This window comes from Flavobacterium tagetis (assembly GCF_016735615.1).
Taxonomy (GTDB): domain Bacteria; phylum Bacteroidota; class Bacteroidia; order Flavobacteriales; family Flavobacteriaceae; genus Flavobacterium; species Flavobacterium tagetis.
On the sequence record NZ_JAERSF010000003.1, the window covers coordinates 865,072 to 906,241 of the forward strand.

At 33.9% G+C, this 41,170-nt stretch carries 24 protein-coding genes and 1 pseudogene (1 of these 25 cut by a window edge); 18 read left to right on the forward strand and 7 right to left on the reverse strand.

All coding sequences use genetic code 11. The features are described from left to right. A protein-coding gene (locus tag JI750_RS17530) for a ribonucleoside-diphosphate reductase subunit alpha (protein WP_202005084.1) crosses the window boundary here: on the forward strand, nt 1–1,273 show its 3' portion. Its footprint begins 425 nt before the window's first position; only the last 1,273 of its 1,698 coding nucleotides appear in the window; its start codon lies off the left edge, out of view; the stop codon is at nt 1,271–1,273. A 222-nt stretch (nt 1,274–1,495) separates the two neighbouring features. On the opposite strand, the gene JI750_RS17535 is transcribed toward JI750_RS17530, so the two are convergent. Then, nucleotides 1,496–2,068, reverse strand: a complete 573-nt coding sequence (locus tag JI750_RS17535; RefSeq protein WP_202005087.1) for a Crp/Fnr family transcriptional regulator — start codon at nt 2,066–2,068, stop codon at nt 1,496–1,498. Further along, nucleotides 2,069–2,731, reverse strand: a complete 663-nt coding sequence (ribB, locus tag JI750_RS17540; RefSeq protein WP_202005089.1) for a 3,4-dihydroxy-2-butanone-4-phosphate synthase — start codon at nt 2,729–2,731, stop codon at nt 2,069–2,071. A gap of 371 nt (nt 2,732–3,102) precedes the next feature. Between ribB and JI750_RS17545 the strand changes: the two genes are divergently transcribed. Both JI750_RS17545 and JI750_RS17550 read left to right on the forward strand, forming a co-directional pair. Continuing rightward, nucleotides 3,103–4,860, forward strand: a complete 1,758-nt coding sequence (locus JI750_RS17545; RefSeq protein WP_202005092.1) for a hypothetical protein — start codon at nt 3,103–3,105, stop codon at nt 4,858–4,860. Nucleotides 4,861–4,999: 139 nt separating this feature from the next. Beyond that, complete coding sequence (locus JI750_RS17550; RefSeq protein ID WP_202005096.1) at nt 5,000–6,604, forward strand: Na+/H+ antiporter; 1,605 nt, start codon at nt 5,000–5,002, stop codon at nt 6,602–6,604. 121 nt (nt 6,605–6,725) lie between these two features. On the opposite strand, the gene JI750_RS17555 is transcribed toward JI750_RS17550, so the two are convergent. Both JI750_RS17555 and JI750_RS17560 read right to left on the reverse strand, forming a co-directional pair. After that, on the reverse strand, nt 6,726–8,498 hold the full coding sequence (locus tag JI750_RS17555) for a MutS-related protein (RefSeq protein WP_202005099.1): 1,773 nt from the start codon (nt 8,496–8,498) through the stop codon (nt 6,726–6,728). A 62-nt stretch (nt 8,499–8,560) separates the two neighbouring features. Beyond that, on the reverse strand, nt 8,561–9,394 hold the full coding sequence (locus tag JI750_RS17560; RefSeq protein WP_202005102.1) for a universal stress protein: 834 nt from the start codon (nt 9,392–9,394) through the stop codon (nt 8,561–8,563). 181 nt (nt 9,395–9,575) lie between these two features. On the opposite strand from JI750_RS17560, the gene mnmE reads away from it, so the two are divergent. From mnmE to JI750_RS17615, 11 genes and pseudogenes are all read left to right on the forward strand, one after another. After that, nucleotides 9,576–10,976, forward strand: coding sequence for a tRNA uridine-5-carboxymethylaminomethyl(34) synthesis GTPase MnmE (mnmE, locus tag JI750_RS17565; RefSeq protein ID WP_202005104.1), 1,401 nt, complete (start codon nt 9,576–9,578; stop codon nt 10,974–10,976). Between the two features lie 370 nt (nt 10,977–11,346). Continuing rightward, a pseudogene (locus tag JI750_RS17570) lies at nt 11,347–13,065 on the forward strand (alkaline phosphatase D family protein). 170 nt (nt 13,066–13,235) lie between these two features. Then, the gene (locus JI750_RS17575; RefSeq protein ID WP_202005107.1) at nt 13,236–13,823 is read left to right on the forward strand and encodes an RNA polymerase sigma-70 factor; all 588 of its coding nucleotides are present in this window, start codon (nt 13,236–13,238) and stop codon (nt 13,821–13,823) included. Between the two features lie 89 nt (nt 13,824–13,912). Beyond that, complete coding sequence (locus JI750_RS17580) at nt 13,913–14,836, forward strand: FecR family protein (protein ID WP_202005108.1); 924 nt, start codon at nt 13,913–13,915, stop codon at nt 14,834–14,836. A gap of 145 nt (nt 14,837–14,981) precedes the next feature. Further along, complete coding sequence (locus JI750_RS17585) at nt 14,982–18,356, forward strand: SusC/RagA family TonB-linked outer membrane protein (protein ID WP_236673079.1); 3,375 nt, start codon at nt 14,982–14,984, stop codon at nt 18,354–18,356. Between the two features lie 7 nt (nt 18,357–18,363). Beyond that, a complete protein-coding gene (locus JI750_RS17590) occupies nt 18,364–19,797 on the forward strand; it encodes a SusD/RagB family nutrient-binding outer membrane lipoprotein (RefSeq protein WP_202005124.1) in 1,434 nt (477 codons plus the stop codon). A gap of 10 nt (nt 19,798–19,807) precedes the next feature. After that, complete coding sequence (locus JI750_RS17595) at nt 19,808–21,382, forward strand: calcineurin-like phosphoesterase C-terminal domain-containing protein (RefSeq protein ID WP_202005128.1); 1,575 nt, start codon at nt 19,808–19,810, stop codon at nt 21,380–21,382. 1 nt (nt 21,383) lies between these two features. Then, nucleotides 21,384–22,292, forward strand: a complete 909-nt coding sequence (locus tag JI750_RS17600) for a glycerophosphodiester phosphodiesterase family protein (protein WP_202005132.1) — start codon at nt 21,384–21,386, stop codon at nt 22,290–22,292. Nucleotides 22,293–22,338: 46 nt separating this feature from the next. Continuing rightward, a complete protein-coding gene (locus JI750_RS17605) occupies nt 22,339–22,632 on the forward strand; it encodes a hypothetical protein (RefSeq protein ID WP_202005135.1) in 294 nt (97 codons plus the stop codon). Between the two features lie 251 nt (nt 22,633–22,883). Then, nucleotides 22,884–24,905 (forward strand): polyphosphate kinase 1, encoded by a 2,022-nt coding sequence (gene ppk1 / locus JI750_RS17610; RefSeq protein WP_202005152.1) that lies wholly within the window; start codon nt 22,884–22,886, stop codon nt 24,903–24,905. Nucleotides 24,906–25,172: 267 nt separating this feature from the next. Further along, a complete protein-coding gene (locus tag JI750_RS17615; RefSeq protein ID WP_202005166.1) occupies nt 25,173–25,358 on the forward strand; it encodes a hypothetical protein in 186 nt (61 codons plus the stop codon). 64 nt (nt 25,359–25,422) lie between these two features. On the opposite strand, the gene JI750_RS17620 is transcribed toward JI750_RS17615, so the two are convergent. Both JI750_RS17620 and JI750_RS17625 read right to left on the reverse strand, forming a co-directional pair. Further along, nucleotides 25,423–26,238: a tyrosine-protein phosphatase gene (locus JI750_RS17620; RefSeq protein ID WP_202005169.1), complete on the reverse strand. Its 816-nt coding sequence runs from the start codon at nt 26,236–26,238 to the stop codon at nt 25,423–25,425. A gap of 27 nt (nt 26,239–26,265) precedes the next feature. Next, the gene (locus JI750_RS17625; protein WP_202005172.1) at nt 26,266–29,169 is read right to left on the reverse strand and encodes a TonB-dependent receptor; all 2,904 of its coding nucleotides are present in this window, start codon (nt 29,167–29,169) and stop codon (nt 26,266–26,268) included. 220 nt (nt 29,170–29,389) lie between these two features. Here JI750_RS17625 and JI750_RS17630 point away from each other — a divergent pair, with 220 nt between their 5' ends. Continuing rightward, a complete protein-coding gene (locus tag JI750_RS17630) occupies nt 29,390–30,607 on the forward strand; it encodes a helix-turn-helix domain-containing protein (RefSeq protein WP_202005175.1) in 1,218 nt (405 codons plus the stop codon). Here the strand turns inward: JI750_RS17630 and JI750_RS17635 are convergent. Continuing rightward, on the reverse strand, nt 30,596–31,186 hold the full coding sequence (locus tag JI750_RS17635; RefSeq protein WP_202005178.1) for a tetratricopeptide repeat protein: 591 nt from the start codon (nt 31,184–31,186) through the stop codon (nt 30,596–30,598). The two genes, JI750_RS17630 and JI750_RS17635, sit on opposite strands and share 12 nt — an antisense overlap. 703 nt (nt 31,187–31,889) lie before the next feature. On the opposite strand from JI750_RS17635, the gene JI750_RS17640 reads away from it, so the two are divergent. The 3 genes from JI750_RS17640 to JI750_RS17650 all read left to right on the forward strand — a co-directional run bounded on the left by JI750_RS17640 (nt 31,890) and on the right by JI750_RS17650 (nt 40,532). Next, the gene (locus tag JI750_RS17640; RefSeq protein ID WP_202005181.1) at nt 31,890–36,728 is read left to right on the forward strand and encodes a beta strand repeat-containing protein; all 4,839 of its coding nucleotides are present in this window, start codon (nt 31,890–31,892) and stop codon (nt 36,726–36,728) included. A gap of 78 nt (nt 36,729–36,806) precedes the next feature. Beyond that, a complete protein-coding gene (locus JI750_RS17645) occupies nt 36,807–39,212 on the forward strand; it encodes a phage tail-like protein (protein ID WP_202005184.1) in 2,406 nt (801 codons plus the stop codon). 72 nt (nt 39,213–39,284) lie between these two features. After that, nucleotides 39,285–40,532: a T9SS type B sorting domain-containing protein gene (locus tag JI750_RS17650; protein WP_202005187.1), complete on the forward strand. Its 1,248-nt coding sequence runs from the start codon at nt 39,285–39,287 to the stop codon at nt 40,530–40,532. Nucleotides 40,533–41,170 lie beyond the last annotated feature (638 nt).

Sequence of the window (41,170 nt, forward strand, 5' to 3'; positions counted from 1 at the left end):
TGGAAAGAGTAGTGGAGCAGTAAGTTTTATGAAGCTTTTTGATACGGCAATGGATACCATTTCTCAAGGTGGAGTTCGTCGTGGTGCATTTGCTGCTTATTTGGATATTGATCATCCGGATATTGAAGAGTTTTTGAAAATTAAAAGTATCGGAAATCCAATTCAAAACTTATTTACAGGAATTTGTGTGCCAGATTATTGGATGCAGGAAATGATTGATGGTGATGCCGAAAAAAGACAAATTTGGGCGAAAGTTTTAGAAAGCCGTCAACAAAAAGGATTGCCTTATATTTTCTTTAGCGATAACGTAAATAAAAATAAACCACAAGTTTATAAAGATCAGAATCTAAGAATCAATGCAAGTAATTTGTGTAGTGAGATTATGCTTCCGTCTACGCATGATGAATCATTTATCTGCTGTCTTTCTTCAATGAATTTAGAATTGTATGAAGAATGGAAAGATACTGAAGCAGTAAAATTGGCGATTTTTTTCTTAGATGCCGTTTTACAGGAATTCATCGAAAAAACAGAAGGCAACTATTACCTTTCTGCAGCCAATAAATTTGCTAAAAGACACCGCGCGCTTGGTTTAGGAGTTTTAGGATGGCATTCTTATTTGCAGAAAAATATGATTCCGTTTGAAGGAATGGAAGCTAAAATGAAAACAACAGAGATTTTCAAACATATTAGTGATAAAGCAGATAAAGCTAGTCAGGAATTGGCTAGAATTTATGGTGAACCAGAATTGTTAAAAGGTTACGGAAGACGTAATACTACCACAATGGCAATTGCTCCAACAACATCTTCTTCTGCAATTTTAGGACAAACTTCGCCAGGAATTGAACCTTTTAGCAGTAATTATTACAAAGCAGGATTGAGTAAAGGTAATTTTATGCGTAAAAATAAATACCTTAAAAAACTGCTTGAAGAAAAAGGGCTAGACAACGAAGAAGTTTGGAGAGGAATTATGCTAAACGGAGGAAGTGTTCAGCATATGGAACAGCTAACGAAGGAAGAAAAAGATGTTTTTAAAACATTTAAAGAAATCAGCCAATTAGAAATTGTGCAGCAAGCAGGAATTCGCCAGAAATTTGTAGATCAAGGACAAAGTTTGAATCTAAATATTCCAGCAGAATTGGCCATTAAAGATGTAAACCGTTTAATGATTGAAGCTTGGCAACAAGGAGTTAAAAGTTTATACTACCAAAGAAGCCAAAGTGTTTCTAAAGAATTAGTAACAAGCCTTGTTTCATGCAGCAGCTGTGAATCATAAAAATAAAAAAGCCGAATCTGAATTTAGATTTGGCTTTTTATTGTGAATTTTTACCGTTAAGATTTACTCGTAAGAAACGCAAAGGGTTTCACGCAGATTTTAAAAGATTTAAGCTAATTAAGACAGATATGAATTGCCTCCAGCTAAAGCTGGAGGCAATTCATAAAAAAAAATAAAAAAAAACTTAGAGTCTTAGTGCCTTAGTGGCTAAAAAAAACAACTCTAAACCTTAGACTTCAACCTACTCAAAGTTTCCTGAGAAATATTAATATAAGAAGCCACAATTTTATTGGGCAATCTTTTCACAATCGCAGGATTAATTTTTAAAAGCTGATTATATCTCTCCAAAGCATCCATTGTAGTAAAAGACATTAAACGATTGGCATTATTTACATATGCTTTCTCCAGATAATTGCTGTAAAACTCACGCCATTGCGGAATAATTTCCATTAAATGATTAAAATCTTCGTGTGAAATGCTCAGCAATTCTGATTTCTCTACAACCTGAATATTTTCAAGCGCTGGCATTTTAGTAATAAAACTGACTAAAGCTGTAGCAAACTGATTTTCAAAAGCAATATATCGCGTGGCATCTTTTCCTTCTTCATTAATAAAAAATATGCGAAGACAGCCTTTTGCAACAAAAAAAGTTTCTTGACTAATTTGACCTTGAGCCAGTAAAATCTCGTTTTTTCCTTTTTTGATAAGTTTAAAATAGGAGAGGATGATTTCTAATTCTTCATTAGAAACGTTAATACTTTTTCGAATGGAATTGCCAAGCTGTTCGTATATCATTTAGTTATAATTTCTAACGAATTTGCGGTAATAGATAATATCTTCAATAGATAGAATCACCAAATCGTGCTGTTGTGCAAAGCTAATGATTTTGTCCAGTTTTGCCATGCTACCATCTTCGTTCATCAATTCACAAAGAACAGCTTCAGGTTGTAAACCCGCCAATTTCATTAAATCGACACTTCCTTCTGTGTGGCCATTTCTTCCTAAAACGCCCTTGTCATTCGCTCTAAGCGGGAAAATATGTCCAGGTTTTGCCAGATCTTCTGGTTTTGCATTTGTTGCAATTGCAGTTTTTATAGTTGTAATTCTGTCTTTTGCAGAAACTCCAGTTGTTACTCCATTTTTTGCTTCAATAGTAACGGTAAAAGGAGTTTGAAAACTGCTTGTGTTTTCTTTTACCATGTACGGAAGTTCCAATTGATCCGCTTTTTCATTCGTAAGACAAAGACAGACAATGCCACTGCATTCGCGAATCATTAACGCCATATCTTGAACATTTATATGCTGTGCAGAAAATATAAGGTCGCCTTCATTTTCTCGGTTTTCATCGTCGGTTACCAAAACGCCTTTTCCGTTTTTAAGCTGTTCCAAAGCATTTTCAACACGCTCTTTACTTGAAATTCCAAATTGCACTAACGGACTTAATTCTGTAGTTGTCATATTTTTTTGTTGAAATAATAGAAAGCAAATCTAGAATTGTTTTGAATGAAAAAGTTTGATGTAAGTCAATAAAAAAGAGGATAAAATTTTATTAGAACTATTTAGCGAAAAAATAAATTTATTTTTTTAACAAAACATAGACAAAAATGGTTTTTTTATAATGTTTTTATAGGTGTTTATACCTGTTTTTGAATATTTGTAGGAAATTATTAGTTTAAATTTTAGAATTCAACTTTTTTTTAGGTTTATTTGTTAACAATTGTTTATGTTTTTGTTTCTCTGTATTATAACTGAAAAGCGGTTCAGAATAATGAGGAGAAAGTAAAAAGAAACAGATTCCTAAAAATAAATTAACTAAAAACCCCAAGCTTATGAAAAGAATTTTACTCTTAACAATTTTATTATTTGCAATTAAAAGTTTTGGACAACAAGAGGAGAACTCCTATCTGAAAAGTGCAAAAACTGATTTTGAGAAATTATCTGCTGATTATGAAACAAAGGAAAAAGAAGTTAAAACAGGTCAGACCGAGTTAAATGAATTATTGGAAAAGGTAAAAAACGATCCAAAATCAAAGTATTCAGAAGAGCTAACAAAGAAAGTGAAGGAAGTTGAAGAACAAAAAAAAGATTTAAATTCTTTTTGTAGCAAATATGAAAGTTACAAAGCTTTTTATTTAGATAAAGGTGTTACAATTGGTCAAATAAATGAGTTTTTTAAGTGCGAATGCATAGTAAACAATGAACAAGAAGTTTCTCCAAAAAAAGAATATAAGACATATCTTTATTATGGCGATGATATGGTTGTAAAGGAATTTCCAAAGACAAATGATGAAAATTTTGATCAAATAATTCAAAAGATACTATCTGCAAAAAGTGAGTCATATTTGGGAGATATAATAATTCCTAAAGAAAATCAGGAGTTTAAGTTTTATATTCATAAAGAAAAATGGGGAGAATACAATTCCAGTTTTCCTACATTAAAGACTAATCCAAAAGAAAACGGCTCATTTATTCAGCTTGAAAAAGAATTTAAGTTTAAAAGTGTTGCTTTTGAGATTTGTGATGGATTTATAGCTGATGTGAAAATTTTGATATTAGATGAAAATGGTAATGAACATTTGTTTGAAAATAGATCTTCAATTAGCTTTTTAAATTTTTCAAATTCGGCTCCAAGTAATTTTATTTCATATAAACATCCTGTTAACCAAAGTCAAATTGTAAACTTTGATGAATTTCATAATTTACGTATTAGATTGTCTGATGTTTTGGTCTACATACCAAAACCAGGATATAATTATATACCAAATGATGTAACTTTTACTTTTCCTACTAAAGATAAAAATGGAGACGCCTTAAATAAGACAAACCCTGTTAAGTACGAAATAAAAGAAACTACTACTTTACAAAATGTTATAGAACTAAGAGCATATACTGATTTCTTAGCGCTTTTTAATGATTCTGCAAATGGTTTAGTTCAATTGCAAGGAAAGGGTGATTTTTATATTTTTCCTTTTAGAACATGTCCTCTAGGTACAGATTTGCGTTTAATGGATAAAATTTCACCATATGTTAATTTTTCTCGTTTAGATGCAGATGTGCGAGGAGTTGAGACAACATTTGATAGTAGTTTAAATAAATATACGATTAATAATAGTACGGATTTATTACAGAAAGCGTATTTGGAAATGGGCTCTAAACTTAATTTGTTTAACTGGAGATTTGCTAAATCTGTACCTTTTAGATTTATTGGATATTTTCCATTTCGCTATCAAATTGCAGATGTAAAAATTTCAGATCAACTTAAGAATGTTCAAGGTTTAGGTCTGGGAATAGGTTTTACTTTTGAGTTTAAACGTTTCAATAATTTCGGATTTAACTATTCGCTAGAGTTTTCAAAGTATAGTTTTATAGATTACAATACTATTCCTGAATTAGAGCTTCCTAGTGCTTATTCAGTGTTTCGTAATGAAGCTGAAGTTTATTATCATCCAGATTCTGATAAAAAACAAGCCATTTTCTTAAGATTAAAAACATTTAATAATTATACTAATCATGAAGCTTTTTACCAGCTTCAATTCGGTTATCGATTCTCAATCGGAATTTCAGAAGTAAAAGCTAAAGCACAGTAAAAAATAAAAACTCCAAGATTATTTTTTTGGAGTTTTTTTCTTTTAGGAATGTATTATAAAGGTGATTTTTCTAATTAACAGAAAATAGTAATTTAGTGGTTTGTTTAAGTTAGATTTCCAAAACTCAAAATCACTTCAAATGGAGAATATTACCGTAATCATTATGCTGCTTTTCGGTGTAGCTTTTCTTAGTCTTGTTAGCAAAAGATATAATTTCCCGATACCGATTGTTTTGGTTTTATGCGGTGTGGTAATTAGTGCTGTACCTGGGCTTCCGGTAATCGCTTTGAGTCCAGAAATAGTGTTTGTTATATTTCTTCCGCCTCTTTTGTATCATGCAGCATGGCATACCAGCTGGTCTGATTTTAAGCAATCCATTCGTCCGATAACTTTTGCTGCTGTAGGTTTGGTCTTTTTTACGACAGGATTAGTTGCTGTTTTTGCGCATTGGCTAATAGATGATATGTCTTGGCCGTTAGCTTTTTTGCTTGGTGCCATTGTTTCTCCGCCAGATGCGGTTTCGGCAACAGCGATTACAAAAGGTTTAGGACTTAATCCGAGATTAATTGCTATTCTAGAAGGAGAAAGTTTAGTAAACGATGCTAGTGGTCTTGTGGCGTATAAATATGCGCTTACGGCAATCACAGCAGGTAATTTTGTTCTGTGGCAAGCTGGATTAAATTTTGTGTTGATGTCGGTTTTAGGTATCGCAATAGGTTTGGCTGTTGGTTATGTCATGTTCTACATTCATAAAAGATTTGTTTGTGATGATATTATCGAGGTCACTCTTACATTATTAACACCATTTGCTTCCTATTTGCTTGCCGAGCATTTTGAGGGCTCAGGTGTTTTAGCTGTAGTAACAACAGGCCTTTTTCTGGCAGCGAGATCAGGAACGATATTTTCTCATGAAAGCCGAATTATGACGAATACAATTTGGGATGTTCTTAATAATATTCTGAACGGTTTGATATTTATTTTAATCGGACTTCAATTAAGACAGATTATTGCAGGAATCAGCAATTACTCTGGGAATTCTTTATTTATCTGGGGCGCAGTTATTAGTATCGTAGTGATTTTGGTTCGTTTCTTATGGGTTGTTCCTGCAACAATGATTCCAAGAATGCTTAGTAAAAGAATTCGTGAAAAAGAAGCTTTTGATTATAGAAATATGATCATTTTTGGATGGTCTGGAATGCGCGGTGTGGTTTCTATGGCTGCTGCTTTAGCGCTTCCGCTAATGTTGAATAAGACAGAAGAATTTCCGCTTCGAAATTTAATTATATATTTAGTTTTCTGTGTTATACTTTCAACTTTGGTTATACAAGGTCTTACGCTTCCTTGGCTGATTAAGAAGCTGAAAATTGAACGTTATTCGATACTTGCAGAAGAATACAACATTCGAAATGTAATTGTTTCAGAAACTATTGCACATATAGAAGATAATTTCTCGCTATTGAATGACGAATTGCTTCATAACATTAAAAGCAAATATGAAGTCAAATTCAACCGTCTTCAAAAGACTGAACTTCCTGCTAATTTCTTCGGAAATGGAAAACTTCTTGGAGGTGAAATTTTTAATGATTTTACTAAAATTCAAATTGATTTGCTAAATGTAGAAAGAGGAAAATTAGAATCAATGCATAAATTGGGCTCTGTAAACGAAGAAATCTTCCGCAAAATAGAAAAAGAACTAGACTTGGAAGAAACCCGTCTATGGATGGAAATGTACGAGGAAAATTAATTTTCTAAAATTCCAATTTTTTAAATCCCAAATTCCAAGAAGTAGAACTATTGATTTAGCTTTGACAAAGTTTAAAACTTTGTCAAAGCTTTTTTTACATTTTACATCTCACAATCAACAATTAAATAACCCCCATTTTCTGCATTAAAAAGGTTGCACTTTTGTTTTTGCAGATTCCGTTTCGGAGTTTATAATCAAAATGTAAATCGTTGTTCTGAATTTCAACTTCGAAACATTGATTGGTTAAAATTTCAGGATATTCATTCGTAGTCAGGCAAACTTCAATATCGTGAGTTGCGATGGCACCGATTGCTTTTTTAGAAATTATCTTTTTCATCACTTCAATTGTTCCATTTCTTTTATCATCAGAATTTGTACCTCTTAAAATCTCATCTAATAAAACAAAAGCAGGCTGATTTTCAAGCGCATCCATGATCTGTTTTAAACGTTTAATTTCAGCAAAGAAGTAAGACTCGCTATCAGATAAAGAATCAGATAATCGCATTGAAACTAATACAGGAAGTGGGTGTAGTTTAGCTTCTGATGCACAAACTACAGAACCGATTCCGCCAAGAACCATATTGATTCCTAAACTTCTCAAAAATGTACTTTTTCCGGACATATTTGATCCGGTCAAAATCACAAAAGATTGCGGATGAAATTGAGTGTCATTTCCAACTCTTGTATCAGGATTAAGTAGCGGATGGCTTAGATTTTTAAATTCGATTTTATAATCAGAATTGATTTCAGGGAAGACGAAATCTTCATTGTTATACGCCAAATTTGCCAGACTGTTTAGCGCTTCAATTTCGCCAATAATAGAAACCCAGTGATTCATTTCTGACGCGTAATCTTCTTTCCATTTTAAAAGTGCTTTTAAAACATGCAGATTAAACAAGAATGTTCCGTTGAATAAAGTAGCTGTTACAAAGTTATTTATCGTATCCATTCTTGAAAACAACTCAGAAAGCTGTTTTAAATGTTGGCTTGCTTTCGCATTCTTGAAGTTCAATTGTTCTTGTAAATGAAGTAACTTTTTAGACTGGAAAGATTCACGTTCAATTTTTTCAATCAATAAACTGTATTGCTTTATGATATTAGCGACATTATCAGCTTTTGCTATTTCCGATTGAATTCTCTTTACATCTCTTCCTAAAACAATTAAATTGGCAATAAAGACGTACGTTAAATAAGAAAGAATAATAGTTTTAGATGTAATAAAATACGTAGCAAGAAATCCAAAAAATGTTATTGGGAGAATAAAAGATAATGCAACTAAGACTTTAGGTAATGAATTATTTGTAAATGAAGTCCAATGTTTTATTGCTTCGTAAGATTGTTTAGAATCTTGACTGATAATTGCCAAGGCTTGAAATTCCTGTCTCCAATCTATTTTTGATTTTAATTCGTTTATAGCTTCCTGATTTTCTAAAATTTCTGTTTCAGGCCGCGTATGAAGTAATAACTCAGCAAGTGTTTTTTTTCCAATAAAAGAAGCGGTTCTGTTTAGATTTTGAAATAAAGAATGATCTCCAAAAATATCCAAATCGTAGGCATACGGATGATGAAAATCGATAAACTCAGCTCCGTTTTCAAAAGGTGTTTTTTCTCTTTTTAGAAAAGCAATTTCATTTTTATTAATTTTTAAAAGCGTTTCTGCTAGCAATCTTTGAAATGATACTTTTGAATGTATTCTCATAAAAAAAATAAAACCAGCAAAAGACAAAACAGCTAGGGTAACATAAAGTATTTGATCTGTCTTGATGTAATAAAACATAAAAAACAAGAAAAGAAAAATACTTAATAGCCTCAAAAGGCTTATGCTGTTGTATTTTTTGTTGGTTTTATTATAGAGTTCTGAGTATTTTGCAACGTTGTCTGGATATGCTTTCATTCTATTATTTTGCTTGAAATACAAATATAGTTTTTAAGTTACAAAATCGTCAATATTGTTGTTTAATCTTCATGCATAACCAAAATCGGAATGGTAACTTCTTTGGCTATTTTTTTTGAAAAACTAGAATCGAAAAGACTTTCAAAGAAAGAACGTTTGTGAGTTATGGTCGTCAGAATATCAATGTCTTTATATAACACAAAATCAAGAATGGTTTCTTTTACATCATCACTTGGGAGAACCAAAAACTCAACGTTTTCTCCTGCAAATTCTTTTTCAAATTCTTTTCTAGTTTCTTCTGTAACATCGGAATTAGATGTTTTCACATATAAACTTTTAACCTTCGCATCAGTCTTTTTGGCAATTTTCAAGACTTTTTTCAGTTCTTTTTTGTCTTTCTCTCTGTAGCGTGTGGTAAAACCAATCGTTTTTACCTTTTTGTATTTAGCATCTATAGGAATACATAAAACGGGAACTTCAACTCCAGAAATTACTGATTCTGTATTAGAACCCGTGAAAAATTTAGTCCAGTCAGAAACGCTGTTAGTTCCCATAATCACAAAATCAACGTTGTCTTCTTCAACTGCATTTTTAAGATTATAAATAAGATCACCATCCATTAAGCGGTGTTTGATTACAATATCTTCTAGATTACGTTCAGCAGCAATAGTTCGGAGTTTTGGAATTTCATCCTTAAACATTTCAAATTTTGCTAGCTCGATTGAACTGTATATAGAAGCATAATTCTCTGGAAAGAATTGGCTATCGTAAACGGGAATCTCGAATGTATGAAGTAAGATTAATTCGGCTTTTACAACTTTAGCAAATTCTAAAGCATGGACAAATGCATTTGTTGCAGCATCAGAGAAATCGGTTGGGAATAATATCTTTTTCATAGTACTTAAGATTAAGGTTTGTCTCTCAAATTTACTCATTCTGCGAAGAAAACAACCTGATATTTATCAGTATTTTAACACTTAATGATTTATTAATTTCAAGTAGTTTGAAGATTTCTTGTCTGAATGGGGTTGAATTCGTGCAGAAATGAAATTGAACGTTTTTTTATACCTTTGCAGCATGATAAATCAAGATTCTATAGTTGCTTTAGCTACGCCTTCGGGAGCTGGAGCTATCGCCATAATTCGTATTTCTGGAGCCGAAGCCATTACAATTGGTAATTCGGTATTTAAATCTATTAAAAACAAAGATTTAACTAAGCAGAAAACGCATACTCTTCACTTAGGACATATCGTAGACGGAAGCAAAACATTAGACGAAGTTTTGGTTTCGGTATTTAAAGGTCCAAATTCTTATACGGGAGAAGATACAATTGAAATTTCTTGCCACGGATCGACTTATATTCAGCAGCAGATTATTCAGTTATTGCTTCGAAATGGCTGTAGAATGGCCGATGCGGGTGAATTCACATTAAGAGCTTTCTTGAATGGAAAATTAGACTTATCGCAAGCAGAAGCAGTTGCAGATTTGATTTCATCAGATAATGAAGCTTCTCATCAAATTGCGATGCAGCAAATGCGTGGCGGATTTAGTAATGAAATTGCGAAACTTAGAGAAGAGCTTTTAAATTTTGCTTCTTTAATTGAATTGGAATTGGATTTTGCAGAAGAAGATGTGGAGTTTGCAGACAGAACACAATTTCATGAATTATTAAATAGAATTGAATTTGTTTTAAAACGTTTAATTGATTCGTTTGCTGTTGGAAATGTAATCAAAAACGGAATTCCAGTTGCAATTGTTGGTGAACCAAATGTTGGAAAATCAACTTTATTAAATGCCTTATTAAACGAAGAACGTGCCATTGTTTCTGACATTGCAGGAACTACGCGTGATACTATTGAAGACGAATTAGTAATTGGCGGAATCGGATTTAGGTTTATTGATACGGCTGGAATTCGTGATACAAAAGATGTTGTCGAAAGCATCGGAATCAAGAAAACTTTTGAAAAAATTGATCAAGCGCAAGTAGTGATTTATTTATTTGACGGATTAAAATTCCAAACTTCGAGTTCTGAATTCGTAAATGAAATTGAACAGATCAAGAATAAATATCCACTAAAACCACTACTTATTGTGGTGAACAAAAAAGATATTTTATCTGCTGATGAAGTAGCGAATATTACTAGTCAGTTGGAAAATTTAAATGCAAAACTGTTATTGATTTCTGCGAAAGAAAAAATAGGAGTAGAGGATTTAAAAAATGAACTATTGTCTTTTGTAAATACGGGAGCGCTTCGTAATAATGAAACGATTGTTACTAATACAAGACATTACGATTCTTTATTAAAAGCGTTAGACGAAATTCAGAAAGTAAAATTTGGTTTAGAATCTGGTCTCTCAAGTGATTTAATGGCGCTTGATATTCGTGAAGCTTTATATCAATTTGGATTGATTACAGGTCAAGTTTCTAATGATGAGTTGTTGGGGAATATATTCGCAAACTTTTGCATCGGCAAGTAGAAGGAACAAAGAAACGCAAAACAAAAACAAATAAAGTAGCTAAAATGTTGGTAGTTAATATTTTTAGCTATTTTTTTTCATTCAATTCTTTTTGAGAAAATATAATCAAGATGTACTTTTTAAGAGCTTTGCAAATCAATATTTATATAGTAAATATATTGTTAATATAATTTTAAAAGTGACGTAACTTCAATTCTGATAATAGATTGTTTTTTTGATATAAAAATTTTTTATGGAAAATAACAATGATTTTAGCAGAAGAAGGTTTCTTAAGAATTCTTTATTAGTTGCTGGAGGAGTTTTCATAGCTCCTCTAATTGAAAGCTGCAGTGATGATGATAAAACCGATAACAGCGGTGCGCCAGTCGGAATGAAAAATGAAGGGTTCGAAACAGGAGTAGCCAGTTTTGATCCAACAGAGACAGGTGTGATTATCTGGACAAGATATTCAGCAGGTTCAGATGCTGAAATTACTTGGGAAATTAGCAGGGATTCTTCGTTTACTGAAGTAACTAGAAAAGGTCAGGCAAATGCTTCGTCTGCAAATGATTTTACAATAGCTGTAGATGTTCAGAATATTACCTCTAATACAAAATACTATTACAGATTTTACAATGCTAAAACCAAACAAGTAACCGTTACAGGAGAAACGCGCACTCTGCCATCAAAAACAGATTTAGTTAATGATGTGAAAATGGCTGTTGTTTCTTGTTCTAATTTTCCGGCAGGACTTTTTAATGTTTATGCAGCAATTGCTTCTTCTGATGCAGATGTCGTTGTTCACTTGGGAGATTATATTTATGAATATGCTCCGGGACAGTATGGGACAAATCCGTTTACAAATCCGCTTGGCAGAGAACACAAACCGGCGAAGGAAATTACAAGTCTAAGTGATTATAGAGAACGTTATAGACAATACAGAGGAGATAAGAACTTGCAGCTTCTTCATCAGAAAAAGCCTTTTATCTGTGTTTGGGATGATCATGAGTTTGCCAATGATACCTATAAATCAGGTGCCGAAAACCATCAGCCTTCTGAGGGAGATTTTCAAATGAGAAAAATGGCTGCATTTCAAGCCTACAGCGAATATATTCCTCTTAAAACAGGAAAAGATCTTAGAATCTATAGAAGCTTTAATTTTGGAAATATTCTTTCGCTTTATATGATGGATACTAGAGTTATTGCAAGAGATAAACAAATGAGCTATGCTGATTATATTGATAATGGGGGCAATTTTGACCAGACAAAATTCCGAACAGACCTTTTAAGCGCAAGCAGAAAATTAATTGGAAATGAGCAGATGACTTGGCTGGGATCATAGATTAATGCAGATACTGCGAAATGGAAAGTATTAGGTCAGCAGATTTTAATGACGAAAATGATGATTCCAGCAGAATTATTAATGCTCCTTAATCAGATTTTGATAGAAGTAGATAAGTTAGGAAGTGCACAGCCAGCCACCATGCAGGCACTAATTAATGCAATATCTGCACTCGTTGTTCTTAAAATGAGATATCAGCAGAAAGATCCTTCTTTAACGGCTCAGGAAATTGCCAGAATTACAACCACTTTACCTTATAATCTAGATGCTTGGGATGGTTACTTTGCAGAAAGGGAACAGCTTTATGCCATGCTTTCAGGAAAAAATGTTGTCGTGTTAGCGGGAGATACTCATAATGCTTGGATGGGAAAATTGACCGATATGCAGGGGAAATTTATAGGAACTGAAATAGCTTGCAGTTCTGTTTCTTCTCCAGGATTAGAAGCTTATCTTGGAATTACTTCCGATCCTTCAAAAGCAATTGAATTGGCGCAAGCTTTTACTATTCTAATAGATGATTTGGAATATGCCAATTTATACAAACGAGGATATACTTATTTAAAATTTACAGCGTCTGGTTCTGAAGCTGAATGGAGATTTGTAGACAGTGTCACAACTGAAACTACTACTACTACTACTACTACTACTACTACTACTACTACTACTACTACTACTACTACTACTACTACTACTACTACTACTACTACTACTACTACTACTACTACTACTACTACTACAATTACAGAAAAAAAATATACTATAGCCTAGTAAATTTCTTCGGTACTGTCGAAATTTTTTTAAAGTGCGAATGAATTAAATGAAAAAAAAGGAACAGAAGTAATCTTGTTCCTTTTTTTATGAATTTAATTTAACACAAAGTTAAATTAGTTTCTTAGGTATTTTTTATCAGTTCCTTTTCATTTGTTTTTTTAATCTATATGGAAAAAGATCTATTGAAAATGCCGGACGATGAACTTCAGAAATTAATTTTTGAAGGAAGCGATGCTGCGTTTTCAATTATTTTTAACCGATATTGGAAAAAGCTTTATGCTTATGCATTTAAAATCTATAAAGATGAAGCAATCTGCGAAGATATTGTACAGGAAATCTTTATAAGCCTTTGGAAAAATGCCTCAAACACTATAATTCTAAATCTTGAAGCTTACCTTTTTAGAGCCGTAAAATATAAGATTGCCAATCAAATTAGAAATCTGAAATTTGACCAGCAGCATATCGAAATATTAGAAAGTATTCCTGACCCAAATCTGACTATAAATGATTTGGAATATATTGATTTAGAGAGAAATATCAATGATCAAATTGATAAGTTAACCCCAAAATGCAGAGAGGTTTTTCTCCTCAGCCGAATGGATCATTTTACAAATGCTGAAATTGCTGCAAAACTAGATCTTTCAATTCATACTGTAGAGAAACACATCAGCAATGCTCTAAAGCAGCTTCGTTTAAACAACACTTCTTATAATTATCTTCTTTTTTACTGGGCGGCGTTCTTTTATGTTAACTAAAAAACACTGGTTTTAAGAAAACGTTAAGCCTGCATTTTCGACTACTTGTTCGATTCAAAAAATGTGACTTGTCTATAAAAGCACATATTTTGAAAAAAGAAATCTTTTTGCAGTTAGCAAAAAAATACGAAGAAGGCACCTGCACGCCTGAAGAAAAAATAGTAGTTGAATCATTTTTTGAGAAGATGCAGAATCAATCATCAGACATAGAATTATCTGATGAAAAAGGTGATGTAATTTTAAATAAGATCTTTTTAGAATTGCAGGTAAAACCAAAAAAATATACAATTCGAAAGGTGTTGAAAATCGCAGCAGTTTTTGTTATCGGACTTTCGATTGCATTTTCTGCAGCTCAATTTATTTTCAAGCCTTCAGCAATTACGCAAGTTACTGCCAAAGGAGAAAAGAAAGAAATTTTCCTTGAAGACGGAACTGTCATTGTACTAAACTCAAACAGTAGCATTACTTATCCGGAAGAATTTGAAACTATAAGAAATATTAAATTGGTTGGGCAGGCTTATTTTAAAGTTTTCAGAGATGTAAAACGCCCTTTTATTGTACAAACACACGATGTAAAAGTGAGAGTGCTCGGAACTTCATTCGATATCAATTCCTATAACCATCACGACACTAAAGTAAGTGTTATCAGCGGGAAAGTAGAAGTGAGTTCACCAACTGGAAAAAAAGTGCAGATTACCAAAAATCAGCAGGCCGATTTGATTAAGAATTCACATTTACAGATTTCTACAGAAAATAGCGAAGATAAAATCGCTTGGATTAGTAATACCATCATGCTTAAAAACACCAAGCTTTCTGAAACCGTTAAAATTATTGAGAATTGGTACAATGTTGATATTACAATTGAAGATCCAGAATTAAACAATCTTACCATTTCTGGAAAGTTTAAGGATGAAAAATTGGAGAATGTATTAGAAAGTATTGCCTATTTGAAAAACCTAAAAATAAATTACACAACTAAAAACCAAATAACTATAAGAAAAAAGACACCTTAAAAAACAAAAAAAACAAACCCGCTTCCGGTGCAACGGAAACGGGCGATTTTAAAAGACTAAAAATAAAATTTATAGCCTAATAGTAATGAATACGAAACTACAATTTTTTTTCAATAAGTATATAAAGATGAAAAATCTTTACTTAATGATTTTATTAATTTTTTCCTTTAAAGGATTTGCCTTAGGACAGGGCAAAGATGTGCAGATAAGCCTTAACCTAAAAGATGCCGCAATTACTGAGTTCTTCAACGCAGTCGAACAAAAAACCTCTTTTACTTTTGTTTTCGACGAAAAAATAACCGGAACATCACAGCGCATTTCAATCTATGCAGAAAAAGAAAGTCTTGACGGAGTGCTTGCAAAGGTGGCTTCTAAAACTGGACTTTCATTTAAAAAACTGAATAACACTATCACAGTTACCAAAAATCTTCGTGCGCAAATGAATGTAAGAGGAAAAGTTCTGGACGAAAGCGGTATGCCAATGCCGGGAGTTACCATTCTAGAAAAAGGAACAAAAACGAATACAATGACAGATATGGAAGGAAATTTCAGCTTTGCTGTAAATGCTTCGGCTGTTTTGGTTATTTCCTATATGGGATACGTAACTCAGGAAGTTGCCGCAAATGCTAATCCATTTACCATAATAATGAAACCAAGTACAAGTGAATTGAATGAAGTCGTGGTAACAGCTTTGGGAATTAAAAGAGAAGAAAAAAAATTAGGATTCTCGCAACAGACTATAAAATCTGATAATTTATCTCAGGGACGACCAAACAACTGGTCATCAGGATTAAAAGGAAAAGTAGCAGGTTTAAGCATTACTTCTACAGGTTCTGGTCCGTTAAACTCACAGCAGATTACACTGAGAGGAAACAGATCCTTAAGTCCGAAGGGAAATTATGCACTGATTGTTGTTGATGGAGTTCCCGTAAATGCTGAAATGACAACTTCAGGTTCAAGCAGTGCCTATATGGGAGAAGATTCTCCAATTGATTACGGAAACGGAATTTCTGATCTTAATCTAGATGATATCGATGAAGTTACAGTTTTAAAAGGTGCAGGTGCAACTGCACTTTATGGAAGCCGTGCGGCAAACGGAGCCTTAATTATTACGACAAAATCTGGAAAGAAAAACAAAGGTTTAGGAATCTCTTTTAACACAGGAGCAACATTTGATGTGATCCAAAGATGGCCGGATTATCAATATAGTTACGGACAGGGAACAGGAAATTCGCCAGATGCTTCGGGCAACCAATATTATTCTTATGGAAATTCGGCAGACGGAACTTCAACCAGCGGAACCAGCAGTGCTTGGGGACCCGCTTTTACAGGACAAAATTTTTACCAATATGATCCTGCTTTGCAAGGACAGTCAGCACAGAGATTGCCTTGGCAGTCTTACAGAGACAACCGAAAAGATTTCTGGAGAACGGGTGTCACTTTAAACAATAATATTTCTATTCAGGGTGGAGATAACAAAGGATCGATGCGTCTTTCTGTTGGAAACCAAAAGAATGAATGGATTATGCCAAATACAGGTTTTGACAGAGTTACTGCAGCGGTTAATGCCAATTATCAAGTATCTGACAGAATCAAATTGGGAACTGCGATAAATTATAATACAAGAAATAGTGACAATTTACCTTCTACAGGTTACAATAATGGTTCTATTGCGTATTTTATGATTTTTCAGCAGCCAAACATCGATTTGGATTGGTATCGTCCAATTTGGGTAAAAGGCAAAGAGCAGATCGAGCAGTTGCATCCTTTTAGTTCTTTTATAGATAATCCGTACTTGATTGCTTATGAAGCTACCAATACATTAAACAGTGACCAGATTGTGGGTAATATTTTTGCTAACATTACTTTGTCATCCAATCTGGAATTAATGTTGCGTTCTTCTATGAATACTTACAATCAGACAAGAGAACAAAAAAGACCTTACAGTATCAACAGATATGCGAAAGGATTTTATGAAAGGCAAGATGTTTTCAAACAAGAAATAAACTCTGATTTTTTACTTTCTTATAAAAAAGACTTCGGTAGCAAATTCTCTCTTGCCGCTTCTGCCGGAGGAAATGCCATGAGTTATAAATACAGAAGAACAGAAGCCGAAGTAACAGGTTTGGTTGTACCAGGAGTTTACAAACTTTCAAATGGTTCTAGCGCGCCAATTTTAACTTTAGGTGATGCTTACAAAAAAATGAGCAGTTTGTATGGTTTGGTATCTATGTCTTATGCCGATATGCTTTTTGTTGATATTACAGGAAGAAACGACTGGACTAGTACGCTTCCGGTTGAGAACAATTCATTCTTCTATCCGTCGATTAATACAAGTGCCGTTATTTCTGAAATGGTTACACTTCCTAAATCAATTGATTTCCTGAAATACAGACTTTCTTTTGCTCAGGTAGGAAATGATACAGAACCGTACAAAACTCAGAAATACTATGGACAAAGTGCTTTTCCAAGTTCTGCGCAGACTTTGACAGTTTTATACAACGATCATTTCAAACCTGAAATTACAACAAGTTTCGAAACAGGTTTTGAAATCAGAATGTTTAAAAACCGACTTACAGCAGATGCTACGGTTTATGAAAGTGTAACTAAAAACCAGATTATTGATATTCCGATGGATTTTTCGACAGGTTACAGCGGAGCAGTTTTGAATGGAGGAAAAGTAAGAAACCGAGGCGTTGAAATTACCCTTGGTGGAAAAATTATTGATGGTGAAAAATTCAAATGGAATTCAACTGTAAATTGGTCTCGCAACTGGAATAAAGTAATGGAATTACCAGAAGGAATCGATGGTCAGCAGATTATTGGTACAGGAGGAACAGCTTCTATTATTGCAAAAGTAGGCGGAACAACAAGCGCAATTTACGGTTTCGGATTTGTACGCTCTCCTGATGGCCAGATTGTTTATGATAATGCAGGTCTTCCAGCATATCCTGAGGAAATTCAATATATCGGAGATGCAAGCCCAAAATGGAAAGCAGGTTGGGTTAATAGTTTTTCAATCGGAAACTTTACTATGAATGTGACTATTGACGGTCAGTATGGAGGAATTATTTATTCGCAGACACATCACAAGCTTTCTGAACAGGGAAAACTAAATTCAAATAGTATGGGCAGGGAAACTGGCTTTATCATTGGTGAAGGTGTGGTTCAGAATGCAGACGGTTCTTATTCTCCAAATACTATACAAGTAAAAACAGCAGATTGGTATACTCGTTATTACAGAAGAGCCAATATCGAATCCAACTCTTTTGATGCTTCTTTTGGAAAACTTCGCGAGATCAGCCTTCAATATAATATGCCAAAAAGATGGCTTAAAAATACAGGACTTCAGTCGGTTCAGTTTTCACTTTTCGGAAGAGATTTAGCAACCGTTTCTGATTTCCCAATTTACGATCCTGAGACAGCAGCATTAAACGGAGATACCATTTTGCCAGGTATCGAAATGGGACAGATGCCGTCTCCAGCTACTTACGGTTTCAATTTAAGTTTGACTTTATAATAAGACAATGAAAAAGATAAAAATTACAGCAATACTATTACTGCTTACAGGACTTGCTATTTCCTGCACAGGAGGTTATGAAGAACTAAATGAGAATCCTAATCTTATTACCGAAATAAGTCCGGGTACTTTAATCAACCCAATTATTTACGGAATTGCTTCTCAAAACGCAACTCAGAGCGTAGATGTCACTTTCAATCTAATGCAGGTTTCGCTTCCTTTTCCGAGTATCTCGGGAGGTTTGCATCGTTATGATGTAAGCAACAATATTGGAAACTCAGCATGGAATAATTATTACAAATGGCTTAACAATATTAGAGAAATGCGAATGGCTTCTGTAAAAGCGGGAGACGGCAATTATGAAGCAGTAGCGTTAACACTAAATGCGTTGGTGTATGCTAATCTTACTGATCTTTTCGGGCCGGTTCCAATGACTGAAGCAGTAAGTGGAGAAGATGGCATTCTATATCCAAAGTATGATACGCAGGAATTTATCTATGAAACGATTTTAGCTGATTTAGAAAGAGCTAATACTTTGTATGATACAAGCAAAGCCATGATTTATACAGAAGATATTTTGTTTCAAAACAATGTCCTGAAATGGAAGAAATTTACCAATTCTCTTAAAATGAGATTATTGCTAAGAGTTTCAAACAGAACAGAAACGGGAGCTTTTGCAAAACTGGCTTATATGGCAGATCATCCTGAAGTTTACCCTGTTTTTACTAATACTGCCGAAAGTGCAATTTTGAAAATAACGGGCGTATCTCCAAATGTTTCTCCATGGGGAAGACCGCAGGATTTCAATCTTAACATCAAAATGGCTTCTTTCTTTATAGATAATTTGAACACGCTCGAAGACCCAAGAAGGGCTATAATTGCAACTGGTGCGACAGCTTTGGTTACCAATGCGCCAATCGGATTTAAAGGAATTACAAGTGCATATGCAGGTTCTGATTCTCAGTTCAAATACAATGCTTCAACACTTTTGAACACGCAGGTGCAAAATCCAATGCAGATTTTTCTTTTAACGTATGCTGAGGTTGAATTTATTAAAGCAGAATTAGCACAAAGGGGGCTTATTACTGACGCCGCAGGACATTATGAAAAAGGAGTGAGAGCAGGAATCGAACAATTAAAAGCGACTACTCCAACAACTTATTTTAGCAAACCGGAAGCACAGTACGACGGAACTTTACAAAGAATCATGTTGCAGAAATATTACGCTTTATATTTTACAGATTATCAGCAATGGTTTGAATATCGTAGAACAGGATTTCCTGTATTGCCTACAACAACCGCGATGTTAAACAATGGAGTTATGCCATCTCGATTCACTTATCCAGATAATCAGCAGATTAAAAATACCGAAAATTATCACAAAGCAGTTGAAATGGTTGGAGGCGATAATATCAATACAAAAGTTTGGTGGGATAAATAAATAATAAGAAATGAAAAAGACATTTATATATAGCGCATTATTGTTTTGTGGTGTTTTAACAGCTCAGACATCTGTAAAAGGAATCGTGTTTGAAGATTTGAATCAAAACGGTAAAAAGGAAAAAAAAGAAAAAGGCATTGCAAATGTTGCCGTGACCAATGGTCGTGAAGTAGTTTTAACCGATAAAAAAGGAAATTACGAATTGCCATTGCAAAGTGATGCTATAATTGCCGTAATCAAACCTTCAGGATACAAGATTCAGGTTAATAAAGATAATCTTCCTCAGTTTTTCTATAACCATAAACCTGCGGGGTCTCCTAAAGGGAAATTTGAAGGCGTTGCGCCAACAGGAAAATTACCGGAATCTGTAGATTTTGGATTGCTTCCGCAGAAAGAAACCAATGATTTTACAGCTCTTGTTTTTGGTGATCCACAGCCGTATAATTTGGAAGAAGTTGATTTTTTCGCAAGAGGAATTATTGCCGAAGTAGAAGGCATTAAAAATATTCCGTTTGGATTAAGTATGGGAGATCTGGTTGGAAATGATCTTAGTTTATTCAATCCGTATATTCAGGCGGTAAAAAAAGTTGGAATTCCGTGGTACAATCTTTTAGGAAATCATGATTTAAATTTTGATGCTAAAGCAGATAATCTTGCTGACGAAACTTACGAGGCTCATTTTGGACCTGCTAATTATGCCTTCAATTATGGGAAAGTGCATTTTATTGTTTTAGACGATGTTTTGTATCCTGATCCAAGAGATCATGAAGGTTATTGGGGCGGATTTACTGAAGAGCAAATGCAGTTTATAGCAAATGATTTGAAAGTAGTTCCAAAAGATAATTTGATCGTTTTGGCTTTCCATATTCCGATAAGTGAGCCAGATTCTAAAGATGATTCTTTTAGAGATGAAGACCGTCAGAAATTATTTGAATTATTGAAAGATTTTCCAAATACGCTTTCGCTTTCGGCGCATACGCATTTGCAGAGACAGGATTTTTTCGAAAAGAAAGATGGCTGGTTACAAGAAACACCACATCATCATTACAATATCGGAACAACATCTGGTGATTGGTATTCTGGAAAACTAGATGAGAAAGGAATTCCAATTTCGGTTATGAGAGACGGAACGCCAAAAGGATATGCTTTTATTCATTTTAATGGAAATAAATATACCGTTGATTATAAAGTGGCAGGAAAACCGGAAAATTATCAGATGAAAGTTTTCGCTCCAAAAGTGGTTGCTAAAGCAAAACGTACAAAATCTGGAGTATTTGCCAATTTTTTCATGGGAAGTAAAAAAGATAAAGTGGTTTATCGTGTAGATCAAGGAGAATGGAAAGAAATGGAATATGTAGAAGTTCAAGATCCATCTTACGTAGAATTGGTTTATGAATGGGAATTATCTGAGGTGCTTATGCCAGGAAAACGTTCTTCAGATCCTGAAAAAAGTACTCACGTCTGGAGAGGAAATATTCCTTCTGATCTTGCTATTGGAGAACATGCTATCGAAATCAAAGCAACTGATATGTTTGGTAAAACGCACACTGCAAATACCACTTACAGAATAGATAAAGTAAAATAAAATGCTGAAATTGAAAAAGATAATTTGTGTTTTAATTGCGCTGGCTACCGTATATTCCTGCGGTAGTCAAAAAGCAGTTACGACAAAAAGAACGATAGAAGTTCAGGGACATCGAGGAGATCGAGGCAATTTTCCTGAGAATTCTATTCCTGCTTTTCTAAGTGCTGTAAAAAAAGGTGCAGACGTTGTAGAACTGGATGTTGTGATTTCCAAAGATCAGAAAGTAGTCGTTTCGCATGAGCCTTTTATGTCTTCGCAATATATGCTTGACAGCGAAGGAAAACCAATTGTAAAGGAGAAAGAAAAGAGTTTCAATCTTTATGAAATGGCATACGACAGCATTAGAAAGTTTGACGGAGGTTCAAGAGGAAATAATACTTTTCCTATGCAGCAAAAACAAAAAACATACAAACCTCTGCTTTCAGAAGTGATTGATAGTGTTGAAGATTATATTGCTAAAAACAATCTGAAACCAGTCCGATACAATATCGAAATCAAATCTGAAAAATCGGATTACGGTAAAAGACAGCCTGAACCAGAAGTTTTTACTGATTTGGTTATGAAAATTATTAAAGAGAAAGGAATTGAGCGAAAGATTAATATTCAGTCTTTTGATCCGACAGTATTAAATGTGATGCATAAAAGATATCCGAAAACAAAAATTGCCTATTTGGTTGGAGACGGTAGTATCGCTAAAAATCTTTTGTTGCTTGATTTTAAACCAGAAATATACAGTCCGCATTATAAATTGTTGAACCAAGAAGCAGTGGATTCGCTTCGATTCATGAAGATGAAAATTATTCCGTGGACTGTTAATGATGACAAAGCAATTGATAATATGATACAACTTCAGGTAGACGGAATTATTACGGACTACCCCGAAAAAGTATTGCAAAAACGGGCTTTGTAGAGTCAATGTTTTTTGAAGAATTAATTTAATAAAGAAAGATTTAGTAATGAATGGAATAAGTTCCAGAGAGCACCGGATTATTGCAGCGGCCTTTGATAAATTCGAAGCGATGTCTTCGATATTTTCTTATGCATTAGGAGAATCACAGGAATCTGAAATCCGGGAAGGAATGGAATCGCTGCAAGAGTTGTATGATAAATATAATAAGCTTTACAGCGAACTCGAAAAATGTATTAAAGAATATGAAGGAAAGAAAAAAAGAGTCCGAACGGTCATAAACAAAGGGAACCGAAAATTGCTTTCTGAACTGCAAAAAAATTCGCCTTTATTGAATTTTTAGTTCTGATTATTCATATTTCTTATAGTTGCAAAACCTTCAAGTGTAAACTTGAAGGTTTTTGTCGTTGTTTTTTTTTAGATTTCTTAAGCAATGCCTAATATTAGAAATAAGCGGGGTAATAAAAGATGATGTTAGCAATAGATTATTTTTTGGTTAATTACTTGGTTTTACGATGAAAGAGAGAAAAATTAATGGCGTAAATTTACGAAGTTAGTATATTTAATTCAGGTTTAATCCTCAAAATGTAAAGCGTGCACAATCATCTTATTCCTTCAGAAGTTTCTTGGCTTTCTTTCAATAATTGTATTTTGGATGAAGCCGAAGACTTAAATAATGCAGTGTATGACCGAATCAAATTTTTGGCCATCCATTCTTCTAATCTGGATGAGTTTTTCAGAGTCAAAATAAATAAACTGCAGAAAAAGAAGACTAAGAAAAACAGTGATCTTTTAGAAGATGTTTTAAAAGAAGTAAATAGACAGCAAAATAGATTTGGAAAAATATGGAGTTATTCCATTTTGACTGAATTGGCTTTAAATGATATCATATATTATGAGTATCAGGAATTGCTGCCTGTGCATTTAACAGAAATTGAATATTATTTTAAAAGTATTATTCTTTCTTATATACAGGTCGTTTATATTACATTAAATCAGCCCAAAACTTATTTTTTAAATAATAGAAGTTTATATTTTTTGGTAAAATTAAAAGACAGCAAAGGCAATTATAATTTTGCTTATCTAAATATTCCTTCAGATAAACTGGATCGTTTTAAGCAGTTAGAAAGTATAGAAAACAGACATTATGTTATTTCAATCGATACGACAATCAAAAATTGTTTGTCTTTGATATTTCCTGCGGATAAAATTATTTCGTGTAATGCCATAAAATTAAATCGAGATGAAAATTATTTAATTGAAGATGAAACTTCAGGTGATTTAATAGCTAAAATTGAAGCAAAAGTGGAAGAACGCAAGAAAGGTTCTGCCACAAGATTTTTATATGATTCCAATATGGATGCAGATTCTTTTTCAATCTGTAAAAAAGCCTTCAAACTTTATAAAAGTGAAATGATAAAAGGAGGAAGTCATCATAATTTTTTTGATTTATTCAAATTTCCGAATCCTGTTAAACCTAAGCTTCAGGGAAAGTTTTACCCAAATCTTCCGCATTTGCCTTTTGAAAATAACACTTCAATTTTTGATGTTATAAAAAAACAAAATCAACTGCTTCATTTTCCTTATCAATCGTATTATTATGTGCTTCAGTTTTTTAATCAGGCAGCGATAAATAAAAATGTTACGGAGATTAAAATTACACTTTACCGAATTTCTTCTCAATCTTTAATAGCAAATGCTTTAATCAGCGCTGCAAAAAACGGAAAAAAAGTAACCGTTTTTGTTGAGGTAAAAGCGCGTTTTGATGAACATAATAATTTGTACTGGTCTAAAGAAATGAAAAAGGCCGGCATTAAAATCATTCAAAGTCTTCCTAATTTGAAAGTACATGCCAAAGCAGCTATGATTACAATGAAAGACAAATTCGGCAATAAAAAGAATTATGCCTATTTGTCAACAGGAAATTTTAATGAAAGCACGGCAAATATCTATTCAGATTTTGGTTTTTTTACGGCAGAAACGGGATATACCAATGATTTGAAAAAGATTTTTACATTTTTAAAAACCAAGAAAAAAGGAACAGAACCTAAGCATATTTTAGCCGCTGGCTTTAATATGAAGGAAAAATTACTGGAATTGATTGATACTGAAATAAAAAATAAAAAAGCAGATAAACCGGCGTCGGTATTTTTAAAAGTGAACGGACTGGATGAAAAGGATATTATTGATAAACTTATTGAAGCCAATAAAGCTGGTGTTGAAGTTACATTAATAGTCCGCGGAATATGCACGCTTTTGCCAGGAATTAAAAAAGTGTCTGAAAATATAAAAATCTACCGCATTGTCGATATGTTTTTAGAGCATTCCAGAATCTATAAATTTGCCAATAACGGACAAGAAAAAGTCTATTTATCTTCTGCTGACATGTTAAGTCGAAATTTAAACAGAAGAATAGAAGTGGCTTTTCCAATATATGATGAAAAATATATTGAAGAAATAAATAAAATAATTCAACTACAGTTGGAAGATAATACCAAAAGAAGAATAATAAACAGCGACGGATTGAATGAATTAGAAATTGATGATCATGAAAATCCAAGACGTGCGCAGACCGAAACTTACAATTGGATTGCTGATGTCAATAGAATGTCCTAAATTATTTTTGTGGCAGTCTTATCAAACACATATAATATTAAATTAATATATCAGAGCACTGTAAGAGATATCGCAGAGATGTGTTTAATTTTTCATTTTATTAATAATTAAAATGATTATCACTTTTAAAGAATTGTTTTTGTGGATTCTTCTTTAAGATTTTTTAAACAGCAGTAAAGATATTTTAAATCTCATAGCGAAGAAAAATGAAATGTATTAGATAATTTCGAGAGTAGAATTTAATTAAACTGCCTCAATCTTTATGCTATGAAAACAATCCAATTCAGAACAGATGATCTTACTCAATACACTGTAAACATTAATCAGATCACTTGCATGTTTCCAGCAGACGAAGCCAAAGGAACATGGGTTTATTTGAGTTGCGGAACGCGATTAAAGACTCTAATTACTCTTGATGTTGTTTTGGAAATGATTGATGATGCTAAAAAATAAATGAAAAAAAAGCGATTGAATAAATCAACCGCTTTGCAAAAACATCAACAACAACTTGAAAATACTATTTAGTATATTTTTTTCTTAAGATATTTATTTCTTTAGGTCCAATTCCCATTTCCTGTTGCAGAAAGTTTTCTACACTTCCGTATTGGGTTTTGATACCACCAAAGAAAGAACGAATAAGTTCTGGTTTCAATGCCATTTCATTTTCAATTTGAGCTTCAGTAAGACCACTCATTTTGGCAAGCGGAGCCATCATTCCTTTATTCATTTTCTTCAGGTAAATGTTTGAGGCTACATAATCTTCTTCGATCTTTTCTTGTGGAACTTGCAAAACATAAAGAAATAATGCTGTTGCCATACCTGTGCGGTCTCGTCCGCCCGTACAATGATACATTACCGCTTCTTTTTTATCAGCAGTCAATAATTTTACAAATAATGGGCGAAATCTGTCGCCACTGTATTTTACAGCATCAATTCCGTAGAATTTTTCAAGAAAACCTCCTTCTTTCAAAAGTTTAACCATTTGTGCTGGATTAGGAATACTGTCGCTTCCAGCAGGACTTAAAGTATAATCTGTATTTTGAGGCAAACGGTCTGGAGCCGCTTTAGATTCGGCAACACCTCTAAAATCGACAACCGTATGGATTTTCTTTTTGTCTAAAAGTTTTATGTCTTCAGGAGTTAATTTGTCAACGCCAGCACTTCTGTAAACTTTTCCCCATACAACCTCTTTTCCATCTGTAGTTTTGTATCCTCCGACATCTCTGAAGTTTAAGGCTCCTTTTACAGGAACAAGCCTTTTTATGCTGTCGGTAAGCTGTGCGTTTGCTAATGTCTGTACCAAAATGGCAGCTATAATTATTGTTTTTTTCATTTTTATATTAGATTAAATTATTTGTTTTTAAAAGATGTCGTAACGTAAACCTGCCTGTCCGCGGCTTCCGTACCATTCTTGCGATGTCACACGAAGTTTGTTATCTCCCATATACATTTTAACAGGAGAATCGGTTAGGTTGTTTAATTCGATAAAAACTTTTAGCCTTTTGTTGATGTTTACTGTAGCAGAAGCATCAACTGTAAAGTTTGAATCTGTCCAGATGTAATAATTTGGACCTAATTGCTGATTGATGCTTTCAACCGAATTTCCACGGTAATTACCAGCAAGACGAACCATAACACCATTTCTTTCGTAGAAAAGGATGGCATTAAACAAGTTTTTAGATTGGTTAGGCAAACTTGTTTTATCCTGAACAACAGTCGTACCGCTAACGCGAGGAACTTCTGTTTCTGAATCAATAAAAGTATAGTTGAACTCTACTCCAAATCCGCTCCAGAATCCGTTAAGAAAATCAAATCTCTTGTTTATTCCAGCTTCAAAGCCATATAATGAGGCTTTGTTTAAGTTTTTAGCCTGAGTAACCAAATAATCGCTTCCGTCAATGTTTTGCATGCTAACATCAGTAAATACAACATCTGTGATATTTTTATAAAATGCTCCTCCAGATAATAATCCGACATTTTCAAAGAAATATTCACCCATTAAATCATAATTGTTACTGAATGTAGGTTTCAAATCAGGATTACCTTGTGTGATTGTCATAGGAGATGATGTCGTATTAGTTGAGCTTCCAGGCGTCATATCGCCAAAATTTGGTCTTACAAACGTGCGTGTATAAGCAGCTCTTAGATTTGATTTATCACTTAGCTTGTATTTTAAGTGCAGCATAGGAAGAAAAGAATCATAATTATTTTCGACAACAGACGGACTTAATATTACTGTTGCAGGCGTTCCTTGAGTGGTTGCTTTTGTACCATTCAAAGTCATTTTTGTAACTTCACTACGAATACCTCCAACTATTTTAAAGTTTTCTGTAGCGTCTATTTCAGCCATTGCATAACTTGCAAATACATTTTCATCTCCCGTATACAAAGAGGTAATATTTGTTTTAGAAGTTACATCCATAAATCCGTTTGCTTTTTGAAACGGAGTTCCGAACATATCAAACAGTTGATTTTTAGTTAAAGGATTTACAATAAACTGACTGAAATCGCCATTCATGTTTCCGAAAAAAGCGCTTCCGCTAGGGAAATTAGTCGTTTGAAGATTAGATAACGGAACTAAAGCTGGTGAGTTTGGAACTCCAAGTGCCGCAGCCGGCATGTATACAAAGTTAGATCCGTATGTGCTTGTTCTATCTTTGTGGCGATATTTAGCCCCAAATTTCAAGTTAACTTTCGAGCTTGCTTCAACTTTTAAATTAATCTGGCCAATCTGATCTCTTTCGCTATTGTCCAATTGTGCGATTACCAATTGGTTTAATAATAATTTGCTCGGATCCATAACTTCATTTGGATTTGCAAGACCTGTTTCAAAATTTTCTACAGTTCCTCCAACTCCGTTTGGCGAGTCAAAACTCCAGTAACGCTTGCCGTCGCTTGAAAGATCAGTAAATCCACCTGTAATTTTTTGACGGAAAGTAGCAATTGGCAAACCTTTGTTTCCTGAAGTTGGAGGCGTATCTAAAAAGTAATCTGATTTATGATTGCTGTAACTCCAATCCACTTTGATTTTTTGTGCGAATTGATGTTCTCCGCCAACTTCAAAACCATTTAAAGCAGTTTGATAGTGAGAGTATCTGTAATTATATTGAAAACGAGTATTTGTATAATCGATGTACGATTCGTATACTGGACGAATATCGTCAAACTTATTAGCCATTCCTCTAAAGAAAATTTTATCAGATGGTGTAAGTTTATATTCCAAACCAACATTCAAACCCTTAGTTTCACGCTCTCCCATATATCTTTTGAAAAGAACGGTATTCAGCGAGTTTTTCTGTTCTACAACAGCAGCTCCCGTATTATAAGTGGCAGCAAATTCATCAGAGCCCCATTGTCTGCTCCAGATAGCTCCAGAAACTATAACGCCCAGTTTATTATTAAAGAATCGGTCACCATAAGTTACAGAAGCATTATAAGTCCCATTTTCACTGAAAGTATTGTAACCTCCCGCAGCACTAACATTTAAGGTACGTTTTGATGGAGCTGTGCGAGTAATAAAGTTGATTGAACCTCCAATAGCATCACCTTCCATATCTGGTGTAATAGCTTTTGCGACTTGTACATATTGTATCATTTCTGAAGGAACGGCGTCAAGCACAGAAGAACGATTTCCCATAACATTTGAACTTGGCAGACGATTTCCGTTAAAGAGAGTAGAAGTCCATGCAAAAGGAGTTCCGCGCACGCTAGCCTGATCCGCTTCACCATGATAACGCGCTACAGCTACACCTTGCATACGTTGTACGGCTTCAGCAGCATTACGATCTGGAAGTTTGCCGATAGCATCGGCAGCCATTACATCCATAATTGCAAGCGAGTTTTTCTTGATACTGTATGCTTTTGCCTGAGATGGCGCCATGGTTCCTTTTACGACAATTTCTTTAAGCGAAGCTGAGCCGTCTGGTACCATTTGGATAAAACCAAGATCAGTTATTCCATTTACCAGTTTTATATTGATCGATTTTGTCTCAAATCCGATATAGCTGATTTCGATAACTGCATCTCCTGTTGTCGGTGCAGTAAGCGTAAAAGCACCTTGTAAATCTGAAACAGCCGAATTGTTAAATGTTTTTCCGATGACATTTGCAGTAGGCAGAGTACCTGCATCACTAGTAATAACTCCCTTAATGGTTTGAGCATTTCCTGCTGTTGTGGCAAATAAAGTAAAGACAGCTGCAAAGAACACTTTTTGGAATATCTTTTCTTTTCTGAATAATAGTTTTAGAATAAATTTTGGTGTCATGTTTAATAGTTTTTTTGCAAAGATTGCAGCGAAATAAACTATGAAACGACTTTGTCGAACTAGAACTACTTTTGGGAAGTGTCAATTTTTATATTTTAGTTTAATGTGTTGAATTTTAAATGATTAGTATTTGTTATTAAATTGTTACGAATCAATTGTTTTGCAATAAGTAAACATTAAATTAACAGCGTCAGGGTACTTTAGCACAAAGATTTTTAGGATGAAATATATAATCGCCATTGGAATATTTCAGGCAGTTCTGGCAGCCTTTTTACTTTTCAGAAATAGATACCGTACAAATGGGGACGATTTATTAATTTCTCTTATAATCTGCATTGCGATTCATCTTTCCATCAAGTTTTTTATTTTCAATTTTGTTCAAGACCCCGAGGTAATCAAGAATATGATAACGAGCATCGGATTTTGCTATGTGCCTTTACTATATCTATATACCTTAAAGACAATTCGGAAAGATTTTGTACCTGCCTCAAAATGGTATGTTTTTATTCCGTTTGTAGTAAGTACTATCGGTTATTTTTCTACGGCATGCGTACTTTCGCTTGTTGCTTCAAAAGGATATTCAATTTTAAATTGGTATAATACAATTTGTTTTTATACGATGGTTCCTTTCGATTTGTTTTTTTTAATCAAGATTATTTTGCTTGCGCTGGATAAGTTGTCAGAAAAAAGACAGGAAAGAAAACTAATCATTCAGTTAGCTTCACTTTTTATATTCATTTGCACATTAAGCCTTTGCTTTGTTCTTTTTAATTCTTTTGTATTTCATTTCAGTACTATAAATAGAAGTATAAGCTATACAGTGCTTATTGTTATTATTCTGAGAATTATTACGTATAAAAGTTCTCTTATTATTGAACCTGAATTAAGCCAAATGCAAAATGATGTTGTTTTATCTGTATCGAATTCGGATGTGATTTTTCAAAACTCTTTAGAAGTAAATAAAGAAACTGTAGAAAATTTTCAATCTTTTTCTCAAGTAGAAAATGTGCAAAAAGAAGCGGAAGAATTAAACATCAAAACTCCAAAAAGAAAAGAGACGTTAAGCCAAAGCGAAATGTTTAAAATCCTTTTAAAGCTGGAAACAGCAATGGAATCAAAAAAGTTTTATACGGATAGTGAATTGACGCTTGATAAATTGGCAAAAAGCACTGAATTAAACAAGTATCATATCAGTGAAACTCTAAATCATTTTGTAAATAAGCCCTTTTACACTTTTGTAAATGAATATAGGATTAAACAAGTTAAAGCAAATTTAAAAGAACTGTCAAATAAGAATCTTAGCATTAATATTCTTGAATTGGCATACGAAGCGGGATTTAATTCGAAATCATCCTTTAACAGATATTTTAAAGAGATTACGGCTCTTACGCCAAGAGAATATATCAACACGCTTAATTCTGAAGCATTATCTTCCTAATAAAATTTCGCTGTTTTTTGTGGTTTTTAATCTTCGGGTTTGGGGTCTGATTTTTTTTATTTGAAGTAAAGATTCGTTAATCAGATTTTTTATTTCGAAGTAAGAAATATTGTGGAGAGAAGTTATTGTGCTTCTGACACTTTCGACATAATTTCGAGTGGTTATCAACTCGGTTTCTAGCTTTTTTAAAATGCTGTTTTCTATGTTTTTATGTTTTTTATAATAATAGATGCAGCTTTGAAGATCTTCAACTTGGCCGCTGATATCAGAAATCGCATTCTTAGAAATCGCACGACTGTAATAATTGGAAAACTCTGAAGGATTGTCTTCAATAACCTTATCAAAATCTTCTATTGCCTTATAATGATAGTTCAGCTTTTGAAAACATTTCGCCCTTAATTGATATAGGGCACTGTCAAATCCCTTATTTAAGGCATTATCCAAATGAAACAAAGCTTCATCAAATTGATTGGATAAAAACAGTTGTGTTCCTTTTTCTAAATCAATAGACTCCTGCTTGATACTTACCTCCAAAGCTTTGCTCTTAAACGGCACACCTAAATTGAGAAACCATTTCATAATTTTTAATATTTATGAGGTTGATTTTTCGGAAATATAAATTCCGAATGAAGAAGAGGGGAATGATAAAGTTAACTAAAAAATTGATATGCACTGTATTATGTTGATAAGTTGTGAGTAAGGTATATTATAATGGTTTTTGGTAGTTAAAGTTCTTTTTTTACTATATGAAATTAAGAATTGCATATTTTTTGCAGTTTTTTTATTTGTACCCCATTTGTACCCCTTATCAATGCATCCCTTACAAATTCTGAAAAGTGAATTTCTGGAACTTTAAAACGCAAAACAAAAAATAATAAAAAGAGTTAAAATGTTATTAATTAATATTTTGACTCTTTTTTTTATGGAGTTGTTTTTTGGGATATTGATCGATTTTTGCTCAGATTTCTACCACATTAATGTGTCAGATTTCGAGGCATAAATTTTGTGTCAAAATGCAGTGATGTAATACTTGTTTTCTTGACTTTTAGAATGGTTTATTTTTAGATAAGTATTTTTTTATTAAAAAAAAACTAAATAAATGATTTGCAGTTGTTTATGTTTTTGTATTTTTGTGTAATACACCCCCCGCAATAAAGCAGTTAACTAAGACCAAAAAAGTTTCTCATTGCTTTAATTGATTTCCACGTCATTTTAAATTTCTGCCCTTCTTGTTTTTTATTTCTGCTAGAAAAATTGTTTGATAACTCTAATAATTAAACTTATGAAGAATAAATTACTCTCATTGTTTTTATTTTTGGGCAGTTATGCAGCTTATTCTCAGGTTGGTATTGGAACACCAATGCCTAATGCGTCTTCCCAATTAGAAGTTGTTGCTGCTGATAAAGGTGTGCTAATTCCTAAAATTAGCTTAACAGGTTCCACAGATGCTACAACCATAAAAAATGGCAATGTAAATAGCTTACTGGTATTTAATACTTCAACTATTTCAGATATTAAGCCAGGATACTACTACTGGTATGACAACAGATGGAATAGAATTGTAATATCAAATGAAATAACAGCAAATCCAGGAACAGTTATTTATAATCCAAATAACCAACAGTTTACCTATATAGATGCTTCTGGAAATACACAAGTTATAGATATTGCGGCTATTGTAAAGGCAAATGAAACAGTTACGAAACTTGTGAATAATGGCGGAGGTTCATATACCTATACTAATGAGGTAGGAACAGCAGTGAATATTGATGTAGTTGGAGATGTAACATCCAATTTCAGTACTATTGTAAACAACCCAGCTGTAACTAATATTATTCAGGACATTGTAAATAAAACAGAAGGCAATGTATCTTTTGATTCTACCACAAACCAATTTACTTATGTCGATGCTTCTGGGAATACACAAATAGTAGATATCAGCACTATTGTAAAAGCCAATGAGACGATAACTACTCTAGATAAAGATGCTTCCAATAACGGACAATATACTTATACAAGTGAAAATGCTACAAAAACGACAATAGATGTAATTGCCGATGTGGTTAATAATTCCTCTGTAATTCTGAATAATTCGAATATTGTTAACCAGCTGACTAATATCATCAAAAGTAATGAGACCCTAACAAGTCTTGTTTATGATGGAACTGCAAGCACTTTAACTTATATAGACGAAAAAGCAGTATCAAATGTAATTAACTTAGTTGATTTAGTAGGTAATGCTGAAACTCAAACTACATTGGTTTATGATCCGGTAGCTAAAACTTTAACCTATAATGGTGAAAGCGGAACACCTACGGTAATCAACTTAGTTGATTTAGTCGGAGATTCTGAAACGGTAACTACTCAAAATCAAAATCCGACAACCGGAGTAATAACTTATACCAACGAAGCAGGAATAGCCACAACGGCACAAGTTACCAGCATAGATGCGGGCAATATTTTAACCGTTGGGACGGATGGTGGAAGTTTGCTAACTCAAGCGGCACTTACAAACGCAACAACAGTATCCAACACATCGGCAGTAAATAATTTGACAACAACCGTTAACGGTGTAACTGGAACTGCTGTACCCATTATTAATACTAACGAAACCTCGTTAAATGGTGGAGATTTAATTACGACAATAAATGGAGTTGCAAGTACACCATTAGATTTAACTCCAATTATTACAGCAGCAACCACCAATACTCTGAGTTTGACAGGGAATATGTTAACTTCAACTGTAAACGGAGTGGCAGCAACATCAGATGCTGTTAGCGGTGTTTCTAATGCTTCGGCAGTAAATACTTCTACTGTAACAGTAAATGGCGTTACTAGTTCGGGGGCCCCCATTATTAATAGCAATGCCACTTCATTAACAGGAGCGAATTTAACAACAACTGTAAACGGAGTTGCAAGTACATCACTTGATTTAACTCCAGCAATTAAAGCAGGTGAAACTATAACTACCGTAACTCCAATAGTCAATTCGGGTAGTGTTATTGCAACTTATACTAACGAAGCAGGAGGAACCCCAGTTGAAATTCAACAAACAGTTACAAAACAAAGTCAGGATCCTGCAACAGGAATTATCTCATTTATTAATGAAGAAGGACTTTCTTCTGACGCTAATGTTATTAGTACTGATCCTGCTAATATCATTACTGTGGGACCAGATGGAGGCGCTTTATTAACTCCTACTGCGCTAGCGGTAGCAACAACTGTTTCTAATACAAGTGCCGTTAATAGTTTAAGTACGACCGTAAATGGTGTAACAGGAACTACGGTGCCTATTATCAATACTAATGAAACATCATTAAATGGTGGTGATTTGATTACAACAATAAATGGAGTTGCAAGTGCACCATTAGATTTAACTCCAATTATTACAGCTGCAACCACCAATACTCTGAGTTTGACAGGCAATACTTTAACTTCTACCGTAAACGGAGTGGTTGCAACATCAGATGCTGTAAGTGCTGTTTCGAATACTTCGGCAATAAATACTTCTACAATAACGGTAAATGGCATTACCAGTTCAGGTGCTCCTATTATTAACAGCAACGCAGCTTCATTAACAGGTGCGAGTTTAACAACTACTGTAAACGGAGTTGCAAGTACCGCTCTGGATCTTACTCCAGCTATTGCAGCTGCAACCACTAATACTCTAACAGCAGTAAATGGAGATTTAATTTCTACAGTAAATGGAGTAGTAACAACTCCTGCTGTTCCTGTATTAATAGCTGCAGATAATGGGCTAACTGCCACAAATGGCAATGTCCAATTAGGTGGAAATCTCATTATTCCAACTACAATTAATACAGACTCTGCAAATACGCTAGCTCTTACAGGTTTAATGCATGGGGACCCAATGAATGAAATTTTGGTTACTGATCCTATTGGAATCATAAGAACTATTAAGCCCGTTGAACTAAATATGAATGATTGGAGTATTAATGGAAATATGGGAATACAATCTCAATTTAATTTCTTGGGTACGCTTGATGATGCTAATTTAGTTTTTAAAAGAAATAATACTCCAGCTGGAAGAATTGAGACAGACAATACCGCTTTTGGTGTTAATGCATTAAATACCAATTCTACAGGGGTTCGAAATGTTGCAATGGGAACATCTGTACTTCCTGTAAATACTACAGGGGAATCTAATACTGCGTTAGGAAACTATACTCTATTTAGCAATACAACAGGATCTAATAATGCAGCATCAGGAACCTATGCTTTGTCTACAAATACGACTGGTAATTTTAACACTGCAACTGGATTTCTTGCCATGCAGGAAAATACTTCAGGAGATCATAATACCACAATAGGTTACTCAGCACTTGCAAGTAACCAAACTGGAAGTAATAATACCGCAGTGGGGTCTGTTGCAGGTGGTATTGGCGGATTTAATGGATCTGGAAATACATTTATTGGTAATAATGCTAATCCAACAAATGGTAACCCTATAAATAATTCTACAGCTATTGGAAATAATTCAAAAGTAGCAACAAGCAATAGTTTGGTTTTAGGAGGCATTGGTACTGATGCGGTAAATGTTGGTATCGGTACTGATTCACCTACGAATACGATTCACATTAAGCCTGTGACAGGAGTCGATCCTATTCGTGCAGAAGGTTTGCAAGTCAGTGTATCAGGAACAAATAACATTGTGGTTGCAGATGCTTCAGGCGTTTTTAGAACAGTAACTCCAAGCTCCTTAATTCCTGCTACAACAGTATCAAACAGTTCTACTCTAAATAGTTTAACAACAACTGTAAATGGAGTAACAGGAACTGCAGTAAATATTGTAAACAGCAATACAACATCACTCACAGGAGCAAGTTTAACAACCACTGTAAACGGAGTAGCAAGTACAGCTCTGGACCTTACTCCAGCTATTGCTGCAGCAACCACCAACACTCTGAGTTTAGCTGGCAATACTTTAACGTCTACTGTAAACGGAGTTGCATCAACATCAGATGCTGTTAGCGGTGTTTCTAATGCTTCGGCAGTAAATACTTCTACAGTGACGGTGAATGGTATTACCAGTACAGGTGCTCCTATTATTAATAGCAATGCTACTTCATTAACTGGAGCTAGTTTGACAACCACTGTAAACGGAGTGGCTAGCACGGCTCTTGATCTGAGTCCAGCAATTAAGGCTTCTGAAACTTTAACAACTTTAACGCCAATTGTAACTACAGGAAATACTATTGCAACTTATACGAATGAAGTCGGAGGAACACCAGTTGAGGCTAAAGAAACCATTACTTCTTTAAAAGATGTGGTAACACAAGTAACAGATCCATTTGGTCAATTATTTGATGTACACACTTTGACTTATACAGACGAAACAAATACACCTAACCCTATTGATTTGTCAGTTTTAGTGAAAGGAGTAGAAACTTTAACGTCCTTAGTATATGACGGTGCAAATCATTCTTTGATTTATAGTGATGAAGATGGAAATGCTACAGAATTTAAAATGGTTGATTTAATTGGTGAATCAGAAACATTAACTTCTTTACAAGTAAATGCTGCAACTGGAACACTAGATTATACAGACGAAAATAAAGTGTTGACACCGCTGGATTTAGGAGCAGCAGTAAAAGAACCTTGGTACAGTACCACCACCCATACAGGAGCCACACTGAATACAGAAGATATTTATACCAATGGATGGGTAGGGATTGGATACACTACTGCATCTGGCGCGCCAAATGAAAAACTAAGAGTTAACGGTGCTATTTCTACAGTAAATACCTATTACGCCGATTATGTGTTTGAAGATTATTTCAAAGGAAAATCTGAAATTAAAGCCGATTATAAATTTAAACGCCTGCCTGAAATTGAAGATTACATCAAAAAACATAATCATCTTCCAGGAATAACTCCTATAAATAGGCTTGAAAAAACAAAAGAGGGATACGCCTTTAATATGTCTGAATTATCAATTCAGCTGTTAGAAAAAACAGAAGAAATCTATTTGCACATTATCGAGCAAAATAAAGCGATTGAAGCAAAAGATAAAGAAATTAAAGAATTGAAAGAAGCTTCAAAAGCAATGAATTTACGTCTTGAAAAACTGGAAAAACTAATAGCAGAAAAGAATAATTAATTGCTATTCATTAGATTTTTAAAATTCTAAAAATAATGAATAGCAACAAATATTATTACAGACTTAAATACTAAGATTATGAAAATAACACTATATAAAACCAAGAAAAATATATTGACAGTATGCTTTATTTTGTTCAGTCTTTATTCTCTTACGGCTCAGGTGAACAATACTAAAATAAAAGACGGAACTGTAAGTACTAGCCCGGAAAAAGCAAAGCCAGGTGCAATTTTCGAATTAGAAAGTAACAATAAAGGAATGCTGACTTCACGTTTAACTACTGCACAACGTGATGCAATTCCGCCTGCTAACCTAACAGATGGATTGTTAATTTATAATACCACAACAGGGTGTTTTGATTATTGGAGCCAGATCCAGAATATATGGCTTAGTATCTGCGGTACACTGCCTCCAGCAGTATTTGAAATTTCTACAGCACAATGTGCCGATGTACAAGCTTTTGGGACTTATAGAAGTGGCCAAATCCTAATTGCCTCAAATTATCTTACAGTTCCAGTTACCGTAACACAGCCAGGAGTTTACACTGTTTCGGCAACTACTACTAATGGATATTATTTTGGTACAAACGGAACTTTTCCAACTGCTGGAACTTACACTTTGAATCTGCCTGCTACAGGAACCCCAAATAATGGAACTGCAGTTGGAGATCCAGGCGATCCTGTAACTATTACATTAAATGGAAAAGCAAGTAGCTGTATTCCACATATTCCTGTAGCACCTGCCGATGTTGATTATGTAATCAATTGTGGCGTTATAAATCCGTTGGGGAATTATTATATTGGAATTCCTTTAACATCTTCAAATAAAATTACTGTTAGTGTAAGTCCTACAGTGTTAGGTTTTTGGAGTATGAATACAAATACGGTAAATGGATACTCTTTTAGCGGTACCGGAACATTTACATCTTTAACCCCAAACCAAACCGTTGAACTTTTAGGAACAGGCACTCCAGATGCATCAGGGACAAATAATTTTAATCTTGTCTCTAACGCAACTACACAGGCAACAGCCTCATGCACCGGTATTCCCGTTACAGTACAAGCGGTAGCGTATACAATTGATTGTGGCACAGCAACACAAAGCGGAACCTATCTGCAGGATGTTCCTTTAACGGCACTAAATACAATAACATTACCTATAAATGTAACAGCAACTGGACAGACCACGATTACTACAACAACCGCTAACGGAATAACGTTTACATCGGGATTAGTAAATTTATCTATTCTAGGAGCACAAAATATTACATTAACAGGCTCTGGAACACCAACAGCTCCTGGAACTACTGCATTAACGGTTTCAGGAACTCCAGGAGCCGCGGCAACATGTGCATTAAACGTAACGATTGGTGCACAACCTGTAACGTATACTACAAATTGTGCCGGAATTACAACTGCTGGTAATTATGCACCTGGTATTGCAATGATGGCTGCGAACACTATGACAGTTCCTGTAAATGTTACTTATGTAGGTGCTTATAGCATTACAACAAATACAGTAAATGGAATCAGTTTTTCTGCAACGGGAACATTCAGTTCTGTTGGTTCTCAAAATGTAATAATGACTGCAACGGGAACGCCAACTTCGGGAGGAACTTTTTCATATGCAATAACTGCGAATAGCACCAATGGGGGGGTAGCTTGTAATAAAAGTATAACATTTGTTTTTCGCACTATGAAAGTATTAGGGCTAGGAGATGGAATGTATCAGCCTGGAACCGCTGGAACCGGAGATGCTTCGAGAGCCATATTAGCTTCAACAGCCAATTTCAGCCCTACGGGAACATTTCAGGTACAAGGCATCACAATTATAAATGGAGGTACCAATCAAGGAAATACATTGAAGAATTTAATTAACACTAATAATATTGATATCATTGTGATTGGATACAATTATCAGCCAAATGCAACATCAATTACGATCCTAAACGATTTTGTTCAGAATAAAAAAGGAGTGTTAATTCATTCACAGGAAAATGATTCATCAGGAACAGCAAACTTAATTAATACAATTTGCGGTTCTTCAACAGCAGTGGTCTCTGGAACAGGAACAACATATACTAATCCTGTTTTAAATGTTTCAGATCCTGTTCTTAGTGGTCCTTTCGGAATCATTACTGGATTTAATTTGGGTAGTGATGTGAACAATTCTTATTATGTTACGGGACTTCCTGGAAATGTAACGAGCCTTTCGACTCAAAATGGAAATGCAACTAGAATATTTTCATTTAAGCATAATACTTTAGGATATCTATACGTAGGAGATTCAGGTTGGACTGCTGGACAGGTTTCTAACACCTCTACTACAACATGGCCTGCAAAATTTGCTAGTACTGGACAGCCGTTGTCTAAAGCATATGATTCTGGAGTTACGGTCTATAATAGTATCATGTACGCCAATACTATGGCATGGGCTATTAAATATGTGCAGGATAATATTAACTCTAGTTATGTTCTTCCTTAAAATAGGAATTAAATACAGATCTCTTTATTGACACAAAGAGATCTGTATTATCTAATGTCTAAATACTAGATCATGAGGAAAATTTATATAAAAACAGGTATTATAGCTTTATTTATGGTTAAATCTGTGGCACAGACTGTTAATATTGGAGATTTAGCAGTTGCTCCTAATACGCAGCTTTCAACTTTATTTAATTTTGATAATAAATCAAGTGGGGATTTATTAATTGACGGAAATTTTATTGCTTATGCTAATTTTAATAATGATGGATTAGTCACTTACAGTGATTCCAGTAATGGAAAAACTTTTTTCATAGGTACACAACAGCAACTTATTTCGGGTGTTGAGACAGCGCATTTTCAGAATATAACCTTTGAAAATGCTTCAGATTTAGTTCCTTTTCATTTGAATACTATTATTGAGGTAGGCAAAAATGTCGAATTTAAAAAGGGAATTGTAGATGCTGATAGTTATAATGGTAAAATGATTTTTGGTCAAAACGCTTTCCATACTGATGCCAGTAACTTGAGTTTTGTTGATGGAAAAGTAGAAAACGTTGGGAATCTAGATTTTGAATTTCCAGTTGGAGATCAATATTACTTTAGACCTTCCTATCATGATAAGGGAGCAAATGCAAATAATATTTATACAACGCAGTACTTTTTTCAAAATGCAGGAAATCAACATCCTTATACAAACAAAGATGAAACGATTATATCTATTGATGAAGCCGAATATTGGAACTTAACCCAAAATCAAGGTTCAGAAAAAATTGTATTAAGTCTTACCTTAGATACAAATACCACTCCTGCTTCTTTTTTTGAAGAAAATCCAGATACACAACTAGCAATAGTTCGTTGGGATGATGCTGCTCAAAAATGGGTAAATGAAGGTGGAGTTACAGCCGATCTTTTAACCGGAGCCAATTATTCTAAACTAATTACAACACAAGTTGGGGGTTACGGGATTTTTACTATTGGAATTGTCACAAATGATGCCCCTGCTCCCCCTACTGATTTAGTTATTTACAATGCTATATCTCCTAATGGAGACGGTATTAATGACAGTTTTTATATTAAAGGAATTAACAAATATCCAGATAACCGAGTAGAAATATACAATCGATGGGGAGTAAAAGTATTTGATGCTTCATCTTATAATGAAAATGATGTAATGTTTAGAGGGTATTCTGATGGGCGAAGCACTGTAAAGAGAAATGAAGGACTTCCAGCAGGAACGTATTTTTATGTTTTGAAATACAACAAAGACAATAAAATGATTGAAAAAACTGGTTACTTATATCTTACTAATGATAAATGATAGTATAAAAATTTTAACTGTTATAGTATGTAATAATATAATGTAACACACTGGTCGAAAAAATTGTAATCATAGATGTCCAGCTATGACAATAAAATTATTCTTTTTCAATTTCATGTTAATATGAAATGCAAGATATAAACAAGAAGATTCGCTATATGCAAAATATCATGTATTAATAGCTTCAACATAAATCTGGTTTATGTGAATAATTGCTAGCCAATTTAATGATAGGAGAGTTGGTTTGGTGCTTTCTTTAGTAATAAAATAGAATCTACAAACGAGAATAATGTATCGTGAGATCTGTCCGATTAAAATAATTCTACTTTAATAGAAGAGCTTCTGTAATGAATCTAGAAACTCTACATATTTGTTTAAACGTGTTTTTGAGTTGCCTTTTTTTGATTTCAAAATCAATTTAAAGGAAAAATCTCCAACTGCATATTTTTTTAAATGTAAAGCATATGTTATGAGACAGTTAGGAAATAAGTTGAAAAAAGATTTAAAAAAGCGGATAAAAAGTATTGCAGAAGCGGAAAAAGGTTCTACTTTTGCACCCGCAACAGCGAAAAACGCTCTTAGACATTCCGGCAGCTTTATGATAATTGAGGGAAGAAATTCTCAGAAAAAAAAGATCA

What these genes read in the sequence shown, in the direction of transcription:
- JI750_RS17595 (WP_202005128.1), top strand. Translation starts at nt 19,808, where the DNA reads ATGAAAAAGACATTTATATATAGCGCATTATTGTTTTGTGGTGTTTTA.
- JI750_RS17560 (WP_202005102.1), bottom strand. Translation starts at nt 9,394, where the DNA reads ATGAAAAAGATATTATTCCCAACCGATTTCTCTGATGCTGCAACAAAT.
- JI750_RS17645 (WP_202005184.1), top strand. Translation starts at nt 36,807, where the DNA reads ATGAAAATAACACTATATAAAACCAAGAAAAATATATTGACAGTATGC.
- JI750_RS17640 (WP_202005181.1), top strand. Translation starts at nt 31,890, where the DNA reads ATGAAGAATAAATTACTCTCATTGTTTTTATTTTTGGGCAGTTATGCA.
- JI750_RS17585 (WP_236673079.1), top strand. Translation starts at nt 14,982, where the DNA reads ATGATTTTATTAATTTTTTCCTTTAAAGGATTTGCCTTAGGACAGGGC.
- JI750_RS17635 (WP_202005178.1), bottom strand. Translation starts at nt 31,186, where the DNA reads ATGAAATGGTTTCTCAATTTAGGTGTGCCGTTTAAGAGCAAAGCTTTG.
- JI750_RS17600 (WP_202005132.1), top strand. Translation starts at nt 21,384, where the DNA reads ATGCTGAAATTGAAAAAGATAATTTGTGTTTTAATTGCGCTGGCTACC.
- JI750_RS17550 (WP_202005096.1), top strand. Translation starts at nt 5,000, where the DNA reads ATGGAGAATATTACCGTAATCATTATGCTGCTTTTCGGTGTAGCTTTT.
- JI750_RS17620 (WP_202005169.1), bottom strand. Translation starts at nt 26,238, where the DNA reads ATGAAAAAAACAATAATTATAGCTGCCATTTTGGTACAGACATTAGCA.
- JI750_RS17625 (WP_202005172.1), bottom strand. Translation starts at nt 29,169, where the DNA reads ATGACACCAAAATTTATTCTAAAACTATTATTCAGAAAAGAAAAGATA.
- JI750_RS17590 (WP_202005124.1), top strand. Translation starts at nt 18,364, where the DNA reads ATGAAAAAGATAAAAATTACAGCAATACTATTACTGCTTACAGGACTT.
- JI750_RS17535 (WP_202005087.1), bottom strand. Translation starts at nt 2,068, where the DNA reads ATGATATACGAACAGCTTGGCAATTCCATTCGAAAAAGTATTAACGTT.
- JI750_RS17650 (WP_202005187.1), top strand. Translation starts at nt 39,285, where the DNA reads ATGAGGAAAATTTATATAAAAACAGGTATTATAGCTTTATTTATGGTT.
- JI750_RS17630 (WP_202005175.1), top strand. Translation starts at nt 29,390, where the DNA reads ATGAAATATATAATCGCCATTGGAATATTTCAGGCAGTTCTGGCAGCC.
- JI750_RS17575 (WP_202005107.1), top strand. Translation starts at nt 13,236, where the DNA reads ATGGAAAAAGATCTATTGAAAATGCCGGACGATGAACTTCAGAAATTA.
- JI750_RS17615 (WP_202005166.1), top strand. Translation starts at nt 25,173, where the DNA reads ATGAAAACAATCCAATTCAGAACAGATGATCTTACTCAATACACTGTA.
- ribB (WP_202005089.1), bottom strand. Translation starts at nt 2,731, where the DNA reads ATGACAACTACAGAATTAAGTCCGTTAGTGCAATTTGGAATTTCAAGT.
- JI750_RS17545 (WP_202005092.1), top strand. Translation starts at nt 3,103, where the DNA reads ATGAAAAGAATTTTACTCTTAACAATTTTATTATTTGCAATTAAAAGT.
- mnmE (WP_202005104.1), top strand. Translation starts at nt 9,576, where the DNA reads ATGATAAATCAAGATTCTATAGTTGCTTTAGCTACGCCTTCGGGAGCT.
- JI750_RS17555 (WP_202005099.1), bottom strand. Translation starts at nt 8,498, where the DNA reads ATGAAAGCATATCCAGACAACGTTGCAAAATACTCAGAACTCTATAAT.
- JI750_RS17605 (WP_202005135.1), top strand. Translation starts at nt 22,339, where the DNA reads ATGAATGGAATAAGTTCCAGAGAGCACCGGATTATTGCAGCGGCCTTT.